The organism is Streptomyces rubellus (assembly GCF_036323805.1).
Classification (GTDB): Bacteria; Actinomycetota; Actinomycetes; order Streptomycetales; family Streptomycetaceae; genus Streptomyces.
The window spans coordinates 1-41,858 of record NZ_JAZDCX010000037.1 but is presented as its reverse complement, the minus strand read 5'-3'; the positions used below and the strand labels follow the sequence as shown (position 1 = coordinate 41,858).

Sequence of the window (41,858 nt, the reverse complement as noted above, 5' to 3'; positions counted from 1 at the left end):
CCCCACCCGCGCGGGTGGGGCCCCGGCCTCCTTCGCCCCCGGACGAGCCGTGCCGGCCGGCCTCAGCCCTTCCAGCTGCGGACGACGCTGCCGTCCCGGACGGTGAAGTTCAGCCGTCCGGCCACGTACTCCATGGTGATGACCGCGTCCGGCGGGAGGGTCCGCACGGTGGTCCAGCCGCGGTCGCGGGCCTGCTGTTCGGCGGCCCGTACGTCGAGCCCGACATAGGTCTCGGGGTCGTCGTCCGGGGTGCGCGGGGATGTGGGTACCGGTGCCATGGCAGCCACCGTACGGCCAGGCCCCGGCAGCCGGAAGTCCCGGCCAGGTCGTGGCGCCGTCACACCTGTGTCACAACCCTCCGGAGTCCTTTCCCCGTTCCCGGCGGCCCTCCGGGAACGCCCTCAGGGGCGCGGGGAAACCGGCGGCGAATGTTTCTCGCTTTTCCCGGAGAGGGAACGGGAAAAGCATTCGGAACCCATACGCCGGCCATGGCAGCGGAAGTTTCCACGGCCTCTCAGTTTCCCTTCGGCAGACACCTGTTCAGCCCCGGCTCCACGGTTGTCCGGGTCCAGACGGGACTCATGACGGAGACGAAGAGCGACGACGGAGAGGAAGCGGTGGAGAGCGGCCGGCGCGCCCCCTGCCCTCCGGTGCCCCGGGCCTCCCGCCCGTCCCTCAGCCCGCGCCCCCGCCCTCCCGGGCCGCCGCCGCGGCCCGGACGAGGCGTTCTCCGAGCGAGCTGATGTGGTCGTTCAGTTCGGCGGGGGCACGCACCTCGAAGTCGAAGCCCAGCGTCACGATGTGGAAGGCCAGTTCCTCCAGGCCGTGCGCGCCGGTGCGCAGCAGACAGCGGTCCGCGCCGACCGGCTCCAGCACTCCCACCGTGGGCGGGATCCGCTCGGCCGCCCGGTCGGCCGGGGCATGCAGCAGCACGGTGGCCCGGTGCGCGTACGCCGCCGTGGAGATGCCCTCGGAGACGTACGCCGCCCAGTCCTCGGCGGGCGGCTCGCGCGGGGTGAAGCGCGGGCCGTGCGGCGGGGTCAGGGTGATGCGGTCGGCGCGGAAGGTGCGCCAGTCGGCACGGCCGGTGTCCCAGGCCACCAGGTACCAGCGGTGGCTGCTGCACACCAGGCGGTACGGCTCGACGCCGCGCCGGGAGTCCGCGCCGTCGTGTCCCCGGTAGGTGAAACGCACCTCCTGGTGGTCACGGCAGGCGTGCGCCAGCTCGGTGATGGTGTCCACGTCGACGGTCGGCCCCCGGCGGCCGCCGAGCGGGTCGGTGAAGGCGGTGAGCGCGGCCACCCGGCGGCGCAGCCGGTGCGGGAGCACCTGCTCCAGTTTGGCCAGGGCACCTACCGAGGACTCCTCGATGCCCTCCACCGCGTTGCCCGCGGCCGTGCGCAGACCGACGGCGACGGCCACGGCCTCGTCGTCGTCCAGCAGCAGGGGCGGCAGCTGGGCGCCGGCCCCGAGCCGGTAACCGCCGGCCGTGCCGGTGGTGGAGTGCACGGGGTAACCCAGCTCCCGCAGCCGGCCGATGTCGCGGCGCACGGTCCGCGGGGTCACCGCCAGCCGGTCGGCCAACTCGGTGCCGGACCACTCGCGGTGGGCCTGGAGCAGGGACAGCAGGCGCAGCAGACGCGCCGAGGTCTCCATCATGGCGGCGAGTCTGCCACCGCTCGCGGACAGCGGTGGTCCGCGAGGCGCCCCGGAGGGCGCCCCGCGGACATCTTGGGACGGTCGCCTCCTACCAGCGGTACCAGCGGGACCTCGTGCCGCCGGTTCCCGTGGAACGGAACAGGAATCCGAGCAGCCACACCACGAGCACCACGACGGCGATCCACCACAGCACTTCGAGGGCGAACCCCGCTCCGAAGAGCAGCAGGACCAGCAGCAGTACGAGCAGCCAGGGAGCCATGCCTCACACCTCCGTCCGTACTGGTGCCCGGGAACGGCTGTCCCACACGGGCCGCCTCCCCGCCCCGGGGGCCGTGGTCCCGGAGCGGTCAGGAGGCTTTCCGAGCCGCCCGTTCCAGCCGCACCGACAGGTCGTTGGCACCGGTGTAGTACGGGCGGGCCCGTACCGTCCCGCTTCCGTCCTCCTCCCCGTCCGCACCGGCCCGGGGGACGGGCACGGGCCGGGCCGGATAGCGGATGACCCTGTGCTTGTCGATGATGTCGTCGAGGATCCGGGCGATGCGCACCGGTCCGGCGTCCCCGCCGGGCCGCAGCCACAGCTCCCACTCGTCCCCCGCGCCGGGCTCCCGGAGCAGATCGCCGTAGGCCAGCCGCGCCGTGAAGTCCGCCGTGCCCTCCCGGTCGACCGGTGCGGTGACGAGTGGTCCGGCGGCGCCCCGGGGGCGGGCCTCCAGCCGTGCCCCGGAGGTGAGTTCGGCGCCGTACAGCCGTCCGTGCAGGGTCACGCCGCCGTCCGCGGGCCAGACCTCGCCCGCCTCGGCGTGCGGCTCGCGCAGCCAGGTGCGCAGCGAGAGGTTGCCGTACTTGGTGGTGTACGGGACGCGCACCCCCGGCCGGGCCCGGCCGGGGGGCGGGGCCTGGTCGACCAGCGCGCGCAGGTCGTAGCAGCCGGGCAGCAGCCGCCGCGGTGCGCCCCCGTCGAGCACCAGGAAGACGTCCCAGCGCCCCTCGGCCAGCCGTACCGCGTCGGACAGGGTGGCGCGCAGCACCGTGGCGCCGGGGGCGCCGGAACACGCGGAACCCCCGGGTCCCGCGGAACCGGCCGGATCCCCGGAGCCGCCGGGGAGCGGCACCAGCGGAAGCCGCACCGTCTCCTCCGGGTCGGACTTGCGCAGCCGCAGCAGCAGGGCGGCGTCCCACCGCTCCGCGGTGCCGGGCAGGGTGATGTCGAAGCCGATGCCGCCCTCGCCGTCCGCCGTGCAGTCGGCCCGCGGTGCCGTCGCTCCGGTGCTGCCGGGGGCGCCGGGCGTGCCGGCGGGGCTGCGGGTGGTCGCGGTCATGCGGTCCCTCCTCTTCTCAGGGCGGTCCGGCAGACGCGGGCGGCGGTGTACGTGGTGGTGTACGCCCCGCCGAGCAGGGCCCCCCGGGTGCGGTGCAGGGAGACGCGCAGCCTGCCCCGGCGGCTCCGTCCGCCGCGCGCGACCAGGTCGGCGAAGAGCGAGGAGTAGATCTCGCCGATCCGCGCCGGGTCGTAGCGCGCGGCGGACTCGGTCGCGGCGCCCGCCATCCGCCGCCGCAGTTCGTCGTCGCCGATCAGTTCCAGCAGGGCCCCGGCGATGGCGTCGACGTCCCCGGTGGGCACCAGGCGGCCGTCCACCCCGTCGGTGATGATCTCGCCGGGTCCGTGCGGACAGGCCGTGGCCACGACCGGCAGCCCGCAGCCCATGGCCTCGACGATCGTCATGCCGAAGGACTCCAGGCTGGAGGTGACGGCCGCGACCGAGCCCTTGATCCACTCGGACTCGATCGGGTGGGCCGGTCCCATCAGGAACGCGTGGTTGTACAGGCCCAGCTTCTCCACCAGGGCACGCAGCTTCGCCTCCTCGCGGCCGCCGCCGTAGAGCCGCAGCCGCCAGTCGGGACGCTGGGCGACGACCTTGGCGAAGGCCCTCAGCAGCACGTCGTACCGCTTGGCCGGGGCCAGCCGCCCGGCGGCGATCACCCACTTGCCGGTACCGTCGGCGGGCTTCACACGCGGCGCGGGCACCCCGTTCGGCACCGACTGCACCCGTACGCCGGGCAGGCGCATCATGCGCCGGTAGTCGCGGGCGTCGGCCTCGGTGACGGTGGTGAGGGCGTCCAGCCGCGGATAGGCACCGCGCAGGGTGGCCCGCAGACCGCGCGAGTGGGTGGCCAGCGTCAGGTGCTCCTGGCCGACGCGCACCGGCCCCCGGGGGGTGCGCAGCGCGATCATCGTGTTGAGGCCCGGCCGGGTGCCGACGACCACGTCCGCGCCGGTGGTGGCCAGATGCCGGGTGATCCGGCGGTCGGTGAGCGCGCTGTACTTGTCGTGGTTGCCGTCGGTGTCCGGGAACAGCCGGCTCGGCCGGGCGTGCTCGGGGTCGGCGCCGACGTAGTCGGGGCTGTGTTTGCGCATGTCGACCAGATGCCGCAGACGCACCCCGGGCCCGAGGTCGAAGACGGGCCGGTCCCGGTGCCGGAACACCGAGACGATCTCCACGTCGTGCTGCTCGGCGAGCGCACCCGCGAGGTTGAACGTGGTACGGATCGTTCCGCCGATGCCGTACCCGTGGTGCAGTAGAAAAGAGATATGCATTCGTCTCCGTGTCCCACGGAAGTCGCGGCGGCAGGCCGCCCCTGCTGATGGTGGTCGTGTCCCACCCGGGAGGACACCCGGCGTTCACCGGAGGTTGACTCAGCGGTCGCTCCGTTCCCGGGTGTCCCGGCCATTGTGGGCAGGGCCGGGGAACGCGGCGGCCGATCCGGCCACCCCAGAATGCCCCGGAACGTCTGGCTCCGCAGCCGATGACCGGGGCGTGTCCCCCGACTTTTCCGCCGGAACGCATACCGTCCCGGGCCGCCGCCACCGCTCGGAGCCCGGCGGGACGGCGGCAGCGGGGACCGGTCGCGCGGCCGACGGCACGGACGGTGGCACCGGCCGGGGCCCGCCGGCTGTTCCGGGGGCGGCTCCCGTCCGGAAATCGCCCCCGTCACCCGGTCCCCCCCTCACGGCGACGGGCACCCCGTCGATTCCCCTTCCTCGCGCGTGTCCTGACGGGGCGCGAACGAACCGGCGCACGTCTCGCCACGCGCATCCACCGGGCCGCCCCCGCTCCCCCCGGTACGTGACCACCGCCCCCGGTCAACCGTTGTTCACGGGAACCAGAACCGAACGCCAGGAGTCCACCCGTGTCCCCCATGCTCGATGTCAGCGACGACGTCCGCGCCGAGATCGGCGACGAGGAGGCCGCCCGGCTGCTCGCCGGCGACAGCGCCCCCGACACCTACGACTGCACCTCCTGCCGCGCCCCGGGCGACATCGAGCAGGAACGCACCAGCACCGTGCTCTTCGTGGGCGGGGAGACGGCCGTGCTCGCCTTCGCCCACGCGAGCTGCATCCCGTCCCAGGTCGTCACCGTCTCCGAGGAGCAGCTCCGGGACGCGGTGCGCACCTTCGCCGGGGGGCGGCGGGGGAGCGGCGCCCCGGGCATCCCCTCCCCGGCCGCCGCGCCCGACTCCACGGCCGGCCGGCCGGCCGAGAACACGGCGGGCCGCGACGAGTCCGCGCCCCGGCCGGCCGTCCTGGGTGTCACCTGCGGTCAGGTGCTCATCGACGACCAGCTCCACCCGGCACTCGTCATCGAGCCCACCGCGCCGATCGCCCGGCCCGGCTCCGAGGGCTCCGGAGACGATTTCCTGCCGCTGCTGGCCGAACAGGGCTTCCTGCCCGTCGAGGACGTCGCCCGGGCGCCGCTCCCGGTCACCGGCTGGTCCGTCCTGCTCGCCGTGGGGCGGCTGCATGCCATCCTCCAGCCCGGTGTCGCCGGCGGGCGGCCCACCTCCTGGTGGCAGGCGCACCAGCCGCTGCCGGTCACCGACGAGTGGCGGGCGGCGGCCCACCGGACCCGTACCGTCCTCGTCTACGCCGCCCCGGTGGGCGCCATCGGCCAGCAGCCGCGCGAGGACCTGCTGCGCGAGGCGCTGGAGAAGGCGGCGGCACAGGGCGTGCTGGTGGCCGCCGCCATGCCGGTGACGGGCTCCTGACCGCCGGCTGTTTCCCCCGCGCGGCCCCGCATCCGCCGGGCCGCGCGGTCGTTGGCAGTGATGTGCAGCCTTACGAACCTTCCGGCGCCCACCGCCCGCATCTCGACCGCGGACGGATCCCGGCGATGCGCCCCCCGCACGAGCCCATGTCGGGCCACTGGTCGGCCACTCCGATCTACGACTCGCTGTACGCCGAGTACCGGCGGCTGTTCCGGGCCCTGCCCGGGGACCGGACCGGCGAGGAGGAGCTGCGGTTCACGGGTTTCGGCACCGGTACGGCCCGCTGGGACGGCGGGCGGCACGGCGGTGACCGCCTCCCCGCCCTGCCGCCCGCACCGCGGGACGGCCGCCGCCCCGGCCGGTGACCCCGGCCGGTGCCCCGCGGGCCGCGGGCCCGGGCGGCCGGCCCGGTCGTCCGCCGCCGCCCCGGCCGGCCCGCTCCCCCGCTACTTCTTCTTCCGGCCGCGCTTCTCGCGCACCCGCACCGAGAGGTGGATCGGTGTCCCCTCGAAACCGAACTCCTCGCGCAGCCGCCGCTCGATGAAGCGGCGGTAGCCCGCCTCCAGGAAGCCGGAGGCGAACAGCACGAAGCGCGGCGGGCGGGTGCCCGCCTGGGTGCCGAAGAGGATCCTCGGCTGCTTGCCGCCCCGGATGGGGTGGGGGTGGGCGGCCACCAGTTCGCCGAGGAAGGCGTTCAGCCGGCCGGTGGGCACCCGGGTCTCCCAGCCGGCCAGGGCGGTCTCGATCGCCGGGACCAGTTTCTCCATGTGGCGCCCGGTGCGCGCCGAGACGTTGACCCGCGGCGCCCACTGCACCTGGACCAGGTCCGTCTCGATCTCGCGCTCCAGGTAGTAGCGGCGCTCCTCGTCCAGGGTGTCCCACTTGTTGTAGGCGATGACCAGCGCGCGCCCGGCGTCGACCGCCATCGTGATGATGCGGGTGTCCTGCACGCTGATCGGCTCGCTGACGTCGATGAGGACGACCGCGACCTCGGCCTTCTCCAGCGCGGCGGCGGTGCGCAGCGAGGCGTAGTAGTCGGCGCCCTCCGTAAGGTGGACCCGGCGCCGGATGCCGGCGGTGTCGACGAACTTCCACGTCTTCCCGCCGAGCTCGACCAGCTCGTCCACCGGGTCGCGGGTGGTGCCCGCCAGCGCGTCGACGACCACCCGCTCCTCCCCCGCGATCTTGTTCAGCAGGGACGACTTGCCGACGTTGGGCCGGCCGATGAGCGCCACCCGGCGCGGGCCGCCGACTGCGCCGCCGAAGGTCTGCGGCGGGGCCTCGGGCAGCGCCTTCAGCACCTCGTCCAGCAGGTCACCGGTGCCCCGGCCGTGCAGCGCGGAGACCGGGTGGGGCTCGCCGAGGCCGAGCGACCACAGCATCGCGGAGTCGGCCTCCCCGGAGGGCCCGTCCACCTTGTTGGCGCACAGCACCACGGGCTTGCCCGTCCTGCGCAGCAGCTTGACCACGGCCTCGTCGGTGTCGGTCGCGCCGACCGTGGCGTCCACGACGAGGACCACCGCGTCGGCGGCCTCGATCGCGAACTCGGCCTGGGCCGCCACGGAGGCGTCGATGCCGAGGACGTCCTGCTCCCAGCCGCCGGTGTCCACCACCTTGAAGCGGCGCCCCGCCCACTCCGCCTCGTAGGTGACCCGGTCCCGGGTGACGCCCGGGCGGTCCTCCACGACGGCCTCGCGGCGGCCGATGATGCGGTTGACCAGGGTCGACTTGCCGACGTTCGGGCGGCCGACGACGGCCAGCACGGGCAGCGGGCCGTGTCCGGCCGCGCCGAGCGCTCCCTCGACCTCCTCGGCCTCGAATCCCTCCTGCGCGGCGAGCTCCATGAACTCCGCGTACTCGGCGTCGCCGAGCTCACCGTGCCCGTGCCCGTCGCCGATGTGGCCCTGCTCGTCCATGAAGTCCTGTCCTCGTGTCCGTGTGCTGTCGTGGTGTACGGCCGCCGCCCGCCCCGTCCGCGGCGCCCCCGGGGCCGGACGGGACCCGGTGTGTGGCAGGTCCAGTGTCGCCTAGCCGCGCCCGGTGCCGCGCCGGGCCTCGGCCAGGTGGGCGGTCAGCCGCTCCCGGATGCGCAGCGTCGCCTCGTCCAGTGCCGCCCTGGTCCGTCTGCCGCTGCCGTCGCCCGCCTGGAACGGTTCGCCGAACACGATGTCGACACGGCCGCGCAGCGGGGGCAGCGCGGGTATCGCCCGCCCCCGCGCCTCGGCGGTGCCCAGCACCGCCACGGGTACGACGGGCGCGCCGGAGCGCACGGCGAAGTAGGCGAGCCCCGAGCGCAGCTCGGCGAAGTCGCCCTCGCTCCGGGTGCCCTCCGGGAAGATCCCCAGCACCCCGCCGTTGGCCAGCACGCTCAGCCCCCGGAGGACCGCGCCGCGGTCGGCCGTCGTCCGGTCCACCCCTATCTGGCCTACGCCGCGCAGGAAGGGGTCGAGCGGGCCGGTGAACGCCTCCTGCTTGACCAGGAAGTGCACCGGCCGCGGCGCGGTGCCCATCAGCACCGGCCCGTCCACGTTGTGCGTGTGGTTGCCGGCGAGGATGACCGGCCCGGTGGCCGGGACCCGCCAGGCGCCGAGCACCCGGGGGCGCCACAGGCCGTGTACCAGCGCGATGCCGATACGCCGCCCCACCGCGGCGCCGCGCGCGCTGGGCACGTCCCCGGCCCGGGGGGCGGTACCCGGGCCGGGTGTGGTCCTCGCGCCGCTCATCCGGCCTGCTGCTTCTCTTCGATCAGGGTGATGACGCACTCGACGACCTGGTCCAGGGTCAGCTCGGTGGTGTCCACCTCGACGGCGTCGCCCGCCTTGCGCAGCGGGGAGGTCCTGCGGCCGGAGTCGGCGGCGTCCCGCCTGAGCAGCGCCTCGCGGGTGGCGTCCAGATCGACGCTCTGTCCGCCGCCCGCCGCCTTCAGCTCGCCGCCCCGGCGGGCCGCGCGGGCCTCGGGCGAGGCGGTGAGGAAGATCTTCACATCGGCGTCGGGCAGGACGGTGGTGCCGATGTCCCGGCCCTCGACGACGATGCCGGTCGGGGCGCCGGCGGCGATGGCGCGCTGCAGCTCGGTGATCCGGGCGCGGACCTCGGGCACCGCGCTGACCGCGCTGACCGCGTCGGTGACCTCCTGGGTGCGGATCGGACCGGCGGCGTCCGCGCCGTCCACGGTGATGGTCGGGTCGACCGGGTCGGTGCCGGAGACGATCTCGGGCCGGTCCGCGGCGGACGCCACGGCCGAGGCGTCCCGGACGTCGACGCCGTGCGTCAGCATCCACCAGGTGATCGCGCGGTACTGGGCGCCGGTGTCCAGGTAGCTCAGGCCGAGCTTCACCGCGACGGCCCTGGAGGTGCTGGACTTGCCCGTGCCGGAGGGGCCGTCGACGGCGACGATGACGGGGACCGGGGCGTCCTGGGACTCGGAGGCCGCCTGCCGGGATGTTGCTGCCACGGTGTCGGGCACCTTTCTCGAACTGCACGGGTTTCTCGGGCTGCGCCGGGCACAGGCCCGCCGGGGCACGGGGGACGGGCGGATCCGCCGGGCGCGGTCCTCCGCCGGGCATGCCGCCCGGCACCAGGCTACCGGGGGCGCGGCCCGCCTACTGCTGCCGGATGGCCCAGCCCCGCTCGCGCAGTGCCGCGGCCAGGACGGGAGCCGCGTCCGGCTCGACCATGAGCTGGACATGGCCCGCCTGCTGGCCGGTGGCGTGCTCGATCCGCACGTCCTCGATGTTGACCCCGGCCCGCCCGGCGTCGGCGAAGATCCGGGCCAGCTCGCCGGGGCGGTCGCTGATGAGCACGGCCACGGTCTCGTAGGCGGCGGGGGCCTGGCCGTGCTTGCCCGGGACCCGGGCCCGGCCGCTGTTGCCGCGGCGCAGCACGTCCTCGATGCCGGCCGCGCCGTCGGTGCGCTTGGCCTCGTCGGCGGACTGCAGCGCGCGCAGCGCCCGCACCGTCTCCGCCAGGTCTTCGGCCACGGCGGCGAGGACGTCGGCCACCGGGCCGGGGTTGGCGGAGAGGATGTCGATCCACATGGCCGGGTCGGAGGCGGCGATCCGCGTCACGTCGCGGATGCCCTGCCCGCACAGCCGCACCGCCGTCTCGTCGGCGGTCTCCAGCCGGGCCGCCACCAGGCTGGACACCAGCTGCGGGGTGTGCGAGACCAGGGCGACGGCCCGGTCGTGGGCGTCGGCGTCCATCACCACGGGGACGGCCCGGCAGAGCGCGACCAGTTCCAGGGCGAGGTTGAGCACCTCGGTGTCGGTCCCGGCGGTCGGGGTGAGCACCCAGGGCCGTCCCTCGAAGAGGTCGGCGCCGGCGGCCAGCGGGCCGGTGGTCTCCTTGCCGGCCATCGGATGCGTGCCCAGGTAGGTGGTCAGGTCGCAGCCCAGCGCCTCGGCCTCCCGGCGCGGGCCGCCCTTGACGCTGCCGACGTCGATGCAGCCGCGGGCCGCGCCCCGCCGCTGCACCTCGGCGACGGCGGCGGGGATGTGCGCGGGCGGTACGGCCACCACGGCGAGGTCAACCGGTCCCTCGGGCGGGCGGTCCGTCCCGGCGCCCAGCGAGGCGGCGGTGCGGACCCGGTCGGTGTCGCGGTCCGCCAGGTGCACCCGCACGCCGCGGCCGGCCAGGGCCAGCGCGACGGAGGTGCCGATGAGTCCGGTTCCGATGACGAGTGCCGACCTCACCTGTTCGCTCCCCTGCCTCCGCGGCGCGCCGCTGCCGTGCTGCCGCCGTCCTCGTGTCCGGACCAGCGTAGGCGCCGGCCCGCCGGTCCGGGTGCGCCGCCCGTCCCGTGAGACGTGGGGGCCACCGGGGGCGCGTGCCACAATCACGGCCGTGTCCTCACCCGCGCCGATACCCCCGGCCCCCGCCGTGCCCGGTCCGCACGCCCTGGTGCGCGACCACACCGTCTACTCGTGTGTGATGGGCTCGCGGGCCTTCGGGCTGGCCACCCGGAGCAGCGACACCGACCGGCGCGGTGTGTACGTGGCCCCGACGCCGCTGTTCTGGCGGCTCGACAAGCCCCCGGCCCATGTGGACGGCCCGGCACCGGAGCAGTTCTCCTGGGAGCTGGAGCGGCTGTGCGAGCTGGCGCTGCGGGCCAACCCCACCGTGCTGGAGTGCCTGCACTCCCCGCTCGTCGAGCGTGCCGACGAGGTCGGCCGGGAGCTGCTGGCACTGCGCGGGGCCTTCCTGTCCCGGCACGCGCACCGCACCTTCGCCAAGTACGCCGAGGGCCAGTACCGCAGGCTGGCCGCGCACCGGCGCGAGCGGGGCGAGGTGCGCTGGAAGCAGGCGATGCACCTGGTGCGGCTGCTGCTGTCCTGCCGCGACCTGCTGCGCACCGGAGAGCTGTCCGTCGACGCCGGCGCCCACCGGGAGCGGCTGCTGGCCGTCCGGCGCGGCGAGGTGCCCTGGGACGAGGTGGCCGCCTGGATCGCCCGGCTGCACGAGGAGACGGAGGCGGCCGCCGCCCGCACCCCGCTGCCCGCCGAACCGGACCGGGCACGGGTGGAGGACTTCCTGGTCCGCGTCCGCCGTGCCTACGTCTGAGCCGTCGGCCGGTCAGCCGCCTTCCGCACCCGTACGACCAGGTCGTGGAGGGCGTCGTGGCCTCCCGGCCGGTCCGGGAGGGCGGAGGCGTCCCGGGCATGGGCCAGGACGGCGTGCAGGACCTCGGTGTCGGCGCGCAGGCGGTCGGCGTCCGGTGCCCCCGAGGCGGGGACCGGGCCGTGCTCGGCCGCGGCCTTGGCCTCGACCAGTTCGGCGAGGTAGCCGGGCGCCTCGGCCACCCGGCCGAGCAGGGTGGGCAGATGGGCGCAGACCTCACCGGTGCGCATCAGGTGGATGCCGGTGAGCAGCGCGCGGAAGGTGTACAGCAGTGGCTTGAGCTCCCCCGTCCGCTCGTGCAGCCGCCACTGGGTGCCGGCGAAGCCCCGGTAGTGGTGGGCGTGGTGGCGGGTGAGCACCAAGGGCGCGAGGGCGGTCAGCTCGGCGTGCGCGGCGGTGGTGTGCACCACCAGCGGAGAGAGCAGCTGCTCCAGGACGTAGCCGTTGCGACGGAGCATCAGCCGGGCGAACTTGCGCAGGTCGTGGGTGACCAGGTCCGTCTCCGCGGCCGGCCCGAAAGCGCCGCGGTCCCACATGCGGGAGAAGGTCTCCTCGCCCTCCCGCAGTCCGATCAGGTCGTCCACCGGCAGCAGATGGACCCCGCGCAGGTCGATGTCCGAGTCGCGGGAGGGGAAGCCGTACAGGTGCGCGCCGGAGACGGTCGCGAAGATCAGCGGGTGACGCTGTCCGGCCAGGACAGGACGCAGGTCGGACAGGCCGGGCAGGCCGGTGGTACTCGGAGCGGTCATGCCGCCCATCCTGGCGGCCGGACGGCGGCGGCTGCCAGGGGGTTTCCCGGGCTGTGGCCCGGTGTGCCGGGACCCGCCACGGGGCCGCCGCGGACGAGTGGCGGGCGGGGGCGCGGCACGCCGGCCGCGGCCCCGCCGTCCCCGGGCTAGAGGCCGACCTCGTTCATCAGCATGCCGACCTCGGTGTTGGTCAGCCGCCGCAGCCAGCCGGACTTCTGGTCGCCCAGCGCGATGGGGCCGAAGCGGGTGCGGACCAGCCGGTCGACCGGGAAGCCGGACTCGGCGAGCATCCGGCGGACGATGTGCTTGCGGCCCTCGTGCAGGGAGACCTCGACCAGGTAGTTCTTCCCGGTGTTCTCCACGACCTTGAAGTGGTCCGCGCGCGCGTAGCCGTCCTCCAGCTTCACGCCCTCCTTGAGCCGCTTGCCCAGGTCGCGCGGGATCGGGCCCTGTATCGCGGCGAGGTAGGTCTTGCGGACGCCGTAGCGGGGGTGGGTGAGCCGGTGGGCGAGCTCGCCGTGGTTGGTGAGCAGGATCAGCCCCTCGGTCTCGGTGTCCAGCCGGCCCACGTGGAACAGCCGGGTCTCGCGGTTGGTCACGTAGTCGCCCAGGCACTGGCGGCCCTCCGGGTCCTCCATGGAGGAGACCACCCCGGCCGGCTTGTTGAGCGCGAAGAACAGGAACGACTGGGTGGCGATCGTCAGGCCGTCGACCTTGATCTCGTCCTGCTCCGGGTCCACCCGCAGGCCCTGCTCGGTGACGATCCTGCCGTTGACCTCCACCCGGCGCTGGTCGATCAGCTCCTCGCAGGCGCGGCGCGAGCCCATGCCGGCCCGGGCCAGGACCTTCTGCAGCCGCTCGCCCTCCGGCTCGCCGAAGGTCTTGGGCAGCTTCAGCGGCGGCTTGCTGTGCCGGGCGCGGTTGCGCTCCTCCAGCTGGGCCTCGTACTCACGGGGGCGGGCCGGGGCGGACCGTCCGCCGGTCCTGCCGCCCGTCCGCCCGCCTGCCCTGCCGCCCGCCCCGGTGCCGCCGCCCTTGCCCCTGGGCGCCCCCTTGGCGGTCCCGGATCCGCCGGACCGGTCCGGGCTGCCCGCGTCGTAACGGCGCTCCTCGGGACGGGGCCGCCCCGTGCGCTTCTGCCTGTCGTCGCGGCTGTTGCCCGCGCCCCGGTAGTTCCGGTTGCTGTTCCTGCCGCTGCTTCGCATCAAGGTTTCCGTCTAACTGTCTCTAGGTCCGGTCCCGGCGTGGGAATCGCCGCTGTCGTCCACGTCGAACGACGGCACCCCCTCCTGGCTCTCCGCCTCGACCGCGTCCGCCTCGGGGAGGAAGGGCGCGAGGTCCGGAAGCTCCGCCAGGCTCCGCAGGCCCATCCGCTCCAGGAAGTAGTTCGTCGTCCTGTACAGGATCGCACCTGTCTCGGGTTCCGTGCCCGCCTCCTCGACCAGTCCGCGCTGGAGGAGGGTGCGCATGACGCCGTCGCAGTTGACGCCGCGCACCGCCGAGACCCGGGAGCGGCTGACCGGCTGGCGGTACGCGACCACCGCCAGGGTCTCCAGGGCGGCCTGGGTGAGCCGGGCCTGCTGGCCGTCCAGGACGAAGCCCTCGACCGCGTCGGCGTACTCGGGGCGGGTGTAGAACCGCCAGCCGCCCGCGACCGGGCGCAGGTCGAAGCCGCGGCCCTGCCGGGTGTACTCCTCGGACAGCTCGCGCAGCGCCACGGCGACCGCGCGGCGGGGACGCCGGAGGATCTTCGCCAGCCGCTCCTCGGTGGCGGGCTCGTCGACGACCATCAGCACCGCCTCCAGGGCGGGCTTGAGATCCAGTTCGGCGACGGCGGAGGCGCCGGCCGGCGGGTGCGGGCCCGGGCCCGCACCGGTGGTCGCGTTCGTGTCCGGTCCTGTGCTCACTTCCGGCCGTCCTTCCCCTTGTCGTCTCCGCCGCCCGTCGCGCCGCCGGTGCCGTCCTGGGCGTCGAACTCGTCGGTGACCAGTGACAGCGCCTCCGCAGCCGCCGCCCCGCCGCTCCAGCGCACGGTGAGGACGCCCAGTGCCTCGGGCTGGTCGAGGAGGACCGCGCGCTCGCGGTACAGCTCCAGCAGCGCCAGGAAGCGGGCGACGACGGTGAGGGTGTCCGGCGCGTCCTCGACGAGTTCCGCGAAGCTCGCCTCGCCCCTCTCCCGGAGCCGGGCCACCACGATCCCGGCCTGTTCGCGGACGCTGACCAGCGGGGCGTGGATGTGGTCGACGTACACCTGCGGCTCCGGCCGGGGCTGCATCGCCTTGACGGCCAGCCTGGCGAAGCCCTCGGGGCCGATCCGGATGACCACCTCGGGCAGCAGCTCGGCGTGGTGCGGCTCCAGGCCCACCGTACGGGGGTGGCGGCGGGCCTCCGCGGCCAGCCGTCCGCCGAGGATCTCGGCGACCTGCTTGTAGGCGCGGTACTGCAGCAGCCGGGCGAAGAGCAGGTCGCGCGCCTCCAGCAGGGCGAGGTCGGCCTCGTCCTCCACCTCGGCGGAGGGCAGCAGCCGGGCGGCCTTGAGGTCGAGGAGGGTGGCGGCGACGACCAGGAACTCGGTGGCCTGGTCGAGGTCCCAGTCCGGCCCCATGGCACGGATGTGGGCCATGAACTCGTCGGTGACCCGGGACAGCGCCACCTCCGTGACGTCCAGCTTGTGCCTGGCGATCAGCTGGAGGAGCAGGTCGAAGGGGCCTTCGAAGTTGTCCAGCACGACCTTGAAGCGGCCGTCGTCCGGCTCGCCCTCCGTCCCGGGGCCCGGTCCGGGACCGGGGTCCTCCTTCTCCGGTCCCCCGGGTTCCTCCGGCCCCTCCGGTCCGGCGGCGGGTCCGGGCGGGGAGGCGGGAGCGGCCGTCTCCGGTCGCGGCGCGGGAGCTCCGGCCGGCCCGGGGTCCTCCGCTACGGGTTCTTCCGCACCGGCCCGGGCGGCTGGCTCCGCGTCCGCGCCGGGTTCCGCGCCGGCCGGGACCGGTCCGGGCGGCGCCGCCGGGGCGGCCGGTGCCGCCCCCGGCCCCCGGCCCAGCGGGCGGCGGGACGGCCGGGGGTCCGGCGCGGGTTCGTCGGCGGTCGGCATCGCGGGGCAGGTTACCGCCCCGCAGGTCAGCTGCCGCGCAGGCGGCGCACCAGGATGCTCGCGTCGCCGCGCGACTCCAGGTCCGCCAGGACCACGGCGACCGCCTCGCGGACGATCCGGCCGCGGTCCACCGCCAGGCCGTGCTCACCGCGGAGCACCAGCCGGGCGTGCTCGAGGTCCATCAGCTCCTCGGCGGAGACATAGACCGTGATCTTCTCGTCGTGGCGCTCGCGCCCGCTGGGGCGCCGGGCGGTGACACGGCCTCGCCGGGCCGGGGCCGCAGCGCCGGCCCGGCTTCTGGACTGGCCCCGGGCGCCGCCGACCGGCTGGGGCGCCGCCCGGCGCCCCTCCGCGGTGGCCTGGCCGTTCCGGGCCGGTGCCGCCGGGCCGGGCGACTGGCCCTGCGGGCTCTGCCGGGAGCCGCGGCCGCTGTGGCCGTCGGCGTCGGCCCCCGGGGAGCCCGGGGAAATCGGGGAACCAGCCGCCTCCGCCCCGCGGTCCGGACCGTCGTCCGCGGCCGGGGCGTGCCCGTCGGCCGGGACCGGCTCCCCCGAAGGAGCGGGGAGCCGGGCGGCGGGGGCGTCACCGCCGGAGTGCTGCTGGGGGGTCGACGGCTGGACCGGGGACCCCCCGGTGGAGCGGAACAGTTCGTCGGCTGCCGGGAGACTCACTCGGCGTGGCACCGGGCGAGCACCTCCCTGGCGAGCTGGCGGTAGGCGGCGGCACCGACGGAGTTGGAGGCGTAGGTGGTGATCGGCTCCCCGGCGACCGTGGTCTCCGGGAAGCGCACGGTGCGCCCGATGACGGTGTGGTACACGTTGTCGTCGAACGCCTCGACGACACGTGCGAGCACCTCGCGGCTGTGCACGGTGCGCGAGTCGTACATCGTCGCCAGGATGCCGTCGAGCCGCAGCTCGGGGTTGAGCCGCTCCTGGACCTTCTCGATGGTCTCGGTCAGCAGCGCCACACCGCGCAGCGCGAAGAACTCGCACTCCAGCGGCACGATCACCTTGTGCGCGGCGGTCAGCGCGTTGACGGTCAGCAGACCGAGGGACGGCTGGCAGTCGATCACGATGAAGTCGTAGTCGGGCAGCAGCGGCGTCAGTGCCCGCTGCAGCGTCGACTCCCGGGCGACCTCGCTGACGAGCTGCACCTCGGCGGCGGACAGGTCGATGTTGCTGGGCAGCAGGTCCATGCCCGCCACCGCCGTCTTCAGCAGCACCTCGTCGGGCGACATGCCGCGCTCCATGAGGAGGTTGTAGACGGTCAGGTCCAGCTCCATCGGGTTGACGCCGAGGCCGACCGAGAGCGCGCCCTGGGGGTCGAAGTCCACGAGCAGCACCCGGCGGCCGTACTCGGCCAGCGCGGCGCCCAGGTTGATGGTGGAGGTGGTCTTGCCGACCCCGCCCTTCTGGTTGCACATCGCGATGATCTTCGCCGGGCCGTGTTCGCTGACCGGGCCGGGGATCGGGAAGTACGGCAGCGGGCGGCCGGTGGGACCGATGCGCTCGCGGCGCTGCCGGGCGGCGTCGGGCGCGAGGGTGGCGGCGTACTCGGGATCGGGCTCGTACTCCGCGTCGGGGTCGTAGAAGTGCCCCTCGGGGAGTTCCCCGTAGTGGGGGTCCTGGTGGTCGGGCAGTCGGCCGGCGGACTCGCCGCCCGAGTGGTCGGCGGCCATGGCGCTCGCGCGGTGACCGTCCGTGCTCTGGTGGGCTGTCATGCTCGCCTGGTTCTGGTGGGCTGCGAAAGTCTGGACAGCGACGGAGCCGACGGCGCCGAGTCCCGCGGGGCCCTGGCCCCGCGAAGGCGTTCCTGGTTGGGCACCCCCGGGAGTAAATGTCGACTCATTCACAAGTCGTCCTACCTCCTTGGTGACCAGGAAACTTCTAGACAGATCAGCGTGGCACCATGCCGATGATTGGCGACTCTATGGCGTGTCGGTGGTCCGCAGCAACACAATCCGCCGTAGACGGCGCGATGTGTCGGCAACCGCATACCCATCTGTCAAGGGCGTAACAACCGCGCACGCGGGGCCCGGAGGAGCGCGAAACGGCAGAAGAGCGACGATCCCGACCAGTTGACCATGCGATGACCAGGGATGTCGACATGCGCGCCGGGCCGGCGGACCGGGCCGGCTGCTTCCAAGCCAGGAGGGTGACACGGCAATCACTTTGTTGACGCACGATGTTGACGCTTTACCGACTTTTCACCTGACACCCCGTCGGCGGGTCCGCCGGTGACCCCACCGGCCACCGGCGGACCCGCCGTTCCGGCCGTCAGCCGAGCAGCGTCTCCGGCTCGCGCGCCGACAGGCCGTGCGCCTCGGCGACCGGCCCGTGGGTGACCTCGCCGTCGTGGACGGTGAGCCCCCCGGCGAGCGCCGGATCACGGCGCAGCGCCTCACGCCAGCCGTGGTCGGCCAGCTCCACCACGTACGGCAGCGTGGCGTTGGTGAGCGCGTACGTGGAGGTGCTGGGCACCGCGCCGGGCATGTTGGCCACGCAGTAGAAGACCGAGCCGTGGACGGTGAAGGTCGGCTCCGCGTGGGTGGTGGGGCGCGAGTCCTCGAAGCAGCCGCCCTGGTCGATGGCGATGTCGACCAGGACGCTTCCCGGCCTCATCCGCGCCACCAGCTCATTGGTGACCAGCTTCGGCGCCCGGGCCCCCGGGATCAGCACGGCGCCGATGACCAGATCGGCGTCCAGTACGGCCCGCTCCAGCTCGTAGGCGTTGGAGGTGACCGTCCGCACCCGGTTCCCGAAGATCCGGTCGGCCTCGCGCAGCTTGCGCACGTCCTTGTCGAGCAGGGTGACCTGGAAGCCCATGCCGACGGCGATCTGGGTGGCGTTCCAGCCCGCCACCCCGCCGCCGATGACGGCGGCGCGGCCCGCCGGGGCACCCGGCACACCACCGGGCAGCACGCCGCGCCCGCCCGCCGACCGCATCAGGTGGTACGCGCCGACCTGGGGGGCGATCCGGCCGGCGACCTCGGACATCGGCGCCAGCAGCGGGAGCGCCCCGTCGGCGGTCCGTACCGTCTCGTAGGCGATCGCGGTGGTGCCGGAGCGCAGCAGCGCCTCGGTGCACTCGCGGGACGCGGCCAGATGGAGATAGGTGAACAGGACCTGGTCCTTGCGCAGCCGGTGGTACTCCTCGGCGACCGGCTCCTTGACCTTCAGTACCAGCTCGGCGGTGGCCCACACCTCGTCGGCGTCGTCCAAGACGGTGGCGCCGGCCTCGGCGTACTCCCGGTCGCCGATGGCGGAGCCCGCCCCGGCGTCCCGCTCCACGTAGACCCGGTGGCCGCCGCGTACGAGTTCGTGCACACCGGCCGGGGTGATGGCCACGCGGAACTCGTTGTTCTTGACTTCACGGGGGATGCCGACCTTCATGTCGATCACGGTCCTCGTATCGGGGGTTGTGGGATGGACCGGGACGCACTCCGCGGCGCCCGGACGTCGGGTGGACATCCGGCCACGGCGGAGCGGCCGCAGCCCAGGCAGTCTATTGAAGGATTTACCCCTGTCCACCCTTAGGATGTTTCAGTTTTTTTGCGAAACGCCAACGTTTCCCAGGGGGAGCTGCTGGAGCGGGGCAGCCGGCCGCCACCGGCCCCCGCTACCCTCCGCCGCCGTCCGCACGCTTCCGCGCCCGCTCGGCCTCCGCCAGCGCACGGGCGCACCCCTCCTCGTCGCCCAGCCTGCGGCACACCGCGGCCGCGGCCCGCCAGGCGCGCAGCGCCTCCTCCCAGCGCTCCGCGCGGCGGTGCCCGTCCCCGATCCGGGCGTACAGCCGGGCCTCGTCCGCCAGGTCGCCGCCGGTCTGGCACAGGGCCAGCGCCCGGCCGTACCAGTCCGCCGCCCGCTGCCGGTCCCCCAGGACCGCGTGCACGTCCCCGAGGGACTCCATGGCCCGCACGGCGAACGCGCCGCCGTCCTGCCCGCCGAGGGCCCGGGCGGCGTCCAGCGCGGCCCGGTAGCGCTCCAGCGCCCGCCGGGGGCGGCCGGCTCCCGAGTCGAGGTCGCCGAGATCCAGCAGGGCGGCGGCACGTTCGCCGTGCAGGCCCCGCCGCCCGGTGACCGGCAGCAGCAGCTCGTGCAGGCGGTACCGCTCGGCTGCGGACCCCTCGGCCCCGCGGTGCGCCCGCAGCGCCGCGGCCAGGGCGACGGCCGGCCGCCGGGCGAGGGCGTCCAGCTCCCCGTCGGCCGCCGCGAGCCGGGCGGCGGCACGCAGGGCGGGCAGCCGGGAGTCGAGCCAGGCGGCGGCCTCGGCGCGGGTGTCGAAACGCAGGGCGCGCGGCAGCCCGGCCGCCCTGGCCCGGGCCGGCGAGCCGGGCGGTTCGGCGGCGGCCCGGCAGGACCCCAGCAGCCGCACCGTCCGTTCCAGCAGTCTCGCTCGCGCCAGCCGTGCCTCGGCGGCACACTCCCCCGCCGCCAGCAGGGCGGCCAGCAGAGGATGCAGGCAGTCCGGGACCGTGTAGTGCCGGAAGACGGCGGCCGGTCCGGGCCCGGTGGCGGGACGCAGCAGGCCGAGCCGGGCGAGGTGCTCCAGCGCCGCCCCGGCCGTCCGCGGCGGACAGCCCGCCAGGGCGGCCGCGACATGGGCGTCGACCAGCCCGGCCGGGGCGAGGGCCAGCAGCCGCAGGAGGCGGGCCGCGGACGGCGGCAGCGAGTCGTACACCAGCCGGAAGGCACGGACCAGCGGGTGGGCGGGCACGGTACGGCGCCTCCCGGGGCGCGGAACGCGGGCGGGGACCGGTCCGTCCGCGGTGCGCGCCGGGCTTCCGCCGCTCCCGCCGGGAACACCCGCGCCGGTCTCCCCGCCGGGGACCGCGCCCGGGAGAAGCCCGTCGGGAAGCTCCGCCAGCCGCCGGAGCGCCTCGGCGACGGACGCCATGGGATGGGCCGCCAGCCAGCCGCCCGCCAGGACGAGCGCGGCGGGCAGCCCGCCGCACGCCTCGGCCAGCTCCTCGGCGGCACGCGGATCGACGGTGAAGCGGAGGTCGTCCCCGGCGCACCGGGCCAGCAGGGCGACGGCCGAGCCGGTGTCGAGCCCGCCGAGCGTGCAGGGCCGCACGCCCCGGACACCGGTCAGCGGCCCCCCGGAGACCGCCAGGACGAGGCAGTCCGGGTTGTCCGGGAGCAGGCCCGCCAGCTGCCCGGGTCCGGTCACCCCGTCCAGCAGCAGGACGCGGCGGCCGTCGCCGAGTACGGCGCGCAGCTCCCCGGTGAGCTCCTCCTCCCCCGCTCCGGCCGGTACCGGGCGGCGGAGCGCGCCGAGCAGATCCCGGGCGGTGTCCTCGGCGGGCACGGGGGTGCCGTCCGGGCCGGTGAGCCGGGCGCGCAGCACCCCGCCGGGGTGGTCGGCGGCCACCCGCCGCACGAACTCCTCCGCCAGCGCGGTGCGGCCCGAGCCGGGACGGCCCGCGACGAGCAGCACCCGGCCGCGGGGCACGGGGCGGCCGGAGAGGGCGTCCGGCCCGCGGCCGGCGTCGGCGCGCAGCCGGTCCAGCTCGCGCCGCCGTCCGGTGAAGCCGTCCGCGGCGAAGCCGTCCGCGCCGGCCCCCGGTCCGGAGCCGGCGGCCGGGACCGGACCACCGGTGTGCACCGCCTGATCCACCACAGAACGAGGGTAGTTCACCCGCCCCGGCCCGGCACCGGGACGGGGCGCGGCGGTCTCAGGCCCGGAACGGCCGGGCGGGCCAGGGGGCCTCGGCCGGCCGGAGGGCGTCCAGGCCCGCCGGGCCGTCGGCCCGGGCGGCGCTCAGTGCCAGCACACCGGACACCAGGCAGTTGTTGTGCAGGTCGCCGGCCAGCACGCCGCGGACCAGGTCCGCCAGCGGAACCCGGGCCACCTCCATGTCGGCCTCCTCCTCCTCGGCGGCGAAGCGCTCGCCGTCGGCCTCGGACAGCCCGCGGGCCAGGAAGATCCGGATCGCCTCGTCGCTGCCGCCCGGCGAGGAGTACAGGTCGACCAGCACCCGCCAGTCCTCGGCCTTGGCGTGCGCCTCCTCGTACAGCTCGCGGCGGGCGGCGGCCAGCGGGTTCTCGCCCGGGACGTCGAGCAGCCCGGCGGGGATCTCCCACAGCTTGTGGCGCACCGGGTGCCGGTACTGGTTGAGGACCAGCACCCGGTCCCGCTCGTCCAGCGCGAGGACGGCCACCGAGCCGGGATGCACCTGGTAGTCGCGGGCCGCGACGGAGCCGTCCGGCATCACCACGCGGTCGGTGCGCACACCGGTCTTGTTGCCGGTGAAGGGCGTCTCGCTGGAGACGACCCGCCACTGGAGCGGGGTGTCCCGCAGCCGCCCGTCGTTCTCCGCCACGGCTCAGACCCCCTCGGTCACGGCGGCGTCCGCCGTGGTGTCCGCGCCGGCGCCGACGCCCTGCCGGCGCTCGACCGCCGCCTTCACCAGGCCGGCGAAGAGCGGATGCGGGCGGGTGGGCCGGGAGCGCAGCTCGGGGTGGGCCTGGGTGGCCACCAGGTACGGGTGGACCTCGCGCGGGTACTCCACGTACTCCACCAGCTTGTTGTCCGGGGAGGTGCCGGAGAAGACCAGCCCGGTCTTCTCCAGCTCGGTGCGGTAGCGGTTGTTGACCTCGTACCGGTGGCGGTGGCGCTCCTCGACGTACGGCTCGCCGCCGTACACCTCGCGCACGATCGACCCCTCGGCGAGCTTGGCCGGGTACATGCCCAGCCGCATGGTGCCGCCCATGTCGCCCTCACCGGCGACGATCTCCAGCTGTTCCTCCATCGTGGAGATCACCGGATGGGGCGCGGCCCGGTCGAACTCGGTGGAGTTGGCACCCTCGATGCCCGCCAGGTTCCGGGCCGCCTCGATGACGATGCACTGCAGTCCCAGACACAGGCCCAGCAGCGGGACGCCGTTCTCGCGGGCGTAGGTGATCGCCGCCACCTTGCCCTCCACCCCGCGCTCGCCGAAGCCGCCGGGGATGCAGACCGCGTCCACGTCGCCGAGCTGCTTGCGCGCCCCGCCCGGGACCCGGCAGTCGTCGGAGGTGACCCACTTGATCCGCACCCGGGCGTTGTTGGCGAAGCCGCCCGCGCGCAGTGCCTCGGTGACCGACAGATAGGCGTCGGGCAGGTCGATGTACTTGCCGACCAGCGCGACGGTCACCTCGTGCTCGGGCTGGTGGACACGGCGCAGCAGGTCGTCCCAGCGGGTCCAGTCCACGTCCCGGAAGGGCAGGCCCATCCGGCGCACCACGTAGGCGTCCAGGCCCTCGCCGTGCAGCACCCGGGGGATGTCGTAGATGGAGGGGGCGTCCTTGCAGGCCACCACCGCCTCCTCGTCCACGTCGCACATCAGCGAGACCTTGCGCTTGATGGAGACGGGCACGTCGCGGTCGGCGCGCAGCACGATCGCGTCGGGCTGGATGCCGATGTTGCGCAGGGCGGCCACCGAGTGCTGGGTGGGCTTGGTCTTCAGCTCCCCGGAGGGGCCGATGTAGGGCAGCAGCGAGATGTGGACGACGAAGACGTTGTCGCGGCCGACCTCGTGCCGCACCTGGCGCACCGCCTCCAGGAACGGCAGCGACTCGATGTCGCCGACGGTGCCGCCGACCTCGGTGATCACCACGTCCACGTCATCGGTGGCCATCCGGCGGATGCGGTGCTTGATCTCGTTGGTGATGTGCGGGATGACCTGCACGGTGTCGCCCAGGTACTCGCCGCGCCGCTCCTTGGCGATCACCGTGGAGTACACCTGGCCGGTGGTGACGTTCGCCGAGCCGTCGAGGTCGACGTCGAGGAAGCGCTCGTAGTGGCCGATGTCCAGGTCCGTCTCGGCGCCGTCGTTGGTGACGAACACCTCGCCGTGCTGGAAGGGGTTCATCGTGCCGGGGTCGACGTTGAGGTACGGGTCCAGCTTCTGCATCGTGACCCGCAGCCCCCGGGCCTTGAGCAGCGCGCCGAGGCTGGAGGCGGTGAGCCCCTTGCCGAGCGAGGAGGCGACACCCCCCGTGACGAAGAGGTGCTTGGTCGTCATGGATTTGGGCGGCATGGCCAAGAGGGGGCTCCCGTGGTCGCGTGGTGACGTGCGCTCCGGCGCCCCGGCCGGTGGGAGGGGTGCCGTCGCTGCGGTTCGGGGGTTGTTGTGCCCTCCGCTCCACGGGCTACCAGGGTATCAGCGGCGGACCGGAGGCGCCGATGCGGCGCCCTCCCGGCCCGGAACGTGGCACAGTGTGCGGACGCGCGCGGGAGCGGGCCGTGGACCGCCGGTCCCCGGGTACGGGCACCGTGTGCGGACACCGTGTCCGGGCAGGGCGTACGGGCAGGGCGCGGCCGTGCCCCGGCGCCTCCCCGGCCGATAGGCGATAGTGGTCACCCGGACGGGTCCGTCGGCCCTAGGGTGACCTCGGCGCGGCCCTTCGGCGGCGTCGTATCCTGCTCAGACTGTCCGCGCGGGTCTTCCCCGCGCGGCAGCATGGAAAACCGCGCGTCCCACGGGGCGTAGCCACTGTTCGACTGGAGATGCTCGTGGCCGGGCGCATCGAGGATTACGCACTCATCGGGGACATGCAGACCGCCGCCCTGGTCTGCCGGGACGGGTCGGTGGACTGGCTCTGCCTGCCCCGGTTCGACTCCCACGCCGTCTTCGCCGGGCTCCTGGGCACCGAGGAGCACGGCTTCTGGCGGCTGGGCCCCGCGCATGCCGCCGGCCAGCAGCCGCCGCACGCCACCCGGCGCCGTTACCGGGGCGACTCCCTGGTCCTGGAGTCGGAGTGGGACACCCCCCGGGGCACGGTGCGGGTGATCGACTTCATGCCGCCGCGCGAGCACCACGCCCCGCAGCTGGTGCGCGTCGTGGAGGGCGTCAGCGGCCGGGTGCCGATGCGCTCGGCACTGCGGATGCGGTTCTCCTACGGCCAGATCGTCCCGTGGGTGCACAAGGTGGACGGCCGCACCGTCGCCGTCGCCGGACCCGACTCCGTCTGGGTGGACAGCGAGGTCGACACCTACGGCGAGAACCTGACCACCTACGCCGACTTCACCGTCGCCCCGGGCGACCGGGTCGCCATGACCATCAGCTGGCAGCCCTCCCACAACGGTCCCCCGCCACTCGCGGACCCGGAGATGTCGCTGGCCGCGACCGAGGACTTCTGGCGCGACTGGGTGGCGCACTGCACGTACCACGGCCCGTACCGGGAGGCGGTCGTCCGCTCCCTGATCACGCTGAAGGCGCTCACCTACGGCCCGACCGGCGGCATCGTCGCCGCCCCCACCACCTCGCTGCCCGAGCACATCGGCGGGGTCCGCAACTGGGACTACCGCTTCACCTGGCTGCGCGACGCGGCGATCACCCTCTCCTCGCTGCTGCGCACCGGCTACCGCGAGGAGGCGCTGGCCTGGCGGGAGTGGCTGCTGCGCGCGGTCGCCGGGGACCCGGAGAACCTCCAGATCATGTACGGCATCGCGGGCGAGCGCGAGCTGGGCGAGACGGAGCTGTCCTGGCTGCCCGGCTACGAGGACTCCCAGCCGGTACGGGTCGGCAACGGCGCCGCCGGCCAGCTCCAGCTCGACGTCTACGGCGAGACCATCGAGGCGCTGCACCTGGCCCACATGACCGGGCTGGCCCGCAACGACTACGCCAGCCTGCTCCAGATCAAGCTGATCAGCTATCTGGAGGACCACTGGACGGACCCGGACGAGGGCATATGGGAGGTGCGCGGGCCGCGCCGGCACTTCGTGCACTCCAAGGTCATGGCGTGGGTCGCGGTGGACCGCACGATCCGCCTGATCGAGTCCGGCGAGGCCCACGGTCCCCTGGAGCGGTGGCGCGAGCTGCGCGACACGATCCACCGGGACGTCTGCGAGAAGGGTTACGACCCCGAGCGCAACACCTTCACCCAGTCCTACGGGTCGACGGAGCTGGACGCCGCGCTGCTGCTCATCCCGCAGGTGGGCTTCCTGCCCCCGGACGACAAGCGGGTCATCGGCACCATCGAGGCCATCCAGCGCGAGCTGTCCACCCCGGACGGCTTCGTGATGCGCTACCCGACGGCGGGCGAGCAGGAGGGCCTGGACGGGCTGGAGGGCGACGAGGGCGCGTTCCTGGCCTGCTCGTTCTGGCTGGCCGACGACCTGGCGATGATCGGCCGGGTCGAGGAGGCGCGCAAGCTGTTCGAGAAGCTGCTCTCCCTGCGGAACGACCTGGGGCTGCTCGCCGAGGAGTGGGACTCCCGGCTCCAGCGCCAGGTGGGCAACTTCCCGCAGGCGTTCAGCCACGTGCCCCTGATCGACACGGCCCTGCGGCTGACGGCCTCGGGCGCGTACGGCGGCTGACCGTGCCGGGTGCGGCCCCGCTCCGGGCGGGGCCGCACCCGGCCACACCTGGGTGAGAGCGCTCTCAGCGGGTGTTCTGCACGCTGTCGGCCGTTGGCGGTAGCGTCGTGACTCCCAGAAGAGTTAAGGAGTGTCCCCGTGCACGGTTCCCGGCCCACCCTCGAAGCGGTCGCCGCCCACGCCGGTGTCTCCCGCGCCACCGTGTCGCGGGTGGTCAACGGGGGCGAGGGCGTACGCAAGGCGCTCCGCGAGCGGGTCCAGGCGTCGGTGGCCGCGCTCGGCTACGTCCCCAACCGCGCGGCCCGCAGCCTGGTCACCCGCCGTACAGGCGCCGTGGCCGTGGTGATCGCCGAGCCGGAGACCAGGGTGTTCTCCGACCCCTTCTTCGCCCAGCAGCTGCGCGGCATCAGCCGGGAACTGTCCGCGTGCGACCTGCAGCTCGTCCTGCTCCTGCTGGAGGGGCGCACCAACCACGACCGCATCGGACGCTATCTGGCGGGCGGACACGTGGACGGCGCGCTGATGTTCTCGCTGCACCGCGACGACCCGCTGCCGTCGATGGCCGGCGCCACCGGCCTGCCCACGGTCTTCGGCGGACGGCCGGGCTGGCCCGGCGCCGAGGACGACCCGGATCTGCTCTACGTGGACACCGACAACCGCGGCGGCGCCCGGCAGGCGGTGGCACACCTGCTGGAGCGGGGACGGCGGCGGATCGCCGTGATCACCGGCCCGCTGGACCAGACCTCCGCCCAGGACCGGCTCGACGGCTACCACGACGCCCTCGGGGCGGCCGGGACCGATCCGGCGCTGGTCGCCCACGGCCACTTCACGGCCGAGGGCGGCGAGCACGCCATGGCCGAACTGCTGGACCGCCGCCCCGACCTGGACGCGGTGTTCGCCTGCAACGACCTGATGGCCTCCGGAGCGCTGCGGACACTGCGCGCCCGGGGCCGGCGGGTGCCCGAGGACGTCGCGGTGGTCGGCTACGACGACCTGGAGGCGGCCTGGGCCGATCCGGCGCTGACCACCGTCCGCCAGGACGTCCAGGAGATGGGGCGGATGATGGCCGGCCTGCTGCTGCGGCGGCTGGGGCTGGCCGCGGACGGCGTCCCGCCCGCCGGGCCCCTGGCCCCGGTCGTCACCCCCGCCAGGCTGGTCGTCCGCGACTCCAGCTGACGGCCGGCGCCCACCGGCGGGACGGGTCCCGGAGGCGGTTTCACACCCGGGTCAGCTCGTCGTACACGTTCAGCACCCTGGCCACCGCGTCGTCCCCGGCACCGGACGCCTCCCCGCCGAACGGCGTGCGCCGGCGGCCGGGACCGGCCAGCAGTCCCGTCACCACCGCCGCCAGCGCGTCCGCGTCGCCGTAGGGCACCGGCAGTGCGCCGCCGCCGGCGGCACCGGGCGGTCCGGCCACCACCAGCGGCGCCTGTGCCCGCAGCGCCTCCACGGCCTCCGGCGACCGCTCCGCCCGGTGCCCGGGCAGCACCACGACATCGGCCGCGGCGAGCAGCTCCGGGACGTCCTCCCGCCGCCCCAGCAGCCGTACCGGCAGGCCCTCGGCGTCGACACGGCGCTGGAGCGCGCCTCGTCCCGACCCCTCCCCGACGACGGCCAGCAGCGGAACGGGGTCGAGGCACCCCCAGGCGCGGGAGGCGGTCAGCAGGGCGGTGAGCCCCCGGTGGGGAGTGAGCCCGCCGAGCGCGAGGACCAGCGGGCGCCCGGTGACGCCGAGTTCGGCGCGGGTCTTCTCCCGCGCCCCGTCCGCCCCGTCCGCGGCACCGGGCGCCGGAGGCGGGACGGCGGGCGCGAGCCGGACGTCGCGGGCGCCGTGGCGGCGGGCCCGCTCCACCAGTTCCGGTGCCGTGCCGAGCACCACCCGCGCGGCCCGCACCACCCGCCGCTCCAGCAGCGGCAGCAGCCGGGCCCGCAGCCCCGCGGCCCGGGTACGGCCGTGCCAGGTGACCACCAGGGGCGGGTGGCGGCGCCCGCACAGCGCCAGTGCGGCCAGCGCACCGGCCCGCAGCCCGTGGGCGTGCACCACGTCGGCGTCCGCGCACACCGCGCGCAGCACCGCGGCCGCCGCGGCGTCCGTACGGCGGGGCAGCGGGACGGCGGGGGCACCGGTGGAACCGCCGCCGGGACCGTCCGGCCCGGCACCACCCGGCGCGCAGACCGTCACCCGCAGCCCGCGTGCCACGAGTCCGGCGGCCAGTGCCCGCACCTGCGCACGGGCCCGGGCACCGCCGCCGAGCACCTGCACGACATGCACCGGCGCCCGGCCGTACGGAACGGCCGATGTGCTGCTCACGAGGGGACCACGGGCTCGGAACTCCTGGTTCTGACGGCTCTGTCGGCTCCCCGGCGGGGAACCGGGCGACCGTCCGGGCGGGGCCGCGGGCGCGCCCCGGCGTACGGCGGCGTACCGCGGCACCCGGCACCCGGACGGTGTGCCGCCTCCAGGATGCCAGCTTTCACCCCCGCCGCACGCAGAGCGATCAGGTGATGACAAAAGAAGGCCGGCCGTACCGCCGCGGGGCGGCACGGCCGGTACGGGCACCGGGTCAGATGCTGGTGCGGGCCGCCTCCAGCAACTCCTCGGCATGGGCGCGGGCGAGCCTGGAGTCCTCCTGCCCGGCCAGCATCCGGGACAGCTCGCGCACCCGCTCCTCGCCTTCGAGGGTCTTCACCCCGCTGCGCGTCACCGAGCCGTCGGAGGTCTTCTCCACCAGCAGGTGCCGGTCGGCGAACGCCGCCACCTGCGGCAGATGGGTGACCACCACGACCTGCGCGGACCTCGCCAGCCGGGCCAGCCGCCGGCCCACCTCCACCGCCGCCTTCCCGCCGATGCCGGCGTCCACCTCGTCGAAGAGGTAGGTCGGCACCGGGGCGGCGCCCGCGAAGACGACCTCGATGGCGAGCATCACCCGGGACAGCTCACCGCCGGAGGCTCCCTTGGCGATCGGGCGCGGCGGCGCACCGGGGTGCGGGGCGAGCAGCAGCTCGACCTCGTCCGCGCCGTGCGGGCCGAAGGTGACGGGCCGTCCGTCCACCTCGACGCCCGACTCCGGGTCGGCGCTCTCCTGCTGCCGCACCTCGACGGTGATACGGGCGTGCGGCATGGCCAGTTCGGCCAGTTCCGCGGTGACCGCGTCGGCGAACCGCTTGGCCGCCTCCCGCCGGGCGTCCGTCAGCCGCTGGGCGAGGGCGGCCAGTTCGGCACGGAGGGCGTCGCGTTCGGCGGTCAGCCCGCCGATCCGGTCGTCGTCGCCCTCGAGTTCGGCGAGCCGGGCGGCGCTCTCCTCCGCCCAGGCCAGCACGGCGGCGGTGTCCTCGCCGTACTTGCGGGTGAGATGGGCGAGCACGGCCCGCCGCTCCTCCACCGCGGCCAGCCGCAGCGGGTCGGCGTCCAGGTCGTCGGCGTAGCCCGCCAGCTCGCCGGCCACGTCCGCCAGCAGGATGCCCACCTCGCCCAGCCGGTCGGCCAGTACCGCCAGCGCCGGGTCGTGCGCCCGTACGGCCTCCAGCGCCCGCTGGGCGCCGGCGACCAGGGCGGTGGCGTCCACCGACTCGGGATCGGCCGGGTCCCCGATCAGCGCCCCGTGGGCGGTGGCGGCGGCCGAGGCCAGGGCCTCGGCGTGGCCCAGCCGTTCGGCCTCGGCGGCCAGTTCGGCGTCCTCGCCTGGCCGCGGCCCGGCGGCGGCGATCTCCTCCAGACCGAAGCGCAGCAGATCGGCCTCCTGGGCGCGCTCGCGGGCCTGCTCGGTCAGTTCGGCCAGCTCGGCCGAGACCGCCCGCAGCCGCCGGTACGCCTCGGTGTACCCGGCCAGCGGCTCCGAGACCGCCTCACCCGCGTACCGGTCCAGCGCCCCGCGCTGCCGGGCCGGGCGCAGCAGCCCCTGCTGGTCGCTCTGCCCGTGCACCGCTATCAGGTCCTCGCCGAGCTCCGCCAGCAGCCCGACGGGCACCGTACGGCCGCCGACATGGGCACGCGACCGGCCCTCCGCCGAGACGGTCCGGCTGACCAGCAGCTCGCCGTCGTCCAGTTCCGCGCCCGCCTCCTGTGCCCGGTGCGCGGCGGAGGCGCCTGGCGGCAGCGCGATCCGGCCCTCCACCACGGCGGCCCGCGCGCCCGCGCGCACCAGCGCCGCGTCGGCGCGGCCGCCGAGCAGCAGCCCCAGACTGGTGACGACCATGGTCTTGCCCGCGCCGGTCTCGCCGGTCACCGCGGTGAAGCCGGGGGACAGCTCGACGACGGCGTCATCGATCACGCCCAGGGCCCGAATCCGCATTTCCTCCAACACGGATACGACCATACGAGGTTCCCCGGCCGGATCCCCACCCGCGGTCGCCACCGGTGTGCTTCCCCGCGGGCGGCCGGGCGTTCCGGCACGGCCGGTCCTCAGTGCGGCGCCCCGCGCCACCCGGCCACCGGGAGCGCGAACTTGGCCACCAGCCGGTCGGCGAAGGAGGCGTGGTGCAGCCGCGCCAGCCGCACCGGCACCGCGCCGCGCCGTACCTCCACCCGGGCGCCCGCCGGAAGCTCCACGGTGCGCCGCCCGTCGCACCACAGCACCCCGTTCGGGGTCTGCGGCTGCACCTCGACGGCGAGCACCGCCTCGGGCGTGGTGATCAGGGGCTTGGTGAACAGCGCATGGGCGCTGATGGGCACCATCAGCAGTGCCTCGACCTCGGGCCAGACCACGGGACCGCCGGCGGAGAAGGCGTAGGCGGTGGAACCGGTGGGTGTGGCGCACACCACTCCGTCGCAACCGAACCGGGAGACCGGGCGGCCGTCGATCTCCATGACGACCTCCAGCATGCGCTCCCGGGCCGCCTTCTCCACCGCCGCCTCGTTCAGCGCCCAGTCGCGGTGCACGATCCGGCCGTCGGTACGGACGAGCACGTCGATGGTCATCCGCTCCTCGACCTCGTAGGAGCGGTCGACGACCCGGCGCACGACCTTGTCCAGGTCGTCGCGCTCGGCCTCGGCGAGGAAGCCGACCCGGCCGAGGTTGACGCCCAGCAGCGGCACCCCCGACGCGCGGGCGAACTCCGCGCCGCGCAGCAGCGTCCCGTCCCCGCCCAGGACGACCAGCAGCTCGCAGCCGTCGACGGCGCACTCCCCGGCCTCGACGGTGCGCACCGACGGCGGCAGGGTCAGGTCGGCGGCCTCCTCGGCCAGGACGCGCACCCCGATGCCGTTGCGCAGCAGTCCCTGGACGACGAGCTCGGCGCTGCGGAGCGCGGCCGGACGGCCGGTGTGGGTGAGCAGGAAGACGGTCCGTCCGCCGCCGGAGGCGTCCGGGGCGTGCCCGGCGTATTCGAGGTACTCGGGGTGTTCGGCGTTCCGCGTGGTCACTGGGGGCCCTCCGCCACGGCTCGGTCGACGTCGGCCGGGTCCAGTTCGGGCGCCCCGGCACGCAGCCACAGGAAGTACTCGACGTTACCGGAGGGTCCCGGAAGCGGGCTCGCGATCACTCCGAGTACGCCAAAACCCAGCCCGGCGGCCTGCCCGGCCACGGTACGGACCGCCTCGGCGCGCAGTGCCGGACTGCGGACCACTCCCCCGCTGCCCAGCCGCTCCCGGCCGACCTCGAACTGCGGCTTGACCATCAGCACCAGATCGGCCTCCGGGGCGGCGCAGCGTGCCAGGGCGGGCAGCACCAGGCCGAGCGGGATGAAGGACAGGTCCCCGACGACGAGGTCCACCGGCTCGCCGCCGATCAGCTCCGGGGTCAGCTCCCGGACGTTGGTGCGGTCCCTCACCACGACCCGCTCGTCGTTGCGCAGCGACCAGGCGAGCTGCCCGTAGCCGACGTCCACGGCGATCACCCGCGCGGCACCGGCGCGCAACAGGACGTCGGTGAAGCCGCCGGTGGAGGCACCGGCGTCCAGGGCCCGCCGCCCGGCCACCGCCAGTCCCTTCGGGGTGAACGCCGCCAGGGCGCCGGCCAGCTTGTGCCCGCCGCGCGAGACGTAACCGGGGTCACCGGCGTCCTCGGCCACCACGATCGCCGCGCCGGCCGCCACCTGGGTGGCGGGCTTGGTGGCGACGGTGCCGCCGACGGTGACCCGGCCGGCGGCGATGAGCGTACTGGCGTGCTCGCGCGAGCGGGCCAGTCTGCGGCGCACCAGCTCGGCGTCGAGCCGACCGAGACGGCCGCGCTGGTTTCGTGACGCTGCCACCTGCGGTTCAGCTCCCGGGGTCGTGCGGCGGGGTGTGCGGTGCACCGGGCGCGGGCGGCCCGGGGCGCTGGTCGAGCGCGGTCAGCGTGTCGCGCAGCCCGCGGTGCACGTCCTCGTACACCCCCAGGTGCTCGAAGACGGCGAGGCGGTCGGCGTCCGCCAGGCGGCGCAGCCCGGCGTCCACCGCCGCGTGCCCGGTGGGGGTCACCCCGACCCCCAGGGGCCTGGGCCCGCCGTCCGGCTCCGGTCCCGCGTCCGGTTCCGTGCCCGCCTCCGGTGTCTCCGGCTCCGTGCCGGACATCGGTTCTTCCATGGCCCCGACGCTATCGCGCCCGGCACCCCCCGCGGCGAGCGCTCCCCTGCGGTACGGTCGGGGAAATGGCGACCCTGGAGCAGTGCCGCGCGGCGTTGGACCGGCTGGCGGAGAACCTGGCGGAGGCCGACGACGACGTCCGCGGCGCCACCGCCCTGGAGCGTTCGGTCAGCTGCCATCTCACCGATCTGGACACCACCCTCACCGGCCGGCTCGTCCACGGCCGCATCGAGGACGTGACCGCCTCGGCCGGGCCGCCCGCCGGGCGCGCCCAGATCAGGCTGGCCATGACCAGCGACGACCTGGTCTCCCTGGTGGAGGGCAGGCTGAACTTCGCCCGGGCCTGGGCGCGGGGCCGGGTCAAGCTGGAGGCGGGCCTGCGGGACCTGCTGCGGCTGCGCTCGCTGCTGTGAGCGCCGGGCCCGGAGCGGTGGGTACGAGGGCGGCAAGGTGCTGAGCGGGGCACTGGAGGACTGGCCGGCGTCCTGGCGGACCTGTTCGTCCCCGGTGGCTCCCGCAGTTCCAGGAGGCAGGCCCGGGCCTTCGCGGCCGGGGAGGCGGTCACCTTCGAGGGATGCGTCCTGGACGACCGCCCGTACTGCCGGACGGCCGTCGTCTTCCTCACCGCGTCCCGCACCGGGCCGGCGGTCTCCCCCACCGGGGTGCCGCGTCTGCACCGCCTTCCCGTCCCGGCGGAGCGGCCGGAGCCGTCCCGGGTACGGGGCGGGTCGGCGCCGGACGGGTGCGGTGGCCCGGCGGAAAGAACCGTGTGAGCGACGCGCCGGAAGGACGACGACGACCGCATGACGACCACCCCGCACGCCCGGTCCTTCGACGCCGCCGCCGCTTCCTACGCCGCGAACCGCCCCTCCTACCCGCCCGCCCTGCTCGACGCCGTCGAGGAGCTCGCGGGCCGCCCCCTGGCCGGCGCCCGGGCCGCCGACATCGGCGCCGGCACCGGGATCCTCACCGTCCTGCTCCATGACCGGGGCGCCCGGGTGGTCGCCGTGGAGCCCGGTGACGGCATGACCGCCGAGTTCCGCCGTTTCCTGCCCGGTGTCCCGGTCGTACGCGGCGACGGCAATCGCCTTCCGCTGGCCGCCGGCTCCCTCGGCCTGGTCGCCTACGCCCAGTCCTGGCACTGGACGGACCCGGACCGGTCGCTCCCCGAGGCGTTCCGCGTCCTGCGTCCCGGCGGCGCCCTGGCCGTCGTGCGCAACGACTCCGACGAATCCGTCCCCTGGATCGCCGAGCAGACCGCCCGGCTGCGCCGCTTCTTCGGCGCCGGGACCGCCGCGGAGGAGACCGCCGAGGCGGCCACCGCCCGTTCTCTGCCCGCCGGACGGCCGGGCTTCACCACCCGGCGGGTTCCGTGGTCCCGGCGGGTGCCGTTGGAGACGCATCTGGCCAATCTGGCCACCTTCTCCGACTTCCTCGTCCTCGGCCCGGAGCGCACCGGAGCCTTCCTCGCCCGGGAGCGCGAGCGGCTGGGCGCGCTCTTCCCCGGCGGGACGGTCGAGGAGGTCTACCTCGCCTCCGCGAGCGTCGCCGTCCGCTGAGGGTTCGGACGTGGCGGTGGCGCCCCGCCTCCGGCGACGACCGCTTCCATGACGGACGAGACCTCACCGACGACGGACTGCTTCGTCTGTGCCAAGCACCGCGACGCCTCGCCGCCGCCCGGCGGGCCGGTGTACGCCGACGGCCTCGTGGTCGTGTCGCATCCGTCCCCGCGCGCACCGGGGCAGCCGGGCACCGTCCACCTCGGCCATCTGCCGGTGGAACCGCGCCGGCACGCTCCCGGCCTCGGCGGCCTCACGGCGGAGGAGACCGCAGGAGTGGGCCGCTGGAGCTCCCGGGCCGCGCGGGCGCTGCGCGAGGCGGCGGGTGCCGAGCACGTCTACGCGGCCGTGATCGGTGACGGCGTCCCCACCTGCACGTCCACCTGCTGCCGCGGTACCCGGGCACCCCCGCGAGTACCGGTGGACACGGGTCGGCGAATGGCCGACGGCTCCCCGGGGCGGGGAGGCGGCCGCCGCGGAGCTCGTGCGGCGGCCGCGGGCGGCACCGGGGTGGTCCCGGCAGCGGTCCGCCTCACCCTCTACCGGGCCGGGCGCGGGCGCCGCGCCGCGGGGACCACCAGCGGCGTACCGGTCTCGGGATCGTCGATGACCTGGCAGCGCAGCCCGAAGACCCGCTCCACCAGCCCGGCCGTGACGACCTCGCCCGGCGGGCCCTCGGCGACCACCTCGCCGTCGCGCATCGCGATCAGATGGGTGGCGTAGCGGGCCGCGTGGTTGAGGTCGTGCAGGACGGCCACCAGGGTGCGGCCCTCCTCCTCGTGCAGCCGCGCGCACAGGTCCAGGACGTCGATCTGGTGCTGGATGTCGAGGTACGTCGTCGGCTCGTCCAGCAGCAGCAGCGGGGTCTGCTGGGCGATGGCCATGGCGATCCACACCCGCTGCCGCTGTCCGCCCGACAGCTCGTCCACGTACCGCTCGGCCAGGGTGTCGACGCCGGTGGCGGCCATCGATTCGGCCACGATCCGCTCGTCCTTCTCCGACCACTGCCGCAGCAGCCCCTGGTGCGGGTAGCGGCCGCGGGCCACCAGTTCGGCGACGGTGATGCCGTCGGGGGCGATGGAGGACTGCGGCAGCAGCCCGAGGGTGCGGGCCGCCTGCTTGGCGGGCAGCGTCCCGATGCTCCGGCCGTCCAGCAGCACCGCCCCGGCGGCCGGTTTCAGCATCCGGGCCAGCGCCCGCAGCAGGGTGGACTTGCCGCAGGCGTTCGGTCCGACGACCACGGTGAAGGACCGGTCGGGGATCCGCACCGACAACCGCTCGGCGATGACCCGCTGGTCGTAGGCGAGGGTGACGTCCTCGGCGGCCAGCCGGGACGCGGGCCGCGCGGCATCCTCGCCGCGTGGTCCGTCGGCGGCCCCGGCGGAATACCGGGCGGTTGCCCGGCGGGCTGCCTGGTCGGCCTGCTTCGTGAACACGTTCTCTCCTCCGGTTCCCTCCTGGACGGTCCTCCGCCGGCCGGGCGCGTCACAGCCGGCCCGCCCGGCGCTCGGCGACCAGCAGCCACAGCAGATAGCCGCCGCCGAGCACCGCCGTGAGCACTCCGACCGGCAGCCGGTCGGCGCCGAAGGCGTTCTGCGCCGCCCAGTCGGCGGTGACCAGCAGCAGAGCGCCCATGCACGCCGAGGGCAGCAGGTTCGGGCCGGACGCCCGGGTCAGGCGGCGGGCGAGCTGGGGCGCGGTGAGGGCGACGAAGGCGATCGGCCCGGCCGCGGCGGTGGCGGCGGCGGTCAGCAGGACGGCGGTGAGAACCGCCAGCAGCCGGGTCCGCTCCACCCGCACCCCCAGCGCGCACGCGCTGTCGTCACCCGTCTCCAGTGTCCGCAGCGGGCGTCCCATGACGAGCACGGCCGGCACCAGCACCGCGCAGACCCCCAGCAGCGGCCAGGCCTGCGCCCAGCCGCGTCCCTCCAGGGAGCCGGTGATCCACAGGGTGGCGCGGGTGGCGTCGACGATGTCGGCCCGGGTGAGCAGGTAGCCGTTGGCGGCGCTGAGCATCGCGGCGGCGCCGATGCCGACCAGGACCAGGCGGTAGCCGTGGCTGCCGCGCCGCCAGGCCAGCAGGTAGACGGCCGCCCCGGTGGCCAGCCCGCCGGCGATCGCGCCGCCCGCCACCGCGTGGGTGCCGCCGTCGAACAGCACGATGACGGTGAGCGCGCCGGCCGCCGAGCCCTGGCCGAAGCCGAGGATGTCCGGGCTGCCCAGCGGGTTGCGGGAGACGGACTGGAAGACCGCACCCGCCAGGCCCAGCCCCACTCCGACGCACAGCGCGACCAGCACCCGCGGCAGCCGCAGCTCGTTGACGATGAAGGTGTGGGCGGCAGCGCCCCGTCCGGCCAGGACGCGCAGCACCTCGCCGGGCGGGATCGTGAAGTCGCCGGTGCCGATGAGCACCACGCCCATCGCCAGGGCGGCCAGGGCCAGCAGCAGGCCGACCAGCACGGCGCGCGGGAGGATCCGCACCGACAGACCGCCGCGGGTGCGCAGCACGATCCCCTCCGGGCGCGGCGGGTGCTGCGGACGCGGCCGGCGCGCCGGCCGCTCGGGACTCGTCACGGGCGTCACGGCTGGGCCACCCTTCGACGGCGTACCAGGTGGAGGAAGACCGGACCGCCCACGAGCACGGTCACGATCCCCACCTGCAGTTCGGACGGCCGGGCCACCACCCGGCCGAGGACGTCGGAGCCCAGCAGCAGCACCGGCGAGAGCACCGTGGCGTACGGCAGCAGCCAGCGCAGATCGGGACCGGTGAGGGCACGCACCAGATGCGGCACCAGCAGCCCGACGAACACGATCGGCCCGCAGGCCGCGGTCGCGGCGCCGCACAGCAGGGTGATGGCGACCATCGCGCCCACCCGGGTGCGGCCGAGGTCGGCGCCGAGCGCCCGGGCGGTGTCGTCGCCGAGGGCCACGGCGTTGAGCGGCCGGGCCAGCAGCAGCGCCAGCAGGATCCCGGTACCGATGAACGGCAGCACCTGCCGGACCACCGAGCCGTCGGCGGCCGCCAGCGAACCGACCGTCCAGAAGCGCATCCGGTCCAGCGCCGCGGTGTCCAGCAGCTCGATCGCCTGCACATAGCCGTACAGCGCGGCGGACACGGCCGTACCGGCGAGCACCAGCCGCACCGGGGTGGCGCTGCGGCTGCCGCCGAGCGCGTACACCAGCGCCGAGACGGCGGCGGCCCCCGCGAAGGCGAACCACACATAGCCGGTGAGCGAGGTGATCCCCAGGAAGCCGATGGCGGTGACGACGGCGGCGGAGGCCCCGGCGTTGACGCCGAGCAGCCCGGGGTCCGCGAGCGGATTGCGGGTGAGCGCCTGCATCACGGCGCCCGCCAGCCCGAGCCCGGCGCCGACGAGCAGCCCGAGCAGGGTGCGCGGCAGCCGCAGGTCCCGGACGACCACGTCGGTGTCGCTGCCGGTGTAGTGGAACAGCCCGTGCCAGACCTGTTCCAGGGGGATCTGTTTGGCCCCGACCGCGATGCTCGCGGCCGTCACCAGCAGCAGCACGCCGCAGGCGGCCAGCAGCCCGGCCGTGCGGACCGCGTTCCGCCGTTGTCGGGGGGCACTGTCGTTCAACACGAGCGTTAGGTTAGCCTAACCTCAATTCCAGCCAGCACGGAGATCACCATGAACGACCCCGGTCCCCTGTCCTCCGCCGTCCCCGCCGCCCGTCCGTCCCGCCGGTTGTCCCGCCGCGGCCTCCTCGCCGCGGGCGGCGCCCTCGGTCTGGGCGCCTTCCTCACCGCCTGCGGCGACGAGGGCGGCTCGTCCGGCTCCCCGGAAGGCGGCGCCTCGAGGCAGGGCTCCGGCTCCTGGTCGTTCGAGGACGACCGGGGGGAGACCGTCAAGGCCGACAGCGTCCCGAAGAAGATCGTCGCCTTCACCGGCACCGCCGCCGCCCTGTACGACTACGGCGTCGAGTGCTCGGGCGTCTTCGGCCCCACCAGGCTGGAGAACGGCGAGCCCGACCCGCAGGCCGGCGAGCTCGACGTCGACAAGGTGACCGTCCTCGGCAACGTCTGGGGGGAGTTCAACGTCGAGAAGTACGCCGCGCTCGGCCCCGAGCTGCTGGTCACCAACATGTACGAGCAGGACGCCCTGTGGTACGTCCCCGACGAGAGCAAGGACAAGATCCTCTCCCTCGCCCCCAGCGTCGGCATCATGGTGGCCCGCACCTCCCTGAACGACGTCCTCGGCCGCTACACCGCCCTGGCGTCCTCCCTGGGCGCCGATCTGAAGGCGAAGAAGGTCACCGACGCGAAGAAGAGCTTCGAGGACGCCTCCGAGCGGCTGCGCCGGGCCGCCAAGGCCAAGCGCGGTCTGAAGGTCCTGGCCGCCTCCGCCTCCGCGGACCTGCTCTACGTCTCCGACCCGGCCGCCTACGCCGACCTGACGTACTTCAAGGAGCTCGGCGTCGAGCTGATCACCCCCGGCAAGACCGAGGGCGGCTTCTTCGAGAACCTCAGCTGGGAGAACGCCGACAAGTACCGGGCCGACCTCGTCCTGCTGGACAACCGCACCTCCGCGCTCCAGCCCAAGGACCTCACCGGCAAGCCCACCTGGGCCCGGCTGCCCGCCGTCAAGGCAGGCCAGGTCGTGCCCTGGGCCAGCGAGCCCCGCTTCTCCCACGCCGGGTGCGCGCCCCTCGTCGACGCCCTGGCCGAGGCGCTGGAAGGCGCCAGGAAGACCGTCTGAGCGGCGGGTGCCGGTCGGCCGAGGCGGATCTCCGCCGCGGCCGACCGGCACCCGCACCGGCCCGACGGCATCCCGCCCGCCTCACGTCGCCCCCGGCTCACAGCAGACCGAGGACGGCCAGCTCCCTCTCGGCCCCCGGCCGGTCGAAGACGCCCTCCCCCGCGTCCGTCCAGGCGGCGGCGCACAGCGCCCGCAGCCCGTCCAGCGGATCCGGCGAGTCACCGCCCCCGCCCGTCAGCCGCAGCTCGCCGCCCGTCACCGAGGCGGTCCAGCCGCCGCACTCGAAACCGTCCCGGCCGCCGTCACCCGGCCTCGTCACCGCCACCGCCGGCTGTGCCCGGTGCAGATCCCGCAGGTCGGCCGCCACATACGTCGGCCGGTGCGCGGGCGGCGCGGCCAGCAGCTGCGCCGCGTCCGTCACCCCGGTCAGCACCAGCAGCGAGTCCACCCCGCCCGCGTGGGCACCCTCGATGTCGGTGTCCAGCCGGTCCCCGACCACCAGCGGCCGCTTCGCGCCCGTGCGCAGGATCGTCTCGCGGTGCATCGGCGGCAGCGGCTTGCCCGCCACCCTCGGCTCCGGCGCCGGACGCATCCACCGCGTCGCGATCCGCACCACCTCCACGGCCGCCCCGTTGCCCGGGGCGATGCCCCGCCCGCTGGGAATCGTCAGATCGGTGTTGGACGCGAACCACGACAGCCCACGACCCACCGCGATCGCCGCCTCCGCCAGCCGTCCCCACGGCAGCTGCGGACCGCCGTAGCCCTGGACGACCGCCACCGGCGCGTCGTCCGCCGACTCCACCGGCTCCAGCCCGCGCTCGCGCAGCGCCACCACCAGACCCTCGCCGCCCACGCATAGCACCCGCGAACCGGCGGGCAGCTCCTCGGCGATCATCCGCGCCACCGCCTGCGCCGAGGTGACCACCTCCGCCGGCTCCGCGGGCACCCCCAGCTCGGTCAGATGCTCGGCGACGGTCGCGGGGGTGCGCGCCGCGTTGTTCGTCACATACGCCAGCCGCATCCCGGCCTCCCGGGCGGCGGCGAGCGCCTCGACCGCGTACCGGACCGCCTCACCGCCCGCGTAGACCACACCGTCCAGGTCGAGCAGCGCCGTGTCGTACACCGCGGCAAGCGGCTCCGCGCAGCTCTCGGGCCTGGTACGTGTCGGACGGTCGGAACCGGTCATCGTCTTCTCGCTCCTCGCGCTCACGGGCCGTACTCCCCGATCATCCCGCACCCCGCAGCGCGGCATAACATGCACCAATGCTGCGTTCCACGGGCCCCGAACACCCCTCGGGCGGCCTCCGCCTCGCCCCCTTCCGCGGCCTGCGCTACGCCCCCGACCGGGTCGGCAGCCTGGCCGCCGTGACCTCCCCGCCGTACGACGTCGTGGTCCGCCCCGACGGACTGCACCACCTCCAGACCGCCGACCCCCACAACATCGTCCGGCTGATCCTGCCGGAGGCCGCCGACCCCGCCGCCCGCCACCGGCAGGCCGCGGACACCCTGCGCCGCTGGACGGCCGACGGCGTCCTGGCCCGCGATGCCCGCCCGGCCGTCTACGTCTACGAGCAGCGCCGGGGGGACCTCCTCCAGCGCGGCCTGATCGGCGCCCTGCGCCTGTCCCCGCCCGGTGACGGTGTCGTGCTGCCTCATGAGGACGTGATGCCGGAGATCGTCGAGGAACGCGCGGCCCTGATGCGCGCCACCGGCGCCAATCTGGAGCCGCTGCTGCTGTCGTACCGCGGCGACACCGAGGAGGGTGACACGGGAGGCGCCGCCGCCGTCGTCGAACGCACCGTCACCGGTACCCCGCTGCTCGCCACGGTCACCGAGGACGGCTTCGCACACCGGCTGTGGTCGGTCACCGATCCCGGCGAACTCGCCGAGATCGACCGCGGCCTCGCCCGGCACCAGGCCCTCATCGCCGACGGCCATCACCGCTGGGCCACCTATCTGCGTCTCCGGGCCGAGCAGCACGCCGGGCACACAGCCGGCACCGGACCCGCCGGGTTCTGGGACCGCGGCCTGGTGCTGCTGGTCGACACCGCCCGTCATCCACTGCGGGTACAGGCCATCCACCGGGTGCTCCCCAGGCTGCCGGCCGCCGAGGCCCTCGCGCGGCTGGACGGCACCTTCCGCACCCGCCCCGTCGACGGACCCCTGCCGCACGCCCTGCGCGTCCTGGCGGACACCCCCGGCAACGCCTTCCTGCTCACCGGGAGCGGCGCCTTCCACCTGCTCCACGACCCGGACCCCGCACTGCTCGCCCGCGCGATCCGCGGCGACCGCCCGGAGCGTTGGCGAAGGCTGGACGCCACGGTGCTGCACTCGGTCCTGCTGGACGCCGTCTGGCGGATCCCGGACCACTCCGGTGAGATCGGTTACCTCCACGACGCGGCGGACGCCGTGGCGCAGGCGGAGCGCCTGGGGGGCTCCGCGGTCCTGATGCGCCCGGTCGACGAGGACACGGTCCGCGAACTGGCCCGGCAGGGCGTCACCATGCCCCGCAAGTCCACCTCCTTCGGACCCAAGCCCGCCACCGGTCTGGTGCTGCGCACCCTCGAACACGACGGACAGCGATAACCGCCGAGGGCGGGGCACCGGTCCCTGTGGTCCCGGTGCCCCGCCCTCGGCGTGTCGTTCTTCCGCGCGGTCAGCGTCCGCTCGCGCCGCCCTCGTCATCCCGGTCATCCCGCGGCTCTTCTGTCCGGAGGCCCACCGGCTCCGGTCCGCTTCCCCGGTCCGGCTCGTCCTCCTGGTCGGCGTCCGGGTCGAGCGCGTCCACGAACTCCACCCCGTCCAGCTCGGCCAGCCGGTCCGAGGCGTCGGTCGCCCCGCCCTGGTCGGCCTCGATGGCCCTGGCGAACCACTCACGGGCCTCTTCCTCCCGCCCCACGGCCAGCAGCGCGTCGGCGTACGCGTAGCGCAGCCGTGCCGTCCACGGCTGTACGGAGTGCGACGCCAGCTCGGGACTCTGGAGCGTGACCACAGCGGCCTCGGCCTGACCCATGTCACGCCGCGCGCCCGCTGCCACCAGCCGCATCTCCACCTGTCCGGCCTTGTCGAGCCTCTGCACCTCGGACTCGCCCGCCATGGCGAGGGCCTTCTCCGGCCGGCCCAGACCGCGCTCGCAGTCGGCCATCACGGGCCACAGGTGGGAGGAACCGGTCATCCGCCGGGCCGCCCTGAACTCGGCCAGCGCCTCGGCGTACTTCCCCACTCCGTAGGCGGCGAAGCCGGCCGCCTCACGCACCGCCGCGACGCGGGAGGCCAGCCGCAGCGCGATCCTCGCGTGGCCGTAGGCCCTCTCCGGCTCCTCGTCCAGAAGCTTCGCCACCATCACGAGGTTCTTGGCGACATCCTCGGCGAGCGTCTTGGGCAGGCTCATGAGCTCCTGCCGCACTTCCTTGTCCAGCTCATAACCGGTGACGTCCTCGGGAATCGGCAGTCGCCTGGGGGCGTCACGGTCCTGACCGCGATCACGCGGGCGGTCGTCACGCCGGTAGCCCCCGCGTCCCTCGTCCCGGCGCTCCCGGTAACCGCCGCGTTCGTCACGTCCCCGTCCGCCGTACGGGCGCCGCCCGCCCGGCTCATCGCCGTAACGGCCACGGGGACGGT

At 75.0% G+C, this 41,858-nt stretch carries 38 protein-coding genes; 9 read left to right on the top strand and 29 right to left on the bottom strand.

The features are described 5' to 3' along the window. Positions 1-62: 62 nt before the first annotated feature. The 5 genes from V1L54_RS28270 to V1L54_RS28250 all read right to left on the bottom strand — a co-directional run bounded on the left by V1L54_RS28270 (position 63) and on the right by V1L54_RS28250 (position 4,255). Complete coding sequence (locus tag V1L54_RS28270) at positions 63-278, bottom strand: I78 family peptidase inhibitor (protein WP_330121002.1); 216 nt, start codon at positions 276-278, stop codon at positions 63-65. A 397-nt stretch (positions 279-675) separates the two neighbouring features. After that, positions 676-1,659, bottom strand: a complete 984-nt coding sequence (locus V1L54_RS28265) for a helix-turn-helix transcriptional regulator (protein WP_330121001.1) — start codon at positions 1,657-1,659, stop codon at positions 676-678. 88 nt (positions 1,660-1,747) lie between these two features. After that, entirely contained in the window at positions 1,748-1,918 is a 171-nt protein-coding gene (locus V1L54_RS28260) for a DUF5670 family protein (protein ID WP_330121000.1), read from the bottom strand. An 88-nt stretch (positions 1,919-2,006) separates the two neighbouring features. Continuing rightward, the gene (locus tag V1L54_RS28255) at positions 2,007-2,978 is read right to left on the bottom strand and encodes a hypothetical protein (protein ID WP_330120999.1); all 972 of its coding nucleotides are present in this window, start codon (positions 2,976-2,978) and stop codon (positions 2,007-2,009) included. Beyond that, on the bottom strand, positions 2,975-4,255 hold the full coding sequence (locus V1L54_RS28250; RefSeq protein ID WP_330120998.1) for a glycosyltransferase family 4 protein: 1,281 nt from the start codon (positions 4,253-4,255) through the stop codon (positions 2,975-2,977). Before V1L54_RS28250 ends, V1L54_RS28255 begins: the two co-directional genes overlap by 4 nt. A 593-nt stretch (positions 4,256-4,848) precedes the next feature. Here V1L54_RS28250 and V1L54_RS28245 point away from each other — a divergent pair. Together V1L54_RS28245 and V1L54_RS28240 are read left to right on the top strand one after the other, a co-directional pair. Beyond that, positions 4,849-5,703: a DUF8842 C-terminal domain-containing protein gene (locus V1L54_RS28245; protein ID WP_330120997.1), complete on the top strand. Its 855-nt coding sequence runs from the start codon at positions 4,849-4,851 to the stop codon at positions 5,701-5,703. Between the two features lie 125 nt (positions 5,704-5,828). Beyond that, on the top strand, positions 5,829-6,068 hold the full coding sequence (locus tag V1L54_RS28240) for a hypothetical protein (RefSeq protein ID WP_330120996.1): 240 nt from the start codon (positions 5,829-5,831) through the stop codon (positions 6,066-6,068). A gap of 81 nt (positions 6,069-6,149) precedes the next feature. Here V1L54_RS28240 and der read toward each other — a convergent pair whose 3' ends face one another. From der to V1L54_RS28220, 4 genes are all read right to left on the bottom strand, one after another. Continuing rightward, entirely contained in the window at positions 6,150-7,619 is a 1,470-nt protein-coding gene (gene der / locus V1L54_RS28235) for a ribosome biogenesis GTPase Der (RefSeq protein WP_330120995.1), read from the bottom strand. A gap of 111 nt (positions 7,620-7,730) precedes the next feature. Then, positions 7,731-8,426: a lysophospholipid acyltransferase family protein gene (locus V1L54_RS28230; RefSeq protein ID WP_330120994.1), complete on the bottom strand. Its 696-nt coding sequence runs from the start codon at positions 8,424-8,426 to the stop codon at positions 7,731-7,733. Continuing rightward, a complete protein-coding gene (cmk, locus tag V1L54_RS28225) occupies positions 8,423-9,157 on the bottom strand; it encodes a (d)CMP kinase (RefSeq protein WP_330120993.1) in 735 nt (244 codons plus the stop codon). Before cmk ends, V1L54_RS28230 begins: the two co-directional genes overlap by 4 nt. 148 nt (positions 9,158-9,305) lie before the next feature. Further along, on the bottom strand, positions 9,306-10,394 hold the full coding sequence (locus V1L54_RS28220) for a prephenate dehydrogenase (RefSeq protein WP_330120992.1): 1,089 nt from the start codon (positions 10,392-10,394) through the stop codon (positions 9,306-9,308). 238 nt (positions 10,395-10,632) lie between these two features. Here V1L54_RS28220 and V1L54_RS28215 point away from each other — a divergent pair, with 238 nt between their 5' ends. Continuing rightward, positions 10,633-11,262 carry a nucleotidyltransferase domain-containing protein gene (locus tag V1L54_RS28215; RefSeq protein WP_330121009.1) on the top strand — a complete coding sequence of 210 codons (630 nt, stop codon included), beginning with the start codon at positions 10,633-10,635 and terminating at the stop codon, positions 11,260-11,262. Here the strand turns inward: V1L54_RS28215 and V1L54_RS28210 are convergent. The 10 genes from V1L54_RS28210 to pyrG all read right to left on the bottom strand — a co-directional run bounded on the left by V1L54_RS28210 (position 11,253) and on the right by pyrG (position 23,179). Further along, entirely contained in the window at positions 11,253-12,068 is an 816-nt protein-coding gene (locus V1L54_RS28210) for a nucleotidyltransferase domain-containing protein (protein ID WP_330120991.1), read from the bottom strand. The two genes, V1L54_RS28215 and V1L54_RS28210, sit on opposite strands and share 10 nt — an antisense overlap. Positions 12,069-12,214: 146 nt before the next feature. Then, positions 12,215-13,273 (bottom strand): pseudouridine synthase, encoded by a 1,059-nt coding sequence (locus tag V1L54_RS28205; RefSeq protein WP_330120990.1) that lies wholly within the window; start codon positions 13,271-13,273, stop codon positions 12,215-12,217. A gap of 12 nt (positions 13,274-13,285) precedes the next feature. Then, positions 13,286-13,975 (bottom strand): SMC-Scp complex subunit ScpB, encoded by a 690-nt coding sequence (scpB, locus tag V1L54_RS28200; protein WP_443076816.1) that lies wholly within the window; start codon positions 13,973-13,975, stop codon positions 13,286-13,288. Continuing rightward, positions 13,972-15,156, bottom strand: coding sequence for a segregation and condensation protein A (locus V1L54_RS28195; RefSeq protein ID WP_330120989.1), 1,185 nt, complete (start codon positions 15,154-15,156; stop codon positions 13,972-13,974). The genes scpB and V1L54_RS28195 overlap by 4 nt, the downstream gene beginning before the upstream one ends. A 26-nt stretch (positions 15,157-15,182) precedes the next feature. After that, positions 15,183-15,827 (bottom strand): hypothetical protein, encoded by a 645-nt coding sequence (locus V1L54_RS28190; protein WP_330120988.1) that lies wholly within the window; start codon positions 15,825-15,827, stop codon positions 15,183-15,185. After that, positions 15,824-16,876, bottom strand: a complete 1,053-nt coding sequence (locus V1L54_RS28185; RefSeq protein ID WP_330120987.1) for a ParA family protein — start codon at positions 16,874-16,876, stop codon at positions 15,824-15,826. The genes V1L54_RS28190 and V1L54_RS28185 overlap by 4 nt, the downstream gene beginning before the upstream one ends. A 556-nt stretch (positions 16,877-17,432) precedes the next feature. Continuing rightward, positions 17,433-18,548: an alanine dehydrogenase gene (gene ald / locus V1L54_RS28180; protein ID WP_330121007.1), complete on the bottom strand. Its 1,116-nt coding sequence runs from the start codon at positions 18,546-18,548 to the stop codon at positions 17,433-17,435. Positions 18,549-18,774: 226 nt separating this feature from the next. Beyond that, a complete protein-coding gene (locus V1L54_RS28175; protein WP_330120986.1) occupies positions 18,775-20,778 on the bottom strand; it encodes a tetratricopeptide repeat-containing protein in 2,004 nt (667 codons plus the stop codon). A gap of 55 nt (positions 20,779-20,833) precedes the next feature. Beyond that, positions 20,834-21,481, bottom strand: coding sequence for an NUDIX domain-containing protein (locus V1L54_RS28170; protein ID WP_330120985.1), 648 nt, complete (start codon positions 21,479-21,481; stop codon positions 20,834-20,836). 3 nt (positions 21,482-21,484) lie between these two features. Continuing rightward, a complete protein-coding gene (gene pyrG, locus V1L54_RS28165) occupies positions 21,485-23,179 on the bottom strand; it encodes a CTP synthase (protein WP_330120984.1) in 1,695 nt (564 codons plus the stop codon). A 476-nt stretch (positions 23,180-23,655) separates the two neighbouring features. On the opposite strand from pyrG, the gene V1L54_RS28160 reads away from it, so the two are divergent. Both V1L54_RS28160 and V1L54_RS28155 read left to right on the top strand, forming a co-directional pair. Continuing rightward, on the top strand, positions 23,656-25,461 hold the full coding sequence (locus tag V1L54_RS28160; protein WP_330120983.1) for a glycoside hydrolase family 15 protein: 1,806 nt from the start codon (positions 23,656-23,658) through the stop codon (positions 25,459-25,461). A 138-nt stretch (positions 25,462-25,599) separates the two neighbouring features. Further along, complete coding sequence (locus V1L54_RS28155) at positions 25,600-26,637, top strand: LacI family DNA-binding transcriptional regulator (RefSeq protein ID WP_330120982.1); 1,038 nt, start codon at positions 25,600-25,602, stop codon at positions 26,635-26,637. Positions 26,638-26,677: 40 nt separating this feature from the next. Here V1L54_RS28155 and V1L54_RS28150 read toward each other — a convergent pair whose 3' ends face one another. The 5 genes from V1L54_RS28150 to V1L54_RS28130 form a co-directional block, all read right to left on the bottom strand. Next, the gene (locus V1L54_RS28150) at positions 26,678-27,772 is read right to left on the bottom strand and encodes a glycosyltransferase (protein WP_330120981.1); all 1,095 of its coding nucleotides are present in this window, start codon (positions 27,770-27,772) and stop codon (positions 26,678-26,680) included. A 253-nt stretch (positions 27,773-28,025) separates the two neighbouring features. Next, positions 28,026-29,777 (bottom strand): DNA repair protein RecN, encoded by a 1,752-nt coding sequence (gene recN, locus V1L54_RS28145; protein WP_330120980.1) that lies wholly within the window; start codon positions 29,775-29,777, stop codon positions 28,026-28,028. An 86-nt stretch (positions 29,778-29,863) separates the two neighbouring features. Continuing rightward, complete coding sequence (locus V1L54_RS28140; RefSeq protein ID WP_330121006.1) at positions 29,864-30,736, bottom strand: NAD kinase; 873 nt, start codon at positions 30,734-30,736, stop codon at positions 29,864-29,866. Positions 30,737-30,819: 83 nt separating this feature from the next. Next, a complete protein-coding gene (locus V1L54_RS28135; RefSeq protein ID WP_330120979.1) occupies positions 30,820-31,650 on the bottom strand; it encodes a TlyA family RNA methyltransferase in 831 nt (276 codons plus the stop codon). Between the two features lie 7 nt (positions 31,651-31,657). Further along, the gene (locus V1L54_RS28130; RefSeq protein ID WP_330120978.1) at positions 31,658-31,963 is read right to left on the bottom strand and encodes a hypothetical protein; all 306 of its coding nucleotides are present in this window, start codon (positions 31,961-31,963) and stop codon (positions 31,658-31,660) included. Positions 31,964-32,028: 65 nt separating this feature from the next. Here V1L54_RS28130 and V1L54_RS28125 point away from each other — a divergent pair, with 65 nt between their 5' ends. Beyond that, entirely contained in the window at positions 32,029-32,376 is a 348-nt protein-coding gene (locus V1L54_RS28125) for an SCP2 sterol-binding domain-containing protein (protein ID WP_330120977.1), read from the top strand. Positions 32,377-32,766: 390 nt separating this feature from the next. Then, positions 32,767-33,522 (top strand): class I SAM-dependent methyltransferase, encoded by a 756-nt coding sequence (locus V1L54_RS28120; protein ID WP_330120976.1) that lies wholly within the window; start codon positions 32,767-32,769, stop codon positions 33,520-33,522. 539 nt (positions 33,523-34,061) lie between these two features. On the opposite strand, the gene V1L54_RS28115 is transcribed toward V1L54_RS28120, so the two are convergent. From V1L54_RS28115 to V1L54_RS28105, 3 genes are all read right to left on the bottom strand, one after another. Next, a complete protein-coding gene (locus V1L54_RS28115) occupies positions 34,062-34,850 on the bottom strand; it encodes an ABC transporter ATP-binding protein (RefSeq protein ID WP_330121005.1) in 789 nt (262 codons plus the stop codon). A 157-nt stretch (positions 34,851-35,007) separates the two neighbouring features. Then, a complete protein-coding gene (locus V1L54_RS28110) occupies positions 35,008-36,030 on the bottom strand; it encodes a FecCD family ABC transporter permease (protein WP_330120975.1) in 1,023 nt (340 codons plus the stop codon). Between the two features lie 71 nt (positions 36,031-36,101). Beyond that, on the bottom strand, positions 36,102-37,121 hold the full coding sequence (locus tag V1L54_RS28105; RefSeq protein ID WP_330120974.1) for a FecCD family ABC transporter permease: 1,020 nt from the start codon (positions 37,119-37,121) through the stop codon (positions 36,102-36,104). 48 nt (positions 37,122-37,169) lie between these two features. Between V1L54_RS28105 and V1L54_RS28100 the strand changes: the two genes are divergently transcribed. Then, a complete protein-coding gene (locus tag V1L54_RS28100) occupies positions 37,170-38,237 on the top strand; it encodes an ABC transporter substrate-binding protein (protein WP_330120973.1) in 1,068 nt (355 codons plus the stop codon). Positions 38,238-38,334: 97 nt separating this feature from the next. Here the strand turns inward: V1L54_RS28100 and V1L54_RS28095 are convergent, their stop codons facing one another. Next, a complete protein-coding gene (locus V1L54_RS28095) occupies positions 38,335-39,423 on the bottom strand; it encodes an HAD hydrolase-like protein (RefSeq protein ID WP_330121004.1) in 1,089 nt (362 codons plus the stop codon). Between the two features lie 77 nt (positions 39,424-39,500). On the opposite strand from V1L54_RS28095, the gene V1L54_RS28090 reads away from it, so the two are divergent. After that, positions 39,501-40,823 carry a DUF1015 family protein gene (locus tag V1L54_RS28090; RefSeq protein ID WP_330120972.1) on the top strand — a complete coding sequence of 441 codons (1,323 nt, stop codon included), beginning with the start codon at positions 39,501-39,503 and terminating at the stop codon, positions 40,821-40,823. A 70-nt stretch (positions 40,824-40,893) separates the two neighbouring features. On the opposite strand, the gene V1L54_RS28085 is transcribed toward V1L54_RS28090, so the two are convergent. After that, positions 40,894-41,688, bottom strand: coding sequence for a tetratricopeptide repeat protein (locus V1L54_RS28085; RefSeq protein ID WP_330121003.1), 795 nt, complete (start codon positions 41,686-41,688; stop codon positions 40,894-40,896). Positions 41,689-41,858 lie beyond the last annotated feature (170 nt).

What these genes read in the sequence shown, in the direction of transcription:
- V1L54_RS28270 (WP_330121002.1), bottom strand. Translation starts at nt 278, where the DNA reads ATGGCACCGGTACCCACATCCCCGCGCACCCCGGACGACGACCCCGAG.
- V1L54_RS28265 (WP_330121001.1), bottom strand. Translation starts at nt 1,659, where the DNA reads ATGATGGAGACCTCGGCGCGTCTGCTGCGCCTGCTGTCCCTGCTCCAG.
- V1L54_RS28260 (WP_330121000.1), bottom strand. Translation starts at nt 1,918, where the DNA reads ATGGCTCCCTGGCTGCTCGTACTGCTGCTGGTCCTGCTGCTCTTCGGA.
- V1L54_RS28255 (WP_330120999.1), bottom strand. Translation starts at nt 2,978, where the DNA reads ATGACCGCGACCACCCGCAGCCCCGCCGGCACGCCCGGCGCCCCCGGC.
- V1L54_RS28250 (WP_330120998.1), bottom strand. Translation starts at nt 4,255, where the DNA reads ATGCATATCTCTTTTCTACTGCACCACGGGTACGGCATCGGCGGAACG.
- V1L54_RS28240 (WP_330120996.1), top strand. Translation starts at nt 5,829, where the DNA reads ATGCGCCCCCCGCACGAGCCCATGTCGGGCCACTGGTCGGCCACTCCG.
- der (WP_330120995.1), bottom strand. Translation starts at nt 7,619, where the DNA reads ATGGACGAGCAGGGCCACATCGGCGACGGGCACGGGCACGGTGAGCTC.
- V1L54_RS28230 (WP_330120994.1), bottom strand. Translation starts at nt 8,426, where the DNA reads ATGAGCGGCGCGAGGACCACACCCGGCCCGGGTACCGCCCCCCGGGCC.
- V1L54_RS28215 (WP_330121009.1), top strand. Translation starts at nt 10,633, where the DNA reads ATGGGCTCGCGGGCCTTCGGGCTGGCCACCCGGAGCAGCGACACCGAC.
- V1L54_RS28210 (WP_330120991.1), bottom strand. Translation starts at nt 12,068, where the DNA reads ATGACCGCTCCGAGTACCACCGGCCTGCCCGGCCTGTCCGACCTGCGT.
- V1L54_RS28205 (WP_330120990.1), bottom strand. Translation starts at nt 13,273, where the DNA reads ATGCGAAGCAGCGGCAGGAACAGCAACCGGAACTACCGGGGCGCGGGC.
- V1L54_RS28195 (WP_330120989.1), bottom strand. Translation starts at nt 15,156, where the DNA reads ATGCCGACCGCCGACGAACCCGCGCCGGACCCCCGGCCGTCCCGCCGC.
- V1L54_RS28185 (WP_330120987.1), bottom strand. Translation starts at nt 16,876, where the DNA reads ATGACAGCCCACCAGAGCACGGACGGTCACCGCGCGAGCGCCATGGCC.
- ald (WP_330121007.1), bottom strand. Translation starts at nt 18,548, where the DNA reads ATGAAGGTCGGCATCCCCCGTGAAGTCAAGAACAACGAGTTCCGCGTG.
- pyrG (WP_330120984.1), bottom strand. Translation starts at nt 23,179, where the DNA reads ATGCCGCCCAAATCCATGACGACCAAGCACCTCTTCGTCACGGGGGGT.
- recN (WP_330120980.1), bottom strand. Translation starts at nt 29,777, where the DNA reads ATGGTCGTATCCGTGTTGGAGGAAATGCGGATTCGGGCCCTGGGCGTG.
- V1L54_RS28130 (WP_330120978.1), bottom strand. Translation starts at nt 31,963, where the DNA reads ATGGAAGAACCGATGTCCGGCACGGAGCCGGAGACACCGGAGGCGGGC.
- V1L54_RS28125 (WP_330120977.1), top strand. Translation starts at nt 32,029, where the DNA reads ATGGCGACCCTGGAGCAGTGCCGCGCGGCGTTGGACCGGCTGGCGGAG.
- V1L54_RS28120 (WP_330120976.1), top strand. Translation starts at nt 32,767, where the DNA reads ATGACGACCACCCCGCACGCCCGGTCCTTCGACGCCGCCGCCGCTTCC.
- V1L54_RS28100 (WP_330120973.1), top strand. Translation starts at nt 37,170, where the DNA reads ATGAACGACCCCGGTCCCCTGTCCTCCGCCGTCCCCGCCGCCCGTCCG.
- V1L54_RS28095 (WP_330121004.1), bottom strand. Translation starts at nt 39,423, where the DNA reads ATGACCGGTTCCGACCGTCCGACACGTACCAGGCCCGAGAGCTGCGCG.
- V1L54_RS28090 (WP_330120972.1), top strand. Translation starts at nt 39,501, where the DNA reads ATGCTGCGTTCCACGGGCCCCGAACACCCCTCGGGCGGCCTCCGCCTC.